The 55,523-nt window shown below is 61.5% G+C and carries 56 protein-coding genes and 1 pseudogene (2 of these 57 running past the window's edge); 33 read left to right on the top strand and 24 right to left on the bottom strand.

The window, feature by feature from the left end; translation table 11 throughout:
* The 4 genes from ACQ4WN_RS01765 to ACQ4WN_RS01750 all read right to left on the bottom strand — a co-directional run.
* On the bottom strand, positions 1–308 hold the beginning of the coding sequence (locus ACQ4WN_RS01765) for a cation:proton antiporter (RefSeq protein WP_426072010.1). The gene continues 880 nt to the left of window position 1, outside the view; the window shows 308 of its 1,188 coding nt (coding positions 1–308); it begins with the start codon at positions 306–308; its stop codon lies off the left edge, out of view.
* Between the two features lie 312 nt (positions 309–620).
* Positions 621–1,790, bottom strand: coding sequence for a vWA domain-containing protein (locus ACQ4WN_RS01760; RefSeq protein ID WP_436549986.1), 1,170 nt, complete (start codon positions 1,788–1,790; stop codon positions 621–623).
* A complete protein-coding gene (locus ACQ4WN_RS01755) occupies positions 1,784–2,422 on the bottom strand; it encodes a GNAT family N-acetyltransferase (RefSeq protein ID WP_436549985.1) in 639 nt (212 codons plus the stop codon). The genes ACQ4WN_RS01760 and ACQ4WN_RS01755 overlap by 7 nt, the downstream gene beginning before the upstream one ends.
* Before the next feature lie 9 nt (positions 2,423–2,431).
* On the bottom strand, positions 2,432–3,301 hold the full coding sequence (locus ACQ4WN_RS01750) for an AAA family ATPase (protein ID WP_099376505.1): 870 nt from the start codon (positions 3,299–3,301) through the stop codon (positions 2,432–2,434).
* 233 nt (positions 3,302–3,534) lie between these two features.
* On the opposite strand from ACQ4WN_RS01750, the gene ACQ4WN_RS01745 reads away from it, so the two are divergent.
* Both ACQ4WN_RS01745 and ACQ4WN_RS01740 read left to right on the top strand, forming a co-directional pair.
* The gene (locus ACQ4WN_RS01745) at positions 3,535–3,864 is read left to right on the top strand and encodes a c-type cytochrome (protein WP_046684254.1); all 330 of its coding nucleotides are present in this window, start codon (positions 3,535–3,537) and stop codon (positions 3,862–3,864) included.
* Positions 3,865–3,878: 14 nt separating this feature from the next.
* Positions 3,879–4,220 (top strand): c-type cytochrome, encoded by a 342-nt coding sequence (locus ACQ4WN_RS01740; protein WP_071075485.1) that lies wholly within the window; start codon positions 3,879–3,881, stop codon positions 4,218–4,220.
* A 13-nt stretch (positions 4,221–4,233) separates the two neighbouring features.
* Here ACQ4WN_RS01740 and ACQ4WN_RS01735 read toward each other — a convergent pair whose 3' ends face one another.
* The 4 genes from ACQ4WN_RS01735 to ACQ4WN_RS01720 form a co-directional block, all read right to left on the bottom strand.
* Positions 4,234–4,422 carry a hypothetical protein gene (locus tag ACQ4WN_RS01735; RefSeq protein ID WP_436549984.1) on the bottom strand — a complete coding sequence of 63 codons (189 nt, stop codon included), beginning with the start codon at positions 4,420–4,422 and terminating at the stop codon, positions 4,234–4,236.
* 19 nt (positions 4,423–4,441) lie between these two features.
* Complete coding sequence (locus ACQ4WN_RS01730) at positions 4,442–4,675, bottom strand: DUF2269 family protein (RefSeq protein WP_436550092.1); 234 nt, start codon at positions 4,673–4,675, stop codon at positions 4,442–4,444.
* Between the two features lie 41 nt (positions 4,676–4,716).
* Positions 4,717–5,139 (bottom strand): DUF1841 family protein, encoded by a 423-nt coding sequence (locus tag ACQ4WN_RS01725; protein WP_034780276.1) that lies wholly within the window; start codon positions 5,137–5,139, stop codon positions 4,717–4,719.
* A gap of 168 nt (positions 5,140–5,307) precedes the next feature.
* Positions 5,308–5,463: a hypothetical protein gene (locus ACQ4WN_RS01720; protein ID WP_436549983.1), complete on the bottom strand. Its 156-nt coding sequence runs from the start codon at positions 5,461–5,463 to the stop codon at positions 5,308–5,310.
* 118 nt (positions 5,464–5,581) lie between these two features.
* On the opposite strand from ACQ4WN_RS01720, the gene mqo reads away from it, so the two are divergent.
* Positions 5,582–7,180, top strand: a complete 1,599-nt coding sequence (gene mqo / locus ACQ4WN_RS01715) for a malate dehydrogenase (quinone) (protein WP_436549982.1) — start codon at positions 5,582–5,584, stop codon at positions 7,178–7,180.
* Between the two features lie 101 nt (positions 7,181–7,281).
* On the opposite strand, the gene ACQ4WN_RS01710 is transcribed toward mqo, so the two are convergent.
* Positions 7,282–7,914 carry an RNA pyrophosphohydrolase gene (locus ACQ4WN_RS01710; protein ID WP_426072022.1) on the bottom strand — a complete coding sequence of 211 codons (633 nt, stop codon included), beginning with the start codon at positions 7,912–7,914 and terminating at the stop codon, positions 7,282–7,284.
* Between the two features lie 204 nt (positions 7,915–8,118).
* Between ACQ4WN_RS01710 and ACQ4WN_RS01705 the strand changes: the two genes are divergently transcribed.
* A complete protein-coding gene (locus ACQ4WN_RS01705) occupies positions 8,119–9,858 on the top strand; it encodes a proline--tRNA ligase (RefSeq protein WP_436549981.1) in 1,740 nt (579 codons plus the stop codon).
* Positions 9,855–10,472, top strand: a complete 618-nt coding sequence (locus ACQ4WN_RS01700; protein ID WP_436549980.1) for a lytic transglycosylase domain-containing protein — start codon at positions 9,855–9,857, stop codon at positions 10,470–10,472. Before ACQ4WN_RS01705 ends, ACQ4WN_RS01700 begins: the two co-directional genes overlap by 4 nt.
* Positions 10,473–10,622: 150 nt before the next feature.
* On the opposite strand, the gene ACQ4WN_RS01695 is transcribed toward ACQ4WN_RS01700, so the two are convergent.
* Together ACQ4WN_RS01695 and ffh are read right to left on the bottom strand one after the other, a co-directional pair.
* The gene (locus tag ACQ4WN_RS01695; RefSeq protein ID WP_071650146.1) at positions 10,623–11,018 is read right to left on the bottom strand and encodes an SWIB/MDM2 domain-containing protein; all 396 of its coding nucleotides are present in this window, start codon (positions 11,016–11,018) and stop codon (positions 10,623–10,625) included.
* Positions 11,019–11,362: 344 nt separating this feature from the next.
* A complete protein-coding gene (gene ffh / locus ACQ4WN_RS01690; protein ID WP_010401368.1) occupies positions 11,363–12,730 on the bottom strand; it encodes a signal recognition particle protein in 1,368 nt (455 codons plus the stop codon).
* Positions 12,731–12,969: 239 nt separating this feature from the next.
* On the opposite strand from ffh, the gene ACQ4WN_RS01685 reads away from it, so the two are divergent.
* From ACQ4WN_RS01685 to ACQ4WN_RS01645, 9 genes are all read left to right on the top strand, one after another.
* Positions 12,970–13,479, top strand: a complete 510-nt coding sequence (locus ACQ4WN_RS01685; protein ID WP_436549979.1) for a sigma-70 family RNA polymerase sigma factor — start codon at positions 12,970–12,972, stop codon at positions 13,477–13,479.
* A complete protein-coding gene (locus tag ACQ4WN_RS01680; RefSeq protein ID WP_436549978.1) occupies positions 13,476–14,468 on the top strand; it encodes a FecR domain-containing protein in 993 nt (330 codons plus the stop codon). Before ACQ4WN_RS01685 ends, ACQ4WN_RS01680 begins: the two co-directional genes overlap by 4 nt.
* Positions 14,469–14,581: 113 nt before the next feature.
* Complete coding sequence (locus ACQ4WN_RS01675) at positions 14,582–16,783, top strand: TonB-dependent siderophore receptor (protein ID WP_436549977.1); 2,202 nt, start codon at positions 14,582–14,584, stop codon at positions 16,781–16,783.
* A gap of 110 nt (positions 16,784–16,893) precedes the next feature.
* A complete protein-coding gene (locus ACQ4WN_RS01670; protein ID WP_436549976.1) occupies positions 16,894–17,175 on the top strand; it encodes a hypothetical protein in 282 nt (93 codons plus the stop codon).
* Complete coding sequence (locus tag ACQ4WN_RS01665; RefSeq protein WP_436549975.1) at positions 17,172–18,875, top strand: PepSY-associated TM helix domain-containing protein; 1,704 nt, start codon at positions 17,172–17,174, stop codon at positions 18,873–18,875. Before ACQ4WN_RS01670 ends, ACQ4WN_RS01665 begins: the two co-directional genes overlap by 4 nt.
* Positions 18,872–19,213, top strand: a complete 342-nt coding sequence (locus ACQ4WN_RS01660; RefSeq protein ID WP_436549974.1) for a DUF3325 domain-containing protein — start codon at positions 18,872–18,874, stop codon at positions 19,211–19,213. Before ACQ4WN_RS01665 ends, ACQ4WN_RS01660 begins: the two co-directional genes overlap by 4 nt.
* 91 nt (positions 19,214–19,304) lie before the next feature.
* Complete coding sequence (locus ACQ4WN_RS01655; protein WP_436549973.1) at positions 19,305–20,492, top strand: efflux RND transporter periplasmic adaptor subunit; 1,188 nt, start codon at positions 19,305–19,307, stop codon at positions 20,490–20,492.
* A 5-nt stretch (positions 20,493–20,497) separates the two neighbouring features.
* Positions 20,498–22,501 carry a MacB family efflux pump subunit gene (locus tag ACQ4WN_RS01650; RefSeq protein ID WP_436549972.1) on the top strand — a complete coding sequence of 668 codons (2,004 nt, stop codon included), beginning with the start codon at positions 20,498–20,500 and terminating at the stop codon, positions 22,499–22,501.
* Positions 22,502–22,646: 145 nt separating this feature from the next.
* Entirely contained in the window at positions 22,647–23,630 is a 984-nt protein-coding gene (locus ACQ4WN_RS01645) for an ABC transporter substrate-binding protein (protein ID WP_373918177.1), read from the top strand.
* Positions 23,631–23,693: 63 nt separating this feature from the next.
* On the opposite strand, the gene ACQ4WN_RS01640 is transcribed toward ACQ4WN_RS01645, so the two are convergent.
* Complete coding sequence (locus tag ACQ4WN_RS01640) at positions 23,694–24,233, bottom strand: hypothetical protein (RefSeq protein ID WP_436549971.1); 540 nt, start codon at positions 24,231–24,233, stop codon at positions 23,694–23,696.
* A gap of 329 nt (positions 24,234–24,562) precedes the next feature.
* Between ACQ4WN_RS01640 and ACQ4WN_RS01635 the strand changes: the two genes are divergently transcribed.
* The 8 genes and pseudogenes from ACQ4WN_RS01635 to ACQ4WN_RS01600 all read left to right on the top strand — a co-directional run.
* Positions 24,563–25,366 carry a cytochrome C assembly family protein gene (locus tag ACQ4WN_RS01635; RefSeq protein WP_436549970.1) on the top strand — a complete coding sequence of 268 codons (804 nt, stop codon included), beginning with the start codon at positions 24,563–24,565 and terminating at the stop codon, positions 25,364–25,366.
* Positions 25,363–25,623 (top strand): PP0621 family protein, encoded by a 261-nt coding sequence (locus tag ACQ4WN_RS01630; RefSeq protein WP_436549969.1) that lies wholly within the window; start codon positions 25,363–25,365, stop codon positions 25,621–25,623. The genes ACQ4WN_RS01635 and ACQ4WN_RS01630 overlap by 4 nt, the downstream gene beginning before the upstream one ends.
* Positions 25,624–25,735: 112 nt before the next feature.
* On the top strand, positions 25,736–26,785 hold the full coding sequence (locus tag ACQ4WN_RS01625; protein ID WP_436549968.1) for a sigma 54-interacting transcriptional regulator: 1,050 nt from the start codon (positions 25,736–25,738) through the stop codon (positions 26,783–26,785).
* Positions 26,785–27,396, top strand: a complete 612-nt coding sequence (ampD, locus tag ACQ4WN_RS01620) for a 1,6-anhydro-N-acetylmuramyl-L-alanine amidase AmpD (RefSeq protein WP_436550091.1) — start codon at positions 26,785–26,787, stop codon at positions 27,394–27,396. Before ACQ4WN_RS01625 ends, ampD begins: the two co-directional genes overlap by 1 nt.
* A 382-nt stretch (positions 27,397–27,778) precedes the next feature.
* A complete protein-coding gene (locus tag ACQ4WN_RS01615; RefSeq protein ID WP_436549967.1) occupies positions 27,779–30,733 on the top strand; it encodes a ribonucleoside-diphosphate reductase subunit alpha in 2,955 nt (984 codons plus the stop codon).
* A 224-nt stretch (positions 30,734–30,957) separates the two neighbouring features.
* Positions 30,958–32,109 carry a ribonucleotide-diphosphate reductase subunit beta gene (locus tag ACQ4WN_RS01610; protein WP_101482781.1) on the top strand — a complete coding sequence of 384 codons (1,152 nt, stop codon included), beginning with the start codon at positions 30,958–30,960 and terminating at the stop codon, positions 32,107–32,109.
* 455 nt (positions 32,110–32,564) lie between these two features.
* The gene (locus ACQ4WN_RS01605) at positions 32,565–32,813 is read left to right on the top strand and encodes a hypothetical protein (RefSeq protein ID WP_071653673.1); all 249 of its coding nucleotides are present in this window, start codon (positions 32,565–32,567) and stop codon (positions 32,811–32,813) included.
* Between the two features lie 99 nt (positions 32,814–32,912).
* Positions 32,913–33,722: pseudogene (locus ACQ4WN_RS01600) on the top strand (ribonucleotide-diphosphate reductase subunit beta); the annotation flags it as partial.
* Between the two features lie 763 nt (positions 33,723–34,485).
* Here the strand turns inward: ACQ4WN_RS01600 and ACQ4WN_RS01595 are convergent.
* Complete coding sequence (locus ACQ4WN_RS01595) at positions 34,486–35,094, bottom strand: hypothetical protein (protein WP_436549966.1); 609 nt, start codon at positions 35,092–35,094, stop codon at positions 34,486–34,488.
* Here ACQ4WN_RS01595 and ACQ4WN_RS01590 point away from each other — a divergent pair.
* Together ACQ4WN_RS01590 and ACQ4WN_RS01585 are read left to right on the top strand one after the other, a co-directional pair.
* Positions 35,084–35,755 carry a hypothetical protein gene (locus ACQ4WN_RS01590; RefSeq protein WP_436549965.1) on the top strand — a complete coding sequence of 224 codons (672 nt, stop codon included), beginning with the start codon at positions 35,084–35,086 and terminating at the stop codon, positions 35,753–35,755. The genes ACQ4WN_RS01595 and ACQ4WN_RS01590 overlap by 11 nt on opposite strands.
* An 83-nt stretch (positions 35,756–35,838) precedes the next feature.
* Entirely contained in the window at positions 35,839–36,372 is a 534-nt protein-coding gene (locus ACQ4WN_RS01585) for a YggT family protein (protein WP_436549964.1), read from the top strand.
* A gap of 49 nt (positions 36,373–36,421) precedes the next feature.
* Here ACQ4WN_RS01585 and ACQ4WN_RS01580 read toward each other — a convergent pair whose 3' ends face one another.
* The 8 genes from ACQ4WN_RS01580 to ACQ4WN_RS01545 form a co-directional block, all read right to left on the bottom strand.
* Positions 36,422–37,360 carry a carbohydrate kinase family protein gene (locus ACQ4WN_RS01580; RefSeq protein WP_436549963.1) on the bottom strand — a complete coding sequence of 313 codons (939 nt, stop codon included), beginning with the start codon at positions 37,358–37,360 and terminating at the stop codon, positions 36,422–36,424.
* A gap of 11 nt (positions 37,361–37,371) precedes the next feature.
* On the bottom strand, positions 37,372–38,625 hold the full coding sequence (locus tag ACQ4WN_RS01575) for a DUF3426 domain-containing protein (protein WP_436549962.1): 1,254 nt from the start codon (positions 38,623–38,625) through the stop codon (positions 37,372–37,374).
* 8 nt (positions 38,626–38,633) lie between these two features.
* Entirely contained in the window at positions 38,634–39,578 is a 945-nt protein-coding gene (gene prmA / locus ACQ4WN_RS01570) for a 50S ribosomal protein L11 methyltransferase (RefSeq protein ID WP_436549961.1), read from the bottom strand.
* Positions 39,575–40,990 (bottom strand): acetyl-CoA carboxylase biotin carboxylase subunit, encoded by a 1,416-nt coding sequence (gene accC / locus ACQ4WN_RS01565; protein ID WP_101482775.1) that lies wholly within the window; start codon positions 40,988–40,990, stop codon positions 39,575–39,577. The genes prmA and accC overlap by 4 nt, the downstream gene beginning before the upstream one ends.
* Before the next feature lie 101 nt (positions 40,991–41,091).
* A complete protein-coding gene (gene accB, locus ACQ4WN_RS01560; protein WP_436549960.1) occupies positions 41,092–41,553 on the bottom strand; it encodes an acetyl-CoA carboxylase biotin carboxyl carrier protein in 462 nt (153 codons plus the stop codon).
* Positions 41,554–41,643: 90 nt separating this feature from the next.
* Positions 41,644–42,081, bottom strand: a complete 438-nt coding sequence (gene aroQ, locus ACQ4WN_RS01555; protein ID WP_034746628.1) for a type II 3-dehydroquinate dehydratase — start codon at positions 42,079–42,081, stop codon at positions 41,644–41,646.
* 82 nt (positions 42,082–42,163) lie between these two features.
* A complete protein-coding gene (locus tag ACQ4WN_RS01550; RefSeq protein WP_436549959.1) occupies positions 42,164–42,715 on the bottom strand; it encodes a TlpA family protein disulfide reductase in 552 nt (183 codons plus the stop codon).
* Positions 42,716–42,734: 19 nt separating this feature from the next.
* Positions 42,735–43,373 carry a hypothetical protein gene (locus tag ACQ4WN_RS01545; RefSeq protein ID WP_436549958.1) on the bottom strand — a complete coding sequence of 213 codons (639 nt, stop codon included), beginning with the start codon at positions 43,371–43,373 and terminating at the stop codon, positions 42,735–42,737.
* 115 nt (positions 43,374–43,488) lie between these two features.
* Here ACQ4WN_RS01545 and mpl point away from each other — a divergent pair, with 115 nt between their 5' ends.
* The 8 genes from mpl (at position 43,489) to corA (ending at position 51,920) form a co-directional block, all read left to right on the top strand.
* Positions 43,489–44,877, top strand: coding sequence for a UDP-N-acetylmuramate:L-alanyl-gamma-D-glutamyl-meso-diaminopimelate ligase (gene mpl / locus ACQ4WN_RS01540; RefSeq protein WP_436549957.1), 1,389 nt, complete (start codon positions 43,489–43,491; stop codon positions 44,875–44,877).
* Positions 44,874–45,470, top strand: coding sequence for a YqiA/YcfP family alpha/beta fold hydrolase (locus ACQ4WN_RS01535; protein WP_436549956.1), 597 nt, complete (start codon positions 44,874–44,876; stop codon positions 45,468–45,470). Before mpl ends, ACQ4WN_RS01535 begins: the two co-directional genes overlap by 4 nt.
* Positions 45,467–46,081, top strand: coding sequence for a chorismate--pyruvate lyase family protein (locus ACQ4WN_RS01530; protein ID WP_436549955.1), 615 nt, complete (start codon positions 45,467–45,469; stop codon positions 46,079–46,081). The genes ACQ4WN_RS01535 and ACQ4WN_RS01530 overlap by 4 nt, the downstream gene beginning before the upstream one ends.
* Positions 46,082–46,083: 2 nt before the next feature.
* A complete protein-coding gene (locus tag ACQ4WN_RS01525; protein WP_436549954.1) occupies positions 46,084–48,171 on the top strand; it encodes a ribonuclease catalytic domain-containing protein in 2,088 nt (695 codons plus the stop codon).
* A 136-nt stretch (positions 48,172–48,307) separates the two neighbouring features.
* Positions 48,308–49,165 carry an energy transducer TonB family protein gene (locus ACQ4WN_RS01520; protein WP_436550090.1) on the top strand — a complete coding sequence of 286 codons (858 nt, stop codon included), beginning with the start codon at positions 48,308–48,310 and terminating at the stop codon, positions 49,163–49,165.
* An 11-nt stretch (positions 49,166–49,176) separates the two neighbouring features.
* Positions 49,177–50,004, top strand: coding sequence for a shikimate dehydrogenase (gene aroE, locus ACQ4WN_RS01515; RefSeq protein WP_436549953.1), 828 nt, complete (start codon positions 49,177–49,179; stop codon positions 50,002–50,004).
* Positions 50,001–50,732: a monofunctional biosynthetic peptidoglycan transglycosylase gene (mtgA, locus tag ACQ4WN_RS01510; RefSeq protein WP_436549952.1), complete on the top strand. Its 732-nt coding sequence runs from the start codon at positions 50,001–50,003 to the stop codon at positions 50,730–50,732. The genes aroE and mtgA overlap by 4 nt, the downstream gene beginning before the upstream one ends.
* A gap of 222 nt (positions 50,733–50,954) precedes the next feature.
* Positions 50,955–51,920, top strand: a complete 966-nt coding sequence (gene corA, locus ACQ4WN_RS01505) for a magnesium/cobalt transporter CorA (protein ID WP_034746658.1) — start codon at positions 50,955–50,957, stop codon at positions 51,918–51,920.
* A gap of 27 nt (positions 51,921–51,947) precedes the next feature.
* Here the strand turns inward: corA and ACQ4WN_RS01500 are convergent, their stop codons facing one another.
* Positions 51,948–52,430 (bottom strand): nuclear transport factor 2 family protein, encoded by a 483-nt coding sequence (locus tag ACQ4WN_RS01500; protein WP_436549951.1) that lies wholly within the window; start codon positions 52,428–52,430, stop codon positions 51,948–51,950.
* A 205-nt stretch (positions 52,431–52,635) separates the two neighbouring features.
* On the opposite strand from ACQ4WN_RS01500, the gene ACQ4WN_RS01495 reads away from it, so the two are divergent.
* The gene (locus ACQ4WN_RS01495; RefSeq protein WP_436549950.1) at positions 52,636–53,352 is read left to right on the top strand and encodes an HAD family hydrolase; all 717 of its coding nucleotides are present in this window, start codon (positions 52,636–52,638) and stop codon (positions 53,350–53,352) included.
* 6 nt (positions 53,353–53,358) lie between these two features.
* Here the strand turns inward: ACQ4WN_RS01495 and hemL are convergent, their stop codons facing one another.
* Together hemL and thiD are read right to left on the bottom strand one after the other, a co-directional pair.
* Positions 53,359–54,648: a glutamate-1-semialdehyde 2,1-aminomutase gene (hemL, locus tag ACQ4WN_RS01490; protein ID WP_436549949.1), complete on the bottom strand. Its 1,290-nt coding sequence runs from the start codon at positions 54,646–54,648 to the stop codon at positions 53,359–53,361.
* A 50-nt stretch (positions 54,649–54,698) separates the two neighbouring features.
* Positions 54,699–55,523, bottom strand: partial view of a bifunctional hydroxymethylpyrimidine kinase/phosphomethylpyrimidine kinase gene (gene thiD, locus ACQ4WN_RS01485; RefSeq protein ID WP_436549948.1) — the 3' portion only. It continues 33 nt past the right edge of the window; 825 of the gene's 858 nt are visible here — the last part of the coding sequence; its start codon lies beyond the right edge, outside the window; the stop codon is at positions 54,699–54,701.

The following is a 55,523-nucleotide window of genomic DNA, read 5'->3' as shown; positions in this document are numbered from 1 at the left end:
GTCAGCAAGGACTCGACCAGTCCCGTGACGGCGATCCACGGGTTGTTCTTCAGCCAGCGCAGGTTGATGCGGTAACCTACCTCGAACAGGATCAGGCCGAAGGCCACGTCGGCCAGCACCAGCATGGGGCCGGCGTCCGTCTGCGGCAGGATGCCCACCTGCGTCTGCGCGAGGACGAAACCGATCACGCCGTAAAAACTGATGCGCGGCAGGCCCGTCCAGCGGTGGCCGAATTCGCCCACCACCCAGGCCAGGGTAATGGCGAACGGCCAGGATAGGTCGGCGGCGATCGAGATCAGACTTTGCATGCTCATTCCTTTGAAAATGGCGCTGGCACCGGCCGGCAGCACGGGGGCTGGCGCGGTAATGTCTTGGTGCAGCGATGGTGCATGGTTTACGCAGAGCGATGCGCCGATTCTACCGGAGCAGAAGGCGCGCACGATGTGCGCAATCGAACAGTATCGCGGCCATGGCGGCCGCGCACAGGATGCAGCAGGTTGGGCAGGGCTGGTATCAGCGTATGGTACCCGCCCGCAGGGGAGAGGTTCCGCACGGTAGTGCCGTGTCGCAGTGTACGACATGGCGGCCCCCCGCCGCCATGGACTTTTTGTTGCGTGCTTTTATTTACTGAGCAGACGCATGCCCCGTTCCAGCCCGTCGATCGACAGGGGGAACATGCGGTTGTTCATCAGTTGCCGCATCACGCCAATCGACTGGCGGTACTGCCACAATCCCTCCGACTCGGGATTGAGCCAGATGAATTTCGGGAACGCCTGGGTAAAGCGTGCCAGCCACGTCGATCCCGCTTCTTCGTTGTTGTATTCGACCGAACCGCCAGGCTGCAGGATTTCATAGGGGCTCATGGTGGCGTCGCCGACAAAAATCAGCTTGGTATCGGGTGGATACTTGCGTAGCACGTCCCAGGTGGGGAAGCGCTCGGCGTTGCGACGCCGGTTGTTCTTCCACAGGGTGTCGTAGACGCAGTTATGGAAGTAAAAGAACTCCATGTTCTTGAATTCCGTCTTCGCCGCCGAAAACAGTTCCTCGGTGCGCTCGATATGGTCGTCCATGCTGCCGCCCACATCAAACAGCATCAGTACCTTGATGCGGTTCTTGCGCTCGGGCCGCATCCGGATGTCGAGATAGCCCGCGTTGTTGGCCGTGGCGGCGATGGTGGCGTCCAGGGCCAGTTCATCTTCCGCACCTTCGCGCGCGAATTTGCGCAGGCGACGCAGTGCCACCTTGATGTTGCGCGTGCCCAGTTCGCGCTCGCCGTCGTAATCCTTGTAGCTGCGCGTTTCCCACACTTTCACCGCCGTGCGGTTGCCGCCCTTGCCGCCGATGCGGATGCCTTCCGGATTCGTGCCGCCATTGCCGAACGGCGACGTGCCGCCCGTGCCGATCCACTTGCTGCCGCCTTCGTGGCGCTCCTTCTGCTCCTTCAGCAGCTCGTTCAGGCGGTCCATCAGCTTGTCGTAGCCGAATTTCTCCAGCTGCGCCTTCTGCTCGTCGGACAGCTCGCGCTGCATGCGCTTGAGCAGCCAGTCGAGGGGAATCGCCGCGTTCGTGTCAAAGGCCGCGTTGACGCCCTTGAAGTACTGGGCAAACGCGCGGTCGAATTTGTCGAAATGGGCTTCATCCTTGACCAGGGTCAGGCGCGCCAGATAGTAAAAATCGTCCATCGAGGCGTCGATGACGTTTTTTTGCAGCGCCTCAAGAAGCGTCAGGAATTCCTTGATCGAGACGGGAATCTTCGCATCCTTGAGCATGAAGAAGAAATCGATCAGCATGGCGCCGGCTCTCCCGTGCGGGGCAGTGCGGCGATGGGGCGCTGCGCCAGCTTGTAGCGCAAATGGGCGGCGATCTCGGGCCACTCGCCGCGCGTGATGCTGTACATGACGGTGTCGCGCACGGTGCCGTCGCGGCGCAGCGCATGGTGGCGCAGCACGCCATCCTTTTTTGCGCCCAGGCGTTCGATGGCCGCCTGCGAGGCATGGTTGAAATTATCGGTGCGAAAACCCACCAGCGCGCAGCCGAGTGTCTCGAAGGCGTGCGCCAGCAGCAGCAATTTGCAGGTGGTGTTGACGTGGCTGCGCTGGCAGCGCTTCGCATACCAGGTGTAGCCGATTTCCAGGCGCCCTATACTTGGCACCACGTCGTGGTAGCTGGTGGTGCCGAGCACCTCGCCGCTGGCCACGTCGATGACGGCAAAGGCGAAGCGCGAAGGGCGCATCTCGATGCCTTTGAAAATGTACCGGTCCACCTGGTCCGGTTCGGGCACGGAGGTGACGCGCAGATTCCACAGCTCGCCATCCGTGGCGGCCGCGCGCAGGCCAGCCGCGTGGTGCGGCGCCAGCGTTTCGAGGCGGATGCCGTGCAGTTCCAGGGGAGCGAAGACTTTATCCGGGGTGATGTCGTTCACCGGCGCTCCTTAGCGGTTGGTGCGCGACATGAACATCAGGCGCTCGAACAGGTGCACGTCCTGCTCGTTTTTCAGCAGCGCGCCGTGCAGGGGCGGCACGACAGCCTTGTTGTCCTTGCTGCGCAGTGCTTCGACGGGAATGTCTTCGGCCAGCAGGAGCTTGAGCCAGTCGAGGAATTCCGACGTCGATGGTTTTTTCTTCAGGCCTGGCACGTCGCGCACTTCGTAGAAGGTTTGCAGCGCCTGGGCCAGCAATTCTTGTTTCAGGTGGGGATAGTGGACGGCGACGATCTGCTCCATCGTGTCTTTGTCCGGGAATTTGATGTAATGGAAGAAGCAGCGGCGCAAGAAGGCGTCCGGCAATTCCTTCTCGTTGTTCGAGGTGATGATGACCAGCGGGCGGTGGCGCGCCGTGACCATTTCGCGCGTCTCGTAGACATAGAATTCCATGCGATCCAGTTCGCGCAGCAGGTCGTTCGGGAATTCGATGTCGGCCTTGTCGATTTCATCGATCAAGAGCACCACCGGCTCGGGCGCCGTGAATGCCTGCCACAGCACGCCCTTGACGATGTAGTTCTGGATGTCGCGCACGCGCTCGTCGCCCAGCTGGGAATCGCGCAGGCGCGACACGGCGTCGTATTCGTACAGGCCCTGCTGCGCCTTGGTAGTCGATTTGATATGCCATTGCATCAGCGGCATGTTCAGCGCGGCCGCCACTTCTTCTGCCAGCATGGTCTTTCCCGTACCCGGTTCGCCCTTGATCAGCAGCGGGCGCTGCAGGGTCAGCGCCGCGTTCACGGCCAGTTTCAGGTCGGCGGTGGCAACATAGCTGTCGGAACCTTCGAAGCGTTGGCCTTGCTGGGTGTGCTGTGCTTGCATGAGCGGTCTGCCAAAGTAGGGAAATGCAGAGTATAAACAGAACTGTGGCCCACCGCCACGCGGATGGCCTGTGCCTGCCTGCCTACAATGCGGGTTTTATAGGTGGACTTGCAAGAATATCTTGGCTAGAATCGGCAAGCAGCAGATAAATTGTCAACCTTAATTGTCAATACATAAGATCAATAAAAACCAGCTCTGGCGTTTCTCCGATTACCTTTGTTCACTTTGCCACTATGAAAAAAATATTTGCACTTCTCGTGCTTGCCGGCATAGCAAATGCCGTCACAGCGGCTGACATTGTAGGAAACGCCAAGGCAGCCCCTGCCAAGGTGGAAATGTGTATCGGTTGCCACGGCATCCCCGGTTACAAGGCGACCTTCCCCGAAGTGTTCCAGGTGCCGATGATCGGCGGCCAGCCGGCAAAATATATCGAGAATGCGCTGCAAGCCTACAAGAAGGGCGACCGCAAGCACCCGAGCATGAAGGGCATCGCCAGCAGCCTGTCGGACCAGGATATCGCCGACGTCGCCGCGTATTATGCGCAACAAGCCAAGCCGAACTGAGGACCAGCCAGATGATGAAAACACTACTCGCCGCCCTCGTTTGCGCCACCGTCTCGTTCGGCGCCAGCGCCGCCGGCAACATCAACACGGGCAAGGCCCTGGCTGAAAAATACAGCTGCGCCACCTGCCACGGCAAGGATTACGGCTCGCCCATCGACCCGTCTTACCCAAAACTGGCGGGCCAGCACAAGGATTACCTGGAACACGCCTTGACGGCGTATAAACGGGGGGACAAGGCGAATGGCCGCAATAACGCCATCATGACGGGTCAGGTGAAACCACTGAGCAACCAGGACATCAAGGACCTGGCCGCCTATCTGCACAGCCTGCCGACCACCCTGGTCATTCACCGCTGATCGCTCTTGATCCCTATCCCGAAGCCAGGCAGGAAGCAGCAAACATTTGCTCGGTATGCAGCGTGATGCCGCTGCGGCGCAGCCAAGCGAGCGACTCGGCATGCGGATACAGGTAGCAGGAGACGAGCGCCGTGCATAGCCAGATGAAGGCCATGGCGAGACGCATGGCCCAGTACAGCCGGTTCAGGTTCGCTGCTGTCATGGCGCGGGCTTGGCCACCTTTAGCCAGTACACCAGCATGAGCGCGGCAAATGCCAACACGCCGAGCCAGAACCAGCGGCGCGCACAGCTACACAGTACAAGCTAGGCAGCGGCGTGCCCGTGTCGTCGGCCTGGCGGGCAAGGCTTCGCATGCGGATCTGCAGCCACACCACGGGCAGCCAGCAGGTGCCGGTCAGCGCATACAGCAGTATCGAGGCGAGGACCCAGCCGGACAATATCGGATAGCCAGCGATCCTTCAGTTGATGATTTCCTTGGTAATATGATACTGCCTGATCAGCGGCGGCGCACGCAATCGATATACGCGTCCGTGTCGGGCGGCAAGCCCGAGCGCTGCGAAGCCCAGATCATCTGGCCCAGGCATTCCATCACTTCATGTTGGGCCGCATGGGCCGAATCGAGGCGCTGGGTCAGTTGCTGCACGGCCGGGCGGATGCCGCGCGGCTGGTCCACCTGCACCTGCTCTGTGATCGACAGATGCATGGACAGGTGCAGGAAAGGATTGGCTTGTCCGCCTTCGACGGAATAGTCGCGTGCCAGCGCCGCTTCGACATCGGAGAGCTCGTTTTCATACTCGGGGTGTTCCAGAATCCAGTCGAGCGCGATGGCTTCCATCGGCGTAAGGATTTCATGGGCGCGGTGCTTGCGCAATGTTTCACAAAAGAAACGGCGCACGTCGTCGGAAGAGGGGTTGAACATGGCTGACTGACTATGGCTAAAGGGCAGCCGGCATTGTACCGCGTACGTCAATTCAGGGCATCGGGGATGCCCTTTTTGCCGTCTGGTGCCCGCTTGCATGATCCGATAGTCACCATCATTTAAACCCCTGCAGTAAGTATTATCCACTACCGCCGTGGCCCGGCGGCGTCAAATAACGGTGATAAAATCGCCGCTCTTGATATTTGCACTGGACACGATGGCGATTTTGTTGCTACTCCGTGCTTCCATTGCCCGCACCTTTGCCACCAGATATTGCTCCTGGTTTATCCCGGAGCGCGGCAGCATGCCTATCACCATCGACATCGAGCTGTCCGGCCGCCCTGGCGTTCCGGTTGGCCAACTGTTTTCATTTCATACAGCGATGGTGGCGCCACGGTGGCGCGCAAGAATCATTCTTCAGTATCCAAAAATGGAGTTACGAATGCGTAAATCGCTATTACTTTTGATGTCGTGCCTGATCCTGGCGGCATGTAACAAGACCCCTCCGGCTTCCTCCGAAAAACCGGTCGACGTGCTGCTGATCGGCGCCGGCACCATGAGCGCCACCCTGGGCAGCATGCTCAAGGAACTCGATCCCTCGCTGACGATGGAAATGGTCGAGCGCCTCGATTCCGTGGCCGCCGAAAGCTCGGACGCGATGAACAACGCGGGCACGGGCCATTCTGCCTTTGCCGAGCTGAATTACACGCCGGAAGCGGCCGATGGCAGCATCGAGACGAAAAAAGCCGTTGCCATCAACGAGCAATTCGAAATTTCCAAGCAATTCTGGGCCTATCAGGTAGCCAACAAGCACCTGGGTGCGCCACAAACCTTCATCAACAATGTGCCGCACATGGCCTTCGTCTGGGGCGATGACAATATTGCCTTTTTGAAGAAGCGCTATGCCGCGCTGCAAAAGGAAAACCTGTTCAAGGGCATGCTGTACTCGGAAGACCAGGCGCAGATCGAGCAATGGGCGCCGCTGGTCATGCAAGGCCGCGACAAGGGCCAGAAAGTGGCCGCGACGCGCATGGAAATCGGTACCGATGTCAATTTCGGCAACCTCACGCGCGGTCTGGTGAAATACCTGACGGACAGCCATGGCATGGTCCTGCACCTGCGTCACCAGGTGGAAGACATCCAGCGCGGCGCCGATGGCGTGTGGAACGTGACGGTGAAAGACCTGGCCGCTGGCAAGGAAAAGACTGTGCGCGCCAAGTTCGTCTTCATCGGCGCGGGTGGCGGTTCGCTGCCGCTGCTGGAAAAATCGGGCATTCCTGAAGCCAAGGGCTACGGCGGCGTGCCGGTGGGCGGCCAATGGCTGGTCACCACCAATCCGGAACTGGTGGCGGCGCATGCGGCCAAGGTCTACGGCAAGGCGTCCGTCGGTTCGCCGCCGATGTCCGTGCCGCATCTCGATACGCGCATCATCGATGGCAAGAAAGCCCTGCTGTTTGGCCCGTTTGCCACCTTCTCGACCAAGTTCCTGAAAAACGGTTCCTGGATCGACTTGCCAGCCTCGATCGGCACGGGCAATGTAAAACCCATGCTGCAAGCCGGCTACGACAATATTCCGCTGACGAAATACCTGGTCGAGCAAGTCATGAACACGCCGGAAGATCGCCTGAAAACGCTGCGCGAATACCTGCCGAACGCCAAGATGGAAGACTGGACCTTGCAAAACGCTGGCCAGCGCGTGCAGATCGTCAAGGATGACCCTGTCAAAGGCGGTTTGCTGCAGTTCGGCACGGAAGTCGTTGGCGCTGCCGATGGCAGCATCGTTGCCCTGCTGGGCGCCTCGCCCGGTGCCTCGACCGCGCCGCCGATCATGATCAAGGTGCTGCAAACGGCTTTCAAGAGCCGCCTGGCGACGCCGGAATGGCAAGCGAAGATGGTGGAAATGGTGCCCTCGTATGGCCAAAAGCTGAACAATGATCCTGCCCTGGCGAACAAGATCCGCCACTACAGCAGCAATATTCTGGGCTTGAAAGCGATGACGCTGGACGTTCCCGCCGCTGCGCCAGCACCGGCAGCAAACTAAGTCAGCCTGACCGGCCGGGAAGTTTCTTGCCGACATGAAAAAAAGGGGCAGCCTGGTCAGGCTGCCCCTTTTGCGTGGGAGAGTGCGTTCATTGCGGCGGACTATCCCTTGCCCGGCAAGATCAGCTCCGGCGTACATCCTTCGGCGGCAATGCCGTCGCAAGGCTGGGCCAGCGCCGCGCCATCCTGTGCGCGTGGCGCATGGGGTTGGCGCAGGTAGCGCGAGGTGTGGCGGTGCGCTTGCTGTGCGTTGCCATGCACGGGCCAGGTCAGGAAGCGGGACAGCTCCTGCAAGGCGCGCTGGTACACATCGCGTTTAAATTCAATCACGACATCGAGCGGGACCCAATATTCATGCCAGCGCCAGGCGTCGAACTCGGGATGGTCGGTCAGGCGCAGATTGACGTCGTTATCGCGCGCGCACATTCTCAGCAGAAACCAAATCTGCTTCTGGCCACGGTAATGGCCGCGAATCTCGCGCTTGATGAAGTGGTCTGGCACTTCATAGCGCAGCCAGTCGCGGGTGCGGCCGACAATTTTGACGTGTTCCTGTCTGAGTCCGATTTCCTCTTCAAGTTCGCGAAACATGGCTTGTTCCGGTGTTTCGCCATATTTGATACCGCCTTGCGGAAACTGCCATGAGTGCTCGCGCACCCGCTTGCCCCACCACACCTCGTTCTGGGCGTTTAGCAGGATGATGCCGACGTTGGGCCGGAACCCTTCACGGTCGAGCATAATGCACCTCAAACTTTCTGCGACAGAGCGTCCTTTTTTACATAATTACCCACAACTTCGCAAGCCGGTGACCTTTTCGGGGTGCGAAAAGCGCCGGAATCGCACCAATTGAGCGCATTTGTGTAAAGTATGGACGCATCAGCCAGCTAATCCTTTAAAATTAGGTTGATTATAACCCTCTCTTTTTAAAAAGAATTCACCGTTATGCGCGCCTCCCGTTTTTTTATTTCCACACTTAAAGATGCACCTTCTGACGCGGAAATCGTCAGCCACCAATTGATGATGCGTGCAGGCATGATCAAACGCCTCGGTTCCGGCATCTATACCTACATGCCGATGGGCTTGCGCGTGATCCGCAAGGTGGAAGCCATCATCCGTGACGAGATGAACAAAGCCGCCGCTATCGAACTGCTGATGCCGCTCGTGCAGCCGGCCGAACTGTGGCAAGAGACGGGCCGCTGGACCAAGATGGGCGACGAACTGATGCGCGTGAAAGACCGCCACGGCCGCGAATACGCGATCCAGCCGACATCGGAAGAAGTCATCACCGACGTCGTGCGCACGGAAATCAAGTCTTACCGCCAGTTGCCGCTGAATTTTTATCATATCCAGACCAAGTTCCGCGACGAGCGCCGTCCCCGTTTCGGCCTGATGCGCGGCCGCGAATTCACCATGAAGGACGCCTACTCGTTCGACCGCGACCTGGCCGGCATGCAAGCGTCGTACAAGGTCATGTTTGACGCCTACACGCGCATCTTCACGCGCTTCGGCCTGAAATTCCGCGCCGTGGCAGCCGACAACGGCGCCATCGGCGGTTCCGGTTCGCACGAATTCCACGTCATCGCCCACACGGGCGAAGACGCGCTCGTGTACTGCCCGACGTCCGATTACGCCGCCAACATGGAAGCGGCCGAAGCGCTGCCGCCAGCGGGCGAGCGCCCAGCTGCTGCCCAGGCGCTGACGAAAACGGCCACGCCGGACACCGTCAAGTGCGAAACCGTAGCCGCCTTGCTGGGTATAGCTTTGTCGCACACCGTGAAAACCGTCGCCCTGACGGTGGAAACCACGGGCAAGGATGAGAAAGTCACGAAACAGCATTTCATGCTGCTGCTGCGCGGCGACCATGAATTGAATGAGATCAAGGTGGGCAAGGTTGCCGGCCTGGCCGGACATCGTTTCTCGACGGAAGCGGAAATCCTGGAAGTCTACGGCACCATCCCTGGCTACCTGGGTCCGATCGGCACGAAAGCACCCGTCACCGTGGTGGCGGACCGTACGGTCGCCCACATGAGCGACTTCGTCTGCGGCGCGAATGATGCCGGTTTCCACTATACGGGCGCCAACTGGGGCCGCGACGTAGCCGAGCCAGCCATCGTGGCCGACTTGCGCAATGTTGTCGCCGGTGACGCCTCGCCGGACGGCCAGGGCGCACTCGCCATCGAGCGCGGCATCGAAGTGGGCCACGTGTTCCAGCTGGGTACGGCGTACTCGGAAAGCATGAAAGCCACCTTCCTCGACGAGAATGGCAAGCCTGCGCCGCTGCAGATGGGTTGCTACGGCATCGGCGTGACGCGCATCCTGGGCGCCGCCATCGAACAGAACTTCGATGACAAGGGCATCATCTGGCCGGCGTCGATCGCGCCGTTTGAAGTCGTGCTGTGCCCGATGGGCATGGACCGCAGCGAACTGGTCAAGGAAGAGACGGAGAAGCTGTACGCGGCCCTGCAAGGCGCTGGCGTCGATGTCATCGTCGATGACCGCGGCCTGCGTCCTGGCGCCATGTTTGCCGACTGGGAACTGATCGGCGTGCCACACCGCATCGTCATCGGTGAGCGCGGCCTGAAAGAAGGCAAGCTGGAATACCAGGGCCGCCGCGACGCGGAAGCCACCGGCGTGGCGCCGGACGAGATCGTCGCCTTCATCCAGGGCAAAATGGCGCAGTGAAGCGCTTATCGGTAAGTCAAACGGCTGGCGCGCTCGCGCTGGCCGCCTGCCTGGCCTGCGCTTCCTTCGCGCAGGCCGGCAACCAGAAGGAGGAGGCGCTGGCCGACTCCGTCCGACTGGCCCTGTCGCACGCGATCCGCGATGAACGCCCGCCGCAACCCAAATTTGCCACCCCTGCCGAGCTGCAGCGCTACCAGCAATGGCTGGCGCAGATGTCGCAACGCCTGCAGCGCAAGCTGCCGGACGCGCAGCTGCGCACGGAATTCCTGGAAACCGTCTGGTATGAAGCACGCCGCGCGGGCCTGGAGCCGGCCCTGGTACTGGGCTTGATCCAGGTGGAGTCGGCCTATCGAAAATATGCCGTCTCGCTGGCCGGCGCACGCGGCTACATGCAGGTGATGCCGTTCTGGACGGGCGTCATCGGCGACAGCGACCGCAGCAAACTGTTCCACATGCAAACGAATCTGCGCTATGGCTGCGCGATTTTGCGCATGTACCTGGACATGGAGCGAGGTGACTTGTACCTGGCGCTGGGGCGGTATAACGGCAGCCGGGGGCGGGCAGAGTATCCGAATGCGGTAAGGGCGGCGTGGAGGCAGTGGGAATTCAGATGAAGGCTGGGGTCAGACCCCCGGCAGCGTTGGCGCAAAGCTCTGTGTTAACGGTGTTGAGGGTCTGACCCCGGCAAATGGCAGCAAAAAAATGCCCCGCTCGCTGAATCAGCTGCGGGGCACTCGCTCGGTGTTGGGCCGGCGCGTATCTGATTATTTCAAATGATCGGAGATCAGTTTCGTCATTTCAAACATGGAGACTTGGGCTTTGCCGCCGAAAACTGCTTTCAGCTTGTCGTCAGCATTGATCATGCGGCGGTTGGCCGGATCTTGCAGATCGAGTTTTTTGATGTAATCCCATACCTTTTTGGTCACTTCCGTGCGCGGCAGTGGTGCTGCGCCAACAACGGCGGCCAGGTCTTTCGATGGCGTCATTGCTTTCATGAATGCTGCGTTTGGCTTGCGTGGTGTTGCCGGTGCTGCCGCTTTCTTCGCCGCTGCTGGTTTAGCTGCTGCTTTGGCTGCGGGTGCTGCTTTTTTGGCGGCTGCAGGCTTGGCTGCTGCTGCTTTGGCTGGCGCTGCTACTGGGGTTTTTTTGGCTGTTGCCATCTTCGAGCCTCCTTAACAAACACATGGGAAATTGCGCAATTAATCGCACGGCTAATATTGGTGTGGATTTACCTTGTATGCAAGTGTTTTTCACGTTTTCACGAGGAAAAAGCAGGGAAATGGCGATGCTGTCGCCCGGGCGCACCGCTTGGGCGCGCAGAACGGCGTTTTTGCCCGTAAATGGCATGGTTACTGGCTATGCGGGGTGGGGTACTGCGGGGGAGGGCGGAAATGATGCCGGACGCATGAAAATGCAATCCGGCACGATTTAGAACGATGTTTTTACTTGGATGTGCGGCGTAATGAACGCCATCAAAATCCCCGTGAACGGGGATGTTGAAGCCTTACCTCATGCCAGGCATCATACCTTTCATGGAGCGCATCATCTTCATCATGCCGCCGCCCGACAATTTCTTCATCATCGTCTGCATTTGCTCGAATTGCGTCAGCATGCGGTTCACTTCCTGCACTTGCACGCCGGCGCCGGCGGCGATGCGGCGCTTGCGCGTGGCCTTGATCAGTTCAGGCTTGGCGCGTTCCTGCGGCGTCATCGAGTCGATGATGCCGCACATGCGGCGCACCTGTTTATCGGCTTGATCCATGTTCTTGCCGCCTGCCGCCTGCTGGAACTGCGCCGGCAGCTTGTCCATCAGGTTGGCCATGCCGCCCATTTTCTTCATCTGGCCAAGCTGCGCCTTGAAGTCGTTCATGTCGAACTTGCCGCCGACCTTGATCTTTTGCGCCAGGTCGGCTGCCGCCTTGCTGTCGACGCCCTTGCGCGCCTCTTCCACCAGCGCGAGGATGTCGCCCATGCCCAGGATGCGGTTGGCCATGCGGGTCGGGTCGAACGCTTCCAGGCCGTCGAGTTTTTCCGAGACACCGGCAAACTTGATCGGTTTGCCCGTGATGTGGCGCACCGACAGGGCGGCACCGCCGCGCGCATCGCCATCGAGCTTGGTCAGCACGATACCGGTCAGCGGCAGCGCATCGTTGAAGGCTTTCGCCGTGTTGATGGCATCCTGGCCCAGCATGGCATCGACGACAAACAGGGTTTCGATCGGTTTCACGGCGCTGTGGACGGCGGCGATTTCGCGCATCATCTCTTCGTCGATACCCAGGCGGCCCGCCGTATCGATGATCAGCACATCGTGGTAATGTTTTTTCGCCCAGTCCAGCGCGGCCAGGGCTATATCGACCGGCTTGTCGGTGCTGGAAGACGGGAAGAAGTCGGCGCCCACCTGGGCGGTGACCGATTGCAGCTGGGCGATCGCGGCAGGACGATACACGTCGGCCGAGACGGTCAGCACTTTCTTCTTCTTTTCTTCCTTCAGGTATTTCGCCAGCTTGCCGACGGTGGTGGTCTTACCCACACCCTGCAGACCGGCCATCAGGATAATGGCGGGCGGCTGCTGCGCAAAGCTGATCTGCGACGCTTCCGGTCCCAGGTCGGCACCCATCAGGGCGGCCAGCTCGCGCTGCACCACGCCGACCAGGGCCTGGCCTGGCGTGAGCGAGGAAATGACATCCTCGCCCATGGCTTTTTCTTTGACTTTGGCGATGAATTCGCGCACGGCGGGCAGGGCGACGTCGGCTTCGAGCAGCGCCAGGCGCACTTCGCGCAGCATGTCGGCGGTGTTCGCCTCAGTCAGGCGCGCCTCGCCGCGCATGGTCTTGACGACTTTGGCAAGCCGTTGGGTGAGATTATCTAGCATGATGAACCTGCAATGAAAAGCTTGGGAGTGGGCGGCGAAAGCCGGACGATGGGCGCCATTTTACCTTATCGCGGTTGGCTGGCGGTCCTGCGCTGCGCTGCCTGGCGGTTGGCCTGCTTTTGAATTAGTTGGTATTTCTGCCAATGCCGTGATTGCATGAAAGCTAAAAACACGGTTAAAATGAGAATAATTCTTATTTACATTTGCAGGCGCGCCGCGCTTGACCGGAAAGGGATGCCATGTCGGCCGCCGATTTTGCCCAGCAACAAGACCTGCACGCGCTCTACAGCAGCCATCACGGCTGGCTGCAGGGCTGGCTGCGGCATAAGCTGGACAATGCGGGCGAAGCGGCGGATCTGGCGCACGACACCTTTATCAGCGTGCTGACGGCCGGTGCCGCGCCGCAGATCCGCGAAGCGCGGCCTTTCCTCGCCACCATCGCGCGGCGTCTGGTGGCACACCGCTATCGCCGGCAAGTGCTGGAAGACGCCTACCTGGAGGCGCTGGCCTGTTTGCCGCCCGAAGTGACGCCCGCGCCCGAAGAGCGGTTGCTGGCGCTGCAAGCCTTGCAGGAGATCGATGCGGCCCTCGATGGCTTGCCAGCGCCCGTGCGCACGGCGTTTTTGCTGGCGCAGCTCGAAGGCCTCAGCTACGCCGAGATCGCTGCGCGCCTGAAGGTGTCGGCCAGCTCGGTCAAGCAATACCTGACGCGTGCCAACCGCCAGGTGTTTTTCTCCCTGCCGGCATGAGTACGGCGGCAGAACCCGTGGCCCCGGTGGCCATCGGCGAGGAAGTGCAGCAGCAGGCGGCCGGGTGGCTGACCGTGCTGATGTCGGACGAGGCCAGCGAAGCGGAACACGCGGCCTGGCAGCGCTGGCGCGGCGCCGACCCGGAACATGAACGGGCCTGGCAGCATATTGAAGCGGTGTCGCAGCGCTTCAACGGCTTGCACCGCAGTGCGGCCGCGCAGGCGCTGGCCGGCACGCAGCAGAAAGCCATCAACGGCAAGCGGCGCCAGTTGCTGGCGTGGCTGGGCGTGGCGGCCGGCGGCGGCATGCTGGCCGCGCAGACAGGCGCCTGGGATGGCGTGCGCGCCCTGCGCGCCGACTATCGCACGGCTACGGGCGAGCGGCGCGAGGTGGTGCTGGACGATGGCAGTGTACTCAGCCTGAATACGGGATCGGCCGTGAACGTGCGTTTCGACGCCAGCCGCCGCCTGATCGAGCTGCTGGCCGGCGAGATCCTCGTCACCAGCGGTCACGGCATCGGCAGCGGCGCGCCTTTGGTGGTGGCGACGCGCGAAGGCCAGGTGCGTGCGCTGGGCACGCGCTTTGCCGTGCGCCAGCAGGATGACTACAGCAGGGTGGAGGTGTTTGAAAGCGCCGTTGAAATCCGCCCCCACAACAGCGCTGGCGCGCCCTTGCTGCTGGCGGCCGGGCGTGGCGTGGCGTTTTCCCGCCATGCGCCGGACGCGCCACACGCCATCGATGCGTATGCGGCCGCCTGGTCGCGCGGGCAGCTGATCGTCGACGACGTGACCCTGGGCGATTTCCTGGCCGACCTGGCCCGCTACCGTCCGGGCGTGATCGACTGCGCACCGGCAGTGGCCCAGCTGCGCCTGTCGGGTGTATTCCCGCTGGCCGATACCCAGCGTATTTTGAACATGCTGCCCAACTCGCTGCCGGTGCAGGTGCGCAGCCGCACGCGGTATTGGGTCAGCGTCGAACCGGCGCCATAGCACGCTGCGCAAAAATATTTAGCCATCCGGCTGCCCGTTTTTCGTTTTCGCGGCACCTACAGAGTAGGGCGCCTGTTTTTCACCGTCTCATGACGCCACCATCAGGAATTTTCATGTCGTACGCTTTGCATTTTGTCAGTTTGCCATCGTCTCACTCCGCACTGCACCCGCTGGCGCAAGCGGCGGCCGCCCTGTGTCTGGCCGCCAGCCTGCCGGCGCTGGCGCAGCAGGCCACGCCTGCTGCTCCCGCCACCGAGCAAACCATGCTCGGCGTGTCCGTCACGGCGGGGCGCGATGCGACAACGGAAGGCAGCGGTTCCTATACGACTGGCGTGAGCAATACGGCAACCAAACTGAATCTGTCGCTGCGCGAGACGCCGCAGTCGGTCAGCGTGCTGACGCGCCAGCAGATCGATGACCTGGGCATCACGACCCTGGACGACGCCGTCCAGTCGATCACGGGGCTGGTCATGCAAAAGGGCAACTTCACGGGCGACTCGGGCAGTTTCAGCGCGCGCGGCTTTCCAGTCGATAACATCCTGTTCGATGGTTTGCCTACCAGCCTGGGCGCGAATGGCACCTTCAATGGCGACAATGACGACCTGGCCATCTATGACCGCATCGAAGTGGTGCGCGGCGCCACGGGCTTGATGACGGGCAGCGGCACGCCCAGCGCGGCCATCAATATGGTGCGCAAGCGCCCGACGGCCACGCCGCAAGCGTCGTTCTCGGCCAGCGTGGGCAGCTGGAGCAACTACCGCCTGGAAGCCGATGCGGCCAACGCCCTCAACGCAGCGAAGACCCTGCGCGGGCGCATCGTCGTGACGCTGCAGGACAAGAAGGACTACGTTGACGTGCTGCATGGCCGCAATCACCAGCTGTACGGCATCATCGAGGCTGATTTGCGCCCCGACACGACATTGACCGTGGGCGCGCACTACCGCAAGACCGATAACGACGGCGTCACCACGGGCGTGGTGACCGCCGCCGACGGCCGCTTTCTGAATTTGCCCCGCTCGACCTACCTGGGCACCGACTTCGATGACTGGCGCCAGACGGATAAAACCATCTTCGCCGAACTGGAACACCGCTTCGCCAACGGCTGGAAGGCCAAGCTGGCAGCCACGCGCAAGACACCCGAGATCGACACGACGTTTTCCGGCATCAACCGCCGTGGCGACACCCTGCGCTTCAATTCGCAAAGCTACCGCGCCGAGCTGGCCAACACCAGCTACGACGCCTACGCCAGCGGCAGCTACAGCCTCTTCGGCCGCGAGCACGAGCTGAGCGTCGGCGCCAGCCACCGCCGTTCGTCGAAAAACAGTTATGGCGGCTGGGCCCCGTACAGCTGGGGCGCGGCCGCGCCGGTGCTCGACCCGTTCAAGTGGGATGCGGGCAGCGTGGTGCGCCCCGTCATCAACTATGCGCAGTGGGGCACGGCCAGCATCACCGAACAAAGCGGCGTGTATGCGGGTACGCGCATGCGCCTGGCCGACCCGCTGTCGCTGGTGCTGGGCGGGCGCGTGAGCTGGTACAAGGACGATGCCGGCTACTCGGTGGCGCGCGAATTCACGCCCTACGCCGGTGTCGTGTATGACCTCGACAAGCAGCATTCCGTGTATGCCAGCTGGACCGAAATCTTTCAGCCGCAAGCGTCCACCGACGCCAATGCGCGGCCCTTGAAGCCGATCAGCGGCAGCAACTATGAAGCGGGCGTGAAGGGCGAATACTTCGGCGGCGCCCTCAATGCCAGCGCTGCCGTGTTCCAGATCCGCCAGCAAAACCGGGGCGTGGACGATCTGGCCGGCCCGAATCCCTGCCCCGGCAGCACCTGGGGCTATTGCCAGCGCGCGTCGGGCGAAGTGCGCAGCGAAGGCGTGGAGCTGGATGTGGCGGGCGCGCTGACGCCCGACTGGCAGCTGTCGGCCGGTTTTACTTATGTAAAGGCGCAATTTACGCGCGACAGCGATCCGGCCAATATCGGCAAGGATTTCAACAGCCGCTATCCGCGCCAGCAGCTCAAGCTGGCCACCAGCTACCGCCTGTCCGGCGCCGCGCAGGGCTGGCGCGTCGGCGCCTCGGTGTATGGGCAGGGCGCGACCGAATCAAACGACGGCACTTATCACCTGCGCCAGGGCCGCTACGCGATCCTGGGCTTGAACGCGGCGTGGCAGATCGACAGCCGCGCCGAGCTGCGCCTGAACGTCAACAATGCGCTCGACAAGCACTATTACCAGAGCATCTACTCCGATGTCTTCGGCAATCTGGCGGGCACGCCGCGCAACCTGATGCTGACCTTGAACTACACACTGTAAATAATCACTTTTGAATGACCTATCTTGATGAAGGATGCATGGCTTATGGATGTGCAGTTGAATCTGGCCCGCGACGGTGTGCGCCGGCGTATGCCACGGGGAGCGCCGCGATGATGAAATCGGCCAACATGATGTTGTTCTCGCGCGTGCTGGCCGCCATTTTTGGCGGCTATGCGCTGACGTCCGGCGTGGCCGTGCTGCTGTCGGCCGTGTTGCCGCTGTCGCGCGCCGAAGCCGTGCTGACGGCCACCCTGAGCGCCTTCGTCGTCTACACCTGCGCCGTAATCTGGGTCTTTGCCGTGCAAGACCTGCGCCGCGCCTGGCTGGGCATGCTGCTGCCAGCCATCGTTTGCGGCGGCATCGGCCTGCTGCTGTCGCGAGGTGCCGCATGAACGCCGTCAAGGTAGATAAAGTGCTCAAGACGCCGCAGCAGGGCGGCTTGCGCCAGGCCATGGCCTGGCTGCATACCTGGAGCGGCCTGTGGATTTCCTGGCTGCTGTTCGCCATTTTCCTGACCGGCACCCTGGCCGTCTTCGACGACCCGATCGGCCACTGGATGACGCCCGAACACGCCCTGGAAGAGGCGGCGCACGCGAACGATCCGCCGCTGCCCAAGGTCACGGACCGCGCGCACCGTCTGGAGCTGGCGCTCGACTTCATGGCGAAGGAGCACCCGAAGGCGGGCATGTGGGAAATCTGGCCTGTGCAGCGTCCCGGCCATGGCCTGTCCGCCTACTGGTTCCAGCCCAGCGGCGGCTATGGTTCGGCGGACCTCGATCCGCTGACGGGCGCCATCGTCAAACATGCGGGCGAGGCGACGGAACGGGAAACTATCGGCGGCCACCATTTCGTCGATTTCCATTACGAGCTGCACGCGGGCCGCATCGGCGTGTGGATCGTCGGCATCACCACCATGATCATGCTGGTGGCGCTGGTGAGTGGCGTCATCACGCACAAGCGCATCTTCAAGGATTTCTTTACCTTCCGTCCGGCCAAGGGCCAGCGTTCGTGGCTCGACGCGCACAACGCGGTGGCCGTGCTCACTTTGCCGTTCCAGTTCATGATCGCCTACACGGGCCTGGCATTTTTCAGCGATGACTATGTGCCGGCCCCCGTGGTGGCGCAATACGGCATGGACAATCCCAAGCGGGCCTTCCTGGCCGACTGGAACGATGCGGGCAAGCCTGCGCGGTCGGGGCAGCCGCTGGCCATTCCCGCGCTGGAATCGTTCGCGCTGCGCGCCGAACAGGCCATCGGCCAGGAAATCCGCGCCGTGGTGCTGGACAATCCGAATGACGCCTCCATGCGCGTGTGCATGTACGGCTGGAATGAAGATACGGAACTGCTCACGCGCCTCAGTGCCAATACGGGCAGGGCCTGCTATGCGCTGGCCACGGGCGAACAGGTCGCCGTGCGCCGGCCGGGCGAGTCGGATACGGGCGGCGCGGGCCTGACGCGCTCCGTCATGTCGAACCTGCACATGGTCGGTTTCGGCGGCATGCCGATGCGCTGGCTGTATTTCTTCTGCGGCCTGGCCGGCACGGCCATGATGGGCACGGGCGCGATCCTGTTCCTGGTCAAGCGGCGCCAGAAGTCCGGCGGCGAGTTCGGCGCCTATACGCAGCGCGTGTACCGCGTCATCGAATGTCTGAATGTGGCGGCGATTGCCGGCCTGGCGATCGCCTGCGTGGGATTCCTGTGGGCCAACCGCTTGATCCCCGTCGGCCTCGAACAGCGTGCCGGCTGGGAAGTGCGCGCCTTCTTCGGCGTGTGGTTCCTGATGCTGGTGCATGCCTGCCTGCGCGCGGAAAAGCGCGCGTGGATCGAGCAATTGTGCCTGCTGGCCGCCCTGTGCCTGCTGCTGCCCGTGCTGAATGTACTGAGCACGGGCGACAACCTGGTGGCGCAGGTCGCGCGCGGCGACTGGGAAAGCGCCGGCGTGGAACTGGGCAGCATGGCCTTCGGCCTGTTGGCGGCCTGGGGTGCGTGGAAAGTCCACAAGCGCAAGGAAAAACCGGCCAGGAAGGCTGCGGCCAGGGAAGGCTCTGCACCGTCGGCCAGCCTGCAAGTCACTCCGGAAGGACAGTCATGATCAATACCATCCTGTGCGCGCTGGGCCTGTCGTATGCGGGCATGGCCAGCCTGTCGCTGGCGATGGACCGCCATCACTGCCAGGTCTGGGGCAGGGACGCGGCGCCGAATGTGCGGCGCGCGCTGCAACTGGCCGGCGCACTGTTGCTGGCGCTGGCCATCTGGCCTTGCGTGGCCGGCTGGAGCGCCAGCGTCGGCGTGGTCGCCTGGCTGGGATTCATCGGCGCGGGCGCGCTGCTGGTGGCCCTGCTGCTCCCGTACGCGCCCCGATTGCTGTTGCGTAGTTCCCTGCTGGCAGCCGTCGCCGCGCTGGCAGGTCTTGTGACGTTCCTGCGGTGATGCTCACCGCCATTTTCAAGGATAGACCGATGCATTTTTCACGCCTGGCGACACCGTTTTACTTTACCTGCAACCGCAAGGCGGCGTCCTGATGGCGGCCCGCCTGCCTTCCCGCCGCACCCGCATTCTGGGCGGCGCGGTCTTGCTGGCGCTGTTAGGCGCCGGTGCACTGTGGGCCACGCGCGGCCCGACCACCGTGTTCGACACGGCGCCCGTCAAGCGCGGCAATATCGAGGCCAGCGTGACGGCCATCGGCACCCTGCAGCCGCAAACCTATGTCGACGTGGGCGCGCAAGTGTCGGGCCAGATCACGCGCCTGCACGTGCAGCCCGGCAGCGCCGTGGAAAAAGGCCAGTTGCTGGCCGAGATCGACCCCAGCGTGCAGCAAGCCACGGTCGATGCGGGCCGCGCCGCCCTGGCGGGCTTGCGCGCGCAACTGGCCGACCAGCAGGCGCAGCACCGCCTGGCGGGCCAGCAGCACGTGCGCCAGAAGCAGATGGCCAAGTTCGACTCGACGCCGTTGGCCGACCTGGAAACGGCCGAAGCCACGCTGGCGTCGGCCGGCGCGAAGATCGACCACCTGAAGGCGCAGATCGCCCAGACCCAGGCCAGCCTGAAGGCGGACGAGGCGCGCCTCGGCTATACGCGTATCTACGCGCCGATGGCCGGCAAGGTCGTGGGCCTGGACGCGAAAGAAGGGCAGACCCTGAACGCCACGTACCAGACGCCGAATATCCTGCGCATCGCCGATCTGTCGGCCATGACGGTGTGGACGGAAGTGTCGGAAGCGGACGTGCGCCGCGTGCGCCCGGACATGCCCGTGTACTTCACCACCCTGGGCGGCGACCAGCGGCGCTGGAGCGGCAAGGTGCGCCAAGTGCTGCCAGCCCCGCCGGTGCCCGGTGGTTCCACCGCCGGCACGGCCCTGGCGCCGTCGACCAGCAAGGTGATCTTGTACACAGTGCTGTTCGACGTGGATAACGCGGATGGCGAATTGATGCCGCAGATGACGGCGCAAGTGGTGTTTGTCACGGCCGCGGCAAACAATGTGCTGGCCGTGCCGTTGCCTGCGCTGAAACCATTGACCGGGGAAGGCGCCAAGCCGGGGCAGTTCACGGCCCGCGTGATGGATGCGGACGGCAGGGTCGATACGCGCGCCGTCACCGTGGGCGTGCGCAACCGTCTTAGCGCGGAAGTGCTGCAAGGCTTGCGCGAAGGTGAATTGCTGGTCACGGGCGAGCAGCCGGCCAGCAGCGGCGCCAGCAGGTTCCAGTTATGAGTGCCATGAGCGAGGCCAGGTCGCTGGGGCAAGCTGGAGACTCTGGCCAGCCGGCGCCACTGACGCCTTTGATTTCCTTGCACGGCATCCGCAAGCGCTACGGCGGCCATGACGGCGCGCCGGCCGTGGAAGTGCTGCGCGGCCTGACCTTGGCTATCGGCGCCGGCGAATTCGTCGCCATCGTGGGGGCGTCCGGTTCCGGCAAATCGACGCTGATGCATTTGCTCGGCTGCCTTGACCGTCCCAGCGACGGCACCTACCGCTTCGCCGGTCAGGACGTGGCCAGCCTGAATCCCGATGCACTGGCATGGCTGCGACGCGAAGCGTTCGGCTTCGTCTTCCAGGGCTACCATTTGATCGCCACCGAGTCGGCGCGCGAAAACGTGGAAGTGCCGGCCCTGTACGCGGGCATGCCTGCCGCCGCCCGCCACGCCCGCTCGGAAGCGTTGCTCAAGCGTCTGGGCCTCGGTGAGCGGCTCGATCACCGGCCAAATCAATTGTCGGGCGGGCAGCAGCAGCGGGTGTCGATCGCCCGCGCGCTGATGAATGGCGGGCGCATCATCCTCGCCGATGAACCGACGGGAGCGCTCGACAGCAGCAGCGGCACCGAAGTCATGGCCTTGCTGGGCGAACTGGCCGACGCGGGCCACACCATCATCCTCATTACGCATGACCGCAAGGTGGCGGCCCAGGCGCGCCGCGTGATCGAGATCAGCGATGGCGAGATCATCGCAGACTCGGGCGCCGTCGCCATTCCCGCCACGTCGACGGCCCTGCCGCCGCTCGACATGTCGCGCGCCGCCCACGATACGGGGGCCTCGCTGGGCACGGAATTGCTCGACGCGGCGCGCGCCGCCTGGCGCGTGCTGTGGATCAACCGCTTCCGTACGGGATTGACCTTGCTGGGCATCGTCATCGGCGTTGCTTCCGTGATCGTCATGCTGGCCATCGGCCTGGGCACGCGCCAGCAGGTGATGGCGCAGCTGGGCGCGTTCGGCTCGAACCTCTTGTATATGTCGTCGATCGGTGAAAGCTCGCGCATTCCCGGGCGCAGCATTACCCTGGCCGACCTGGAGGCGCTGGAGGACGTGCCGGGTATTTCCCACGTGCTGCCGAATGTCACCGGCAACAAGGTGATACGCCACGGTAACCTCGACGTGCAGACGTATGTGCGCGGCACGGGACCGGCCCTGCCGCAGATCCAGACCTGGCCGGTGGCCAAGGGTGGCTTCTTTACCGAGGAGGATGAGCGCGAGATGGCCACCGTGGCCGTGCTGGGCGCGCACCTGGCGCAAAAGCTGATGCCCGACGTGCCCAACCCCGTGGGGCAGAGCATCCTGATCGGCAATGTACCTTTCCAGGTGATCGGCGTGATGAGCGCGAAGGGCGCGCTGACGGGCGAGAAGGATGAAGACGACGTGCTGCTGCTGCCGTTTTCCACGGCCGGCATCCGCGTCTTTGGCCAGCGCGAGCCGACGTACACGGTGATGGCGGTGAGCGACGTCAAGCGCGTGACCGAGGTGGAGGCGGCGGTCGACGCCACCATGTTCGAGCGCCACCGCATCCGCGACTACGGCATCAGCAACGCGGCCGCGTCGATCGCCGCCGAAGCCAGGACGCAGGACAATATGACCGTGATGCTCAGCCTGATCGCGGCAGTCTCCCTGGTGGTGGGCGGCATCGGCGTCATGAATGTGATGCTGATGACGGTGCGCGAGCGCACGCGCGAAATCGGCATCCGCATGGCGACGGGCGCGCGCCGGCGCGACATCCTGCGCCAGTTCCTCACCGAAGCCGTGCTGGTGTCGGTGGTGGGCGGCGTGGCCGGCATCGTGGTCGGCGTGACGGTGGCTGGCTTGCTGCTGGTATGGGACGTGCCGGTGATCTTTTCGCTGAGCGCCATCGCCGGCGCCTTTGCCTGCGCCGTGGTGACGGGGCTGGTGTTTGGCTTCATGCCGGCACGCAAGGCGTCGGGACTCGACCCGGTGGTGGCGCTGGCGGGACAGTAGGTCTGCTAACGAGGCCGGCAGCGCGGCTACCGGCAAAAAAATGTTGCCCTGGTTCCAACACGCGGTACTATCTCCCCATAATAACAAGCAGTGTTTCGCGTTTTATGCCCTTGCGGGCACATACCAACCACCACAGGAGAACCCGATGCAGAAAAAATCAACCTTGACGACCGGTATTGCCGCCGCCCTCATGCTGGCATTCAGCGTGGGTTCGGCCCAGGCGCAGGAAGTCGTGCGCCTGGGTAATTTGAAGTTTGCCCATTACGGCGCCGTGTCGTACATCAAGGAAATCGCGCCCAAGTGCGGCATCAAGGTCGAAGAGCATATCTTTGCCAAGGGCCTCGATGTGATGCAGGCGATTATCGCGGGCGAGCTGGACGTGGGTGCGACGGCGTCCGAAGCGGCCATTTCCGGCCGCGCCGGCGGCGCGCCCATCTATGTGGTGGCCGGCTTTGCCAAGGGCGGCGCGCGCCTGGTGGGGGGCATGGGGCAAAAGATCGCCAGCGTCAAGGATTTGAAGGGCAAGCGCGTGGGCGTGACGCGCGGCGGCATCCAGGAAGTGCTGCTGCTGGCCGAACTGTCGCAAGCGGGCCTGACGTATTCCGAAACCAAGGGCAAGGATGTGCAACTGGTGTTCCTTGCCTACGCCGACTTGAACCAGGCGCTGATGGGTAAGAATATCGACGCCATGATGCAGTCGGAACCGCAATCGTCGCAGGCCATCAACAAGGGCTTCGGCACCGAAGTCATCAAACCGTACGACACGCCGATCGGCGAACCCGTACGGACCATGGTGATGACGGAAAAGTTCTACAAGGAACGCCGTCCCGTGGCGGAGAAATTCATGCGCTGTTTCGTGGAAGCCACCAAGACCTTTATCGATAACAAGGCGACGGCGGAAAAGTATGTGCGCGAAGTCGTGTTCCGCGGCCAGATCACGAAGGATGACTTCGACGACGCGATCAGCAATTCGCCGTATTCGTACGATATCTCGCCCGAGCATATCCAGGTGACCACTGATGTGATGGTGAAAACGGGCGTAGGTCGCATGACGAAACCGCCCGTGGCCAAGGACTGGGTCAAGACGGACTTGCTGGAGCAGGCGAAAAAGAGCTTGAATGTGAAGTAAATCAGTAAAATATGAAAAAACCTCCGCGCCAGTGCTGGTGCGGAGGTTTTTTTTGGGGGGGGCTTAGCGGGCGTTAAAGCCCATCCAGCCCTTCTCCGTCTGCCGGAAGCTCAGCGTGTAGATGCGCGTCAGTTCATCGCCTTTCTTGAGCTGGCGGTTGATGATGGCGCCATAATTGTCTTGCACGATCTGGTCCGACCATTGCAGCAGGTTTTCGAAACGCTCGGCCGTCATCGCCGCTTGGCGGGCCAGCAGCGGCGCGGGAATCGCTTTCTTTTCCTGCTGCTGCGCCCAGAAGTCGCGGAAAACCTTGTTTTCGCCGCCCATGCCGCGCGCCATCAGGCCCAGCCCCATGGTCATGCCCACGGAACCATCCGTCTTCGCCTGTGCTTCGAGCTTGTCGGCCACGTCGGCCAGCAATTCCAGGTAGCCCACCTTGGCGCGCAGCAAAGCCGAGCCCTTGATTTCGTACTGTTCGTTCTCTTTCCAGCCATTGAGCTTTTCCAGCTTCGCGATGTCGAAGTATTGCTTGTACAGGTCATAGCTTTGAATCGAGGTACGGAAATATTCCTCGTACGTGGATTGGGAAGGCGCATCTTTCATGCAACCGCTTAAGACAGTGCAGGCGGCCAGCAGGAGGCAGGTCCAGGTACTTTTTTTGAAGGAAAGCATGGCGGGGGACGGTGGCCTTAGGGTGGATGAATATTGCTCTGTGGATATAATTATAAGACTGGCTAATCAGGATGGCAACGCATCCGCTGCGCGGCGTCAGCGCGCAGCAGGAAAGATTGCCGAAATCTTGAGGGTGCGCCACCCCGTCATGCCTCAGGCGCGATATCATGGCAGGCTTGCGGCATTGGATGGCGGCGTCGTGCCTGTCACCCGGGCTGTCGCTTGAATCGCGCTTGTCGGCTATGGTGTAAACTTAAACTATGCAGATCTATTTCTTTTTCATCGCCGCCCTGTTGTACGCGGCGTGCGCGGTGCTTCCCTCATCGCGTGCCCGGCTCATTACCGGCCTGACCGGCGTCGCCTGGCTGGCCCACGCCGCCACCCTGTGGTTCGACTTGATGGCGCCCGGCACTTTGCGCTTCGGCTTTTCCGCCATGCTGTCGGCCGCGCTGTGGGTCTCGGTGGGTGCTTACTGGATAGAGAACCGCAATTTCAGCCTGGACGGACTGCGCCGCATGGTCATGCCCAGCGCCGTCATCGCCATCGGCCTGGCTTGGGCCTTTCCTGGCAGCCAGGTCAGCATGGAGGGCAAGTCTGCCGTCTTCGGCTGGCATATTGCCGTGGCCGTGCTGGCCTACAGCACCTTGACGATTGCCGCCTTTCACGCCGTGCTCATGGCGCTGCAGGAATCGCGCTTGCATACGCGCAGCGAAAGCCGCGGCTTCATCGGCAGCGCGCTGGACCAGTTGCCAGCCCTGCTGACGATGGAAAAGCTGCTGTTCCGCATGATCGGCCTGGGCTTCATCCTGCTGAGCCTAACCGTACTGTCGGGCATCGTCTTTTCCGAGCAATTATTTGGCAAGGCGCTCAACTGGGATCATAAATCCGTGTTTACCATGCTGTCGTGGCTGTTGTTTGCCGCCCTGCTGGCAGGCCGCCGCTTTCGCGGCTGGCGCGGCAAGACAGCCCTGAGCTTCACCCTGGCCGGATTCGCCACCTTGCTGCTGGCCTATGTCGGCAGCCGTTTTGTACTGGAAGTGGTTTTACACCGAGGATACGCATGACACGTGTTTTATTCTGGCTGGCACTGGTGTTCCTGGTGCTGTTTGCTATTCGCAGCAAGATCCGGGGCATGCAGCAACGCGCCCGCGCGCAGCAGCAACAGCAGCCGAACCCGTTTGCGCCGCCAGGCCGGCCGCAGCAATTGCCTGATGCCGAGCTGATGCTGTGCTGCGCCCATTGCGGCGTGTATTACCCGGCCTCCGAAAACGTGCAGGCCAAGGGCCATGATTACTGCAGCCACGCGCATGCCACGCTGTAAGGACCGGCCAGCGCAGCGTTGCTCATCCGTATCGTAACGTCCTCCGGCAGCAATCCGGCGTAGCATCTGCAGCAAGCGGTTCGCCACCGCCCTTGCAGAAAGGCGCGCACCCATGCCCCGTCCCAGCCCGCATATCGTGACCGCTGCCGGCCTGCCGCCGGCGCCGCAACTGAGCGGCAGTTCGCTGCCCATGCAGGCGCTGCGTGCGCAGATCGGCCGCATCGCCCGTTGCGGCGCGCCGGTGGCCATCCGCGGCGAATCGGGCACGGGCAAGGAACTGGCGGCACGCGCCATTCACGCGCAAGGTGCGCGCGCCAGCTCCCCGTTTATCGCCGTCAACTGCGGTGCGATTCCCGAAGCGCTGATGGAAGCCGAATTTTTCGGCTGCCGGCCGGGCGCCTATACGGGTGCGCTGCACGAGCGCCAGGGATTGTTCCAGGCGGCCCATGGCGGCAGTTTGTTGCTCGATGAAGTCGATGATTTGCCGCTGCCCATGCAGGTGAAGCTGTTGCGCGTGCTGCAGGAGCGCCGCGTGCGCAAGCTGGGCGGCAGTAGCGACGAAGCCGTTGACGTGCGCATCCTGTGCGCCAGCCAGCATGGCCTGGCGCGCGGCGTGGCCGCCGGCACGTTTCGCCAGGATCTGTTTTACCGCCTCAATGTCATCGAGCTGGCGCTGCCGCCGCTGCGTGAGCGGCACGGCGATCTGCAGGTATTATGTGAGGTAATCCTGGCGCGTCTGGCACCAGGCCAGGCCGTGAGCCTGGCGCCGCCGGTGCTGGCGGCCCTCGCTGCGTATGCGTTTCCCGGCAATGTGCGCGAACTGGAAAATATGCTGGAACGGGCACTGGCCTTTGCCGATGGCGGCGTGATCGCGCTCGACGGGCTGGCCTTGCCGTCCGTTGCCGGCATCACCGCGCTGCGGGCAGCGCCGCCGCCGGTCGTGCCGGAGCGGCAACTGTGCTTGCCCGGCATGGCGCTTTGCAGCGTTGCCCCGGTCTTGCCGCTGGACATGTATTTGCGCCAGGCCGAGCGCGACATGATCATGCAGGCGCTGGTGCAGGCGTGCTATCACCGCGCACGGGCGGCGCGCCAGCTGGGGCTGAGCGTGCGCCAGCTGCGTTACCGGATGCAGAAATTGACGATACAGGAAGCGCTACTTTGATGACAGCATGGGCGATAGATGAAGACGGCTGGTGCGATGGCGCGCTGCGCTATGACTCGCCGTACCAGGATGCGCGCCCGGACGGTGCGCAAGTCGACTTGCTGGTGATCCATAACATCAGCTTGCCGGGCGGCCACTTTGGCGGACCGCATGTGTCGGACTTGTTTACCGGCCGGTTAGATTATAATGCCGATCCTTCTTTCGCCGACCTGCGGGGCTTGCAGGTGTCGGCGCACTTTTTTGTGCGGCGCGATGGTGCGCTGTTGCAATATGTTTCTGCTGATCAACGTGCCTGGCATGCTGGCGCGTCCACATTCGAAGGACGCCCGCAGTGCAATGGCTATTCCATCGGTATCGAAATGGAAGGCACGGACTTTGTCCCCTTCCAGCCGCAGCAGTACCGCGTGCTGGCGGCGCTGACGGCGGCGCTGGTGGCGCGCTATGGCTTGTCCCAGGTGCGTGGCCACGAGCATATTGCAGCGGGAAGGAAGACGGATCCGGGACCGTTTTTTGACTGGCATTTTTATCAAGAATGCTGGTTGGAAACTGTGCGCAGGCGGCCTGCGTTAGCGCTTACTACGCGGGGATTGGGCTTTCCATCCATGCCCTGAAAAGTCAACCGAAATCGTATATGAAAATACAAAAAATTACGCTGACGGATGCCGGAAAACTATTGCATCGCCTTTCGATGGGCACTACAATTAGTGCACAACTTGGATTTAAAGACTATATGTAGTGCCATCACAGACGTTTTCAGAATTATTACCAAAGCTACCCTGTTTGTTGATATGGCAACGGGAACTGGCGTTTCATCACCCTTGATCGTGTTTCGCGCCAGCCGGGCTGTACAGGTTGGCCGGATGATTTTTGGCTGTGAGTAATTTACTATTTAGCAACAAATACCTGAAGAAACCCTGACCATCGGGCGTTCTATTCAACAACACACGCGGCAGCAAAACTGCAGGCTGACTTTAGCTGACAACGGGAGCTTCAATGCAATCACCACAAGATATTTCCATCCATCCAACGCCAGTATCGCCAGCGCCAGGCGCGGCCAATAGCGTGGCGAGCACGGGCGCGGCATTGGGCGACTATCGCATCATCCGCCGTAACGGCGCGGTGGTGGCATTTGAGCCTTCGAAGATCGCTATCGCCATGACCAAGGCGTTTTTGGCCGTTAACGGCGGCCAGGGCGCTGCCTCGGCACGCATCCGTGAACTGGTGGAACAACTGACCGACGGCGTCGTCGCCGCGCTGGTGCGCCGCCATCCGGGTGGCGGCACCTTCCATATCGAAGACGTGCAAGACCAGGTGGAACTGTCGCTGATGCGTTCGGGCGAGCACGACGTGGCGCGTGCCTACGTGCTGTACCGTGCCAAGCACATGGAAGAGCGCCGCCTGCAGAAGGAAGCGCAAGGCGCCTCCGCGCAAGTCGCAGCGCCCCAGCTGAACGTGCTTGATAACGGCGTGCGCCGCCTGCTGAACATGCAGGAAGTGCGCGACCTGATCAATGCGGCTTGCGCCGGCCTGGAAAAGCATGTCGATGCCGACGCCATCCTGGCTGAAACGGTGAAGAACCTGTACGACGGCGTGCCCGTCGAAGAGCTGCACAAGTCGGCCATCCTGGCGGCGCGCGCGCTGATGGAAAAAGATCCGGCCTACAGCCAGGTCACGGCCCGCATCCTGCTGCACACGGTGCGCAAGGAAGTGTTCGGCAAGGAAGTGCCGCAAGCGGCTGCTGCTGCCGAGTACCTGACGTATTTCCCGCAATATGTCGCCAAGGGCATCGCCAACGACCTGCTGAACCCGGTACTCGCCAGCTTCGACCTGGAACGCCTGGCCAAGGCCATCGTTGCCGACCGCGACTTGCAATTTGGCTACATCGGCCTGCAAACCCTGTATGACCGCTACTTCCTGCACATCCAGGACGTGCGCATCGAAATGCCGCAAGCGTTCTACATGCGCGTGGCCATGGGCCTGTCGCTGAACGAAGCGGACCGCGAAGCGCGCGCCATCGAGTTCTACAATCTGCTGTCCTCGTTCGACTTCATGAGCTCGACCCCGACACTGTTCAACTCGGGCACCCTGCGCTCGCAGCTGTCGTCGTGCTACCTGAGCACCGTCTCGGATGACCTGGAAGGCATTTACGACGCCATCAAGGACAATGCGCTGCTGGCCAAGTACGCCGGCGGCCTGGGCAACGACTGGACGCCAGTGCGCGCCCTGGGCGCCCACATCAAAGGCACCAACGGCAAGTCGCAAGGTGTGGTGCCGTTCCTGAAAGTGGTCAACGACACGGCCGTAGCAGTCAACCAGGGCGGCAAGCGCAAGGGCGCCGTCTGCGCCTACCTGGAAACCTGGCACATGGACATCGAGGAATTCCTCGACCTGCGCAAGAACACGGGCGACGACCGCCGCCGCACGCACGACATGAACACGGCGAACTGGATTCCCGACATGTTCATGAAGCGTGTCATGGAAAAAGGCGAGTGGACCCTGTTCTCGCCATCCGAAACGCCAGACTTGCACGACCTGGTCGGCAAAGCCTTTGAAAAGGCTTACCTGGGCTACGAAGCCAAGGCAGCCGCCGGCGAAATCCGCTCGTACAAAAAGATCGCCGCGCTGGACCTGTGGCGCAAGATGCTGTCGATGCTGTTTGAAACGGGCCACCCGTGGATCACGTTCAAGGATCCTTGCAACATCCGCAGCCCGCAGTCGCACGTCGGCGTCGTTCACAGCTCGAACCTGTGCACGGAAATCACGCTGAACACGGGCCCTGACGAAATCGCCGTCTGCAACCTCGGTTCCGTGAACATGCCGGCGCACATGAAGGAAGGCAAGCTCGATCACGTCAAGCTGGCCAAGACCATCCGCACCGCCATGCGCATGCTCGACAACGTCATCGACATCAATTACTACGCTGTCGAGAAGGCACGCAATTCGAACATGCGCCATCGCCCGGTCGGCATGGGCGTCATGGGCTTCCAGGACTGCCTGCACATGATGCGCATCCCGTTCGCTTCGGACGCCGCCGTCAGCTTCGCCGATACCTCGATGGAAGCGGTCTGCTACTACGCCTACCTGGCGTCGACGGAACTGGCCGAAGAGCGCGGCCGCTATGAATCGTATGCCGGTTCGCTGTGGGACCGTGGCATCCTGCCGCAAGACTCGGTGAAACTGCTGGCCGAAGAGCGCGGCGGCTACCTGGAAGTCGATTCCTCGTCGGCCATGGACTGGACGCCGGTGCGCGAACGCATCGCCAAGTTCGGCATGCGCAACTCGAACTGCGTGGCGATCGCCCCGACGGCGACGATTTCGAACATCATCGGCGTATCGGCCTGTATCGAGCCGACGTTCCAGAACCTGTACGTGAAATCGAACCTGTCGGGCGAATTCACCGAGATCAACGGCTACCTGGTGCGCGACCTGAAGGCACGCGACCTGTGGGATGAAGTCATGATCTCCGACCTGAAGTACTTCGACGGTTCGCTGGTGAAGATCGACCGCATCCCGCAAGACCTGCGCGATATCTACGCCACCGCCTTTGAAGTGTCGCCAAGCTGGCTGGTGGAAGCGGCTTCGCGTCGCCAGAAGTGGATCGACCAGGCGCAGTCGCTGAACATCTACATGGCGGGTGCTTCCGGCAAGAAGCTGGACGAGACCTACAAGCTGGCATGGCTGCGTGGCCTGAAAACCACCTACTACCTGCGTACCATCGCCGCTACCCACATGGAGAAATCGACCTCCAAGACCGGTGCCCTGAACGCCGTGGCCGTCGATGGCGGCATGTCGGCCAGCGCGCAGAGCGCCCAGGCAGCGGTGGTGGCGGCAGCCGCTGCCGCCGTGGTGGCACCCGTGGTGGCTGCTGCAGCGGACGACGCCGATGGCGAAGCCTGCTATCTGCGTCCGGGTGATGACGGTTTCGAAGAATGCGAAGCCTGCCAGTAAAAACCTGCTGCGCAGCCCCCTCTCGGGTTCTGTGTTGCTCACCGTACTAAAGTACGGCTCCGCTACTCGACCCGATATCGGGCTTGCTCGCGACGGTTTTTAAGAAATTTAAAGTTGTCAGCCCAGCGCTGCTGGGCTGATTCAATGTTGTTAATGTCCGTATTGTCCGATTCAACGGACCTGTTGCGGATCGCCGGCTTGCCGGCATGGAAAGGAAGAAGATTATGTCGTTGTCATGGGATGATGAAACCACGTCGGCAGCTGTGCCGCGTCCGGCGCAGCAAGCGCCACTGGGGAATACCGAATTGAACCTGCCGGCAGGTGCCGAGCCGTCCGAAGCGAACGCCGAACAAGTGGCGCGCCGCGTGAATGCCGATGACAAGCGCATCATCAACGGCAAGACGGACGTCAACCAGCTGGTGCCGTTCAAGTACAAGTGGGCGTGGGACAAATACCTGGCCGGCTGCGCCAACCACTGGATGCCGCAGGAAGTGAACATGCAGCGCGATATCGAGCTGTGGAAAAACCCGAACGGCCTGACGGACGACGAGCGCCGCCTGGTCAAGCGCAACCTGGGCTTCTTCGTGACGGCCGACTCGCTGGCCGCCAACAACATCGTGTTGGGCACCTACCGCCACATCACGGCGCCCGAGTGCCGCCAGTACCTGCTGCGCCAGGCGTTCGAGGAAGCGATCCACACGCACGCTTACCAGTACATCGTCGAGTCGCTGGGCCTCGATGAAGGCGAGATCTTCAACGCCTACAACGAAGTCAAGTCGATCCGCGACAAGGATGAATTCCTGATCCCGTTCATCAACACGCTGACCGACCCCGCGTTTGTTACCGGCACGGTGGAAAACGACCAGAAGCTGCTGAAATCGCTGATCGTCTTTGCCTGCCTGATGGAAGGCCTGTTCTTCTACGTGGGCTTTACGCAGATCCTGGCGCTGGGCCGCCAGAACAAGATGATGGGCGCTGCCGAGCAGTACCAGTACATCCTGCGCGACGAATCGATGCACTGCAACTTCGGCATCGACTTGATCAATACGATCAAGATGGAAAACCCGCAGCTGTGGACGGCCGAATTCCGCGAAGAGATCAAAGTGCTGTTCATGAAGGCCGTAGAGCTGGAATATGCGTATGCGGAAGACACCATGCCGCGCGGCGTGCTGGGTCTGAACGCGCCGATGTTCAAGGGCTACTTGCGCTTCATCGCCAACCGCCGCGCGCAGCAGATCGGCATCGAGCCGCTGTTCGCGCAGGAAGAAAACCCGTTCCCGTGGATGAGCGAGATGATCGACATGAAGAAGGAACGCAACTTCTTCGAGACGCGCGTGACCGAGTACCAGACCGGTGGTGCGCTGAACTGGGAATAATTAGATGAGGAGATGAAAAAGCCCCATGAGGTGCAACTCATGGGGCTTTAGGGAAAAGAGGGCCAAACAACAACCTCTGGCTTTCTCTTGATGCTATTTCTATTTGCTAGAAGTCGAAGTTTAAACTTCGAAAGCCGATATGGCAAGGCTCAAGTTCATCATCGAGGTAAGTGATGAAAGGAACGACACATGAAAACCTGTGCCTATCCCAAGTCCGTGCATGTGACGCAATACTTGCGCTTCCGCTTTGGAAAGCTTGAAATTGTGAGTGAACACTGCCGGTCTCCACGTTTGCGATAGTGGATTAACGAGGACGGTTTTTTACCGTCCTCGTTAGGGAATTAGGACAGTTTCATTGATGTAAAAACAACTTGAATTTTGTAGGAGTACCGAACGAATTTGTGAGTTTGACTCACTCTTACGTATCTCTTCATATCGACTTAAAAGGTTTCATCATGACATTCAATAGTAAAAAAACCTCATCGGGAATCGCTTCCCAGGCAGCAGAGACATTGAAAAATCCCAATGCCTCTGCCGTGGCTAAGAGTTTGGCTGGTTCCGCATTGTCTCAGGTACAAGGTGCGTATCAGACAGGAAAAGCGATGGAGACAAAGGCATCGCATGTGCTGCAAAGCAGTAAGTACAGCGACGATACCAAAGCCTTAGCCGCTTCATTACTGTCACAGTCGAATAGACTTCGATAATCCTAATGCGCCGTAACTTTTACGGCGCATTTTTTTTGCCTGTTGGGTAACGATGATGTGGTGAGTAGCATTCACATTGTCAGTGTCCAGGAGCTAGAGGGCTTCTTCGAGACCACCGGCCCGCTGGCCGCCACCAACATCGCGCTGGGCAGTCTCCCTTTACGACGCCACATCACGGCGCCCGAGTGCCGCCAGTACCTGCTGCGCCAGGCGTTCGAGGAAGCGATCCACACGCACGCTTACCAGTACATCGTCGAGTCGCTGGGCCTCGATGAGGGCGAGATCTTCAACGCCTACAACGAAGTCAAGTCGATCCGCGACAAGGATGAATTCCTGATCCCGTTCATCAACACGCTGACCGACCCCGCGTTTGTTACCGGCACGGTGGAAAACGACCAGAAGCTGCTGAAATCGCTGATCGTCTTTGCCTGCCTGATGGAAGGCCTGTTCTTCTACGTGGGCTTTACGCAGATCCTGGCGCTGGGCCGCCAGAACAAGATGATGGGCGCTGCCGAGCAGTACCAGTACATCCTGCGCGACGAATCGATGCACTGCAACTTCGGCATCGACTTGATCAATACGATCAAGATGGAAAACCCGCAGATGTGGACGGCCGAATTCCGCGAAGAGATCAAAGTGCTGTTCATGAAGGCCGTGGAGCTGGAATATGCGTATGCGGAAGACACCATGCCGCGCGGCGTGCTGGGTCTGAATGCGCCGATGTTCAAGGGCTATCTGCGCTTTATCGCCAACCGCCGCGCGCAGCAGATTGGCATCGAGCCGCTGTTCGCCCAGGAAGAAAATCCGTTCCCGTGGATGAGCGAAATGATCGACATGAAGAAGGAACGCAACTTCTTCGAGACGCGCGTAACCGAGTACCAGACCGGTGGTGCGCTGAACTGGGAATAAGCGTTTTTCTGCCAACGCCAAAAGCGCCGTCATCGTGACGGCGCTTTTTTTTCGCCTGCATGGCGGCAAAAAAAGCCGTCGCCGCGCGAGGTTAAAAGCACCTCCGGCGGGATGGAAAAATGCGGCGTCATTCAGCGATGCGAAGAGACTCGCGCCAGGTTTTTCGGATGCCGCGAACGGCCGTATTGCCGGCAAAAAAAATCGTTTCCGGAGACGCTGGCGGCGGCATTTGGCACGCGATTGTGCGATAGCACGCGTATCGTGCAAAAAAGGCCGCGAAAACGTGTCGTGCCGGTTGCGCATTGACAAGGTTTTCGTGTACTTTATGAGATTGCAAATGCGAGCGTTAGAATGCGGGGTTTTTTAACCAGCGCGGTAGCGAAAAAACCTCGCAAAACAGGGATACAGATTTACACGGATATGCACAAAACCACACCGTTTTCGTCTGCCGCCGTGCCCGAATTTTTTCAGGCATGGCGGTTTTTTATTTGACGGATAGGTGTTGTCGCGAGCGCGATGCGAGGAGCGAAAAAACGCACGGCATCGAAAACGAATGACCGAATTCAGACTTTGCCACCAGCTGCGAGATAAAGCAGGGTGGCACCGACGATGGCTGAAGTGCTGCAAACGTGAGGAGTTGCAGCAGTTCAGCTGGTGCCGAATTCATTAGCGCAAACGACCGTTTGTGCCGATGAATAATTCGCCTTGCCTATCCCTGTGGTGGGTCGGACGGGTTTAAATCTTGTAGCTTAAATTTCTCATCTCAGATGAAGGAGAGACAAATGGCAACAGCCGCTAAGAAATCAGAAGTAAAGAAACCAGCCGCCAAGGCTGCTCCTGCCGCGAAGAAGCCGGCAGTCGCAGCGAAGACGGTTGCCGCTAAACCAGCTGCCAAAGCCGCAGCGAAACCAGCAGCGAAACCAGCAGCCAAACCAGCCGCCAAACCAGTCGCCAAAGCCGCAGCCAAGCCTGCAGCAAAAGTGGCTGCCAAGCCGGCAGCAAAAGTGGCAGCTAAGCCAGTAGCAAAAGCCGCAGCGAAACCAGCGGCCAAGGCCGCAGCAAAACCGGCAGTCAAGCCAGCAGCGAAAGTGGCAGCGAAACCTGCCGCCAAGGCAGCAGCGAAGCCAGTGGCGAAAAAAGCCGTTGCCAAGCCGGCAGCAAAAGTCGCAGCGAAGCCTGCCGCCAAGGCAGCAGCCAAGCCTGCAGTGAAAAAAGCCGCAGCGAAACCTGCAGCCAAGGCAGCAGCGAAACCGGTCGCCAAGCCAGCAGCGAAAAAAGTCGTCGCCAAGGCAGCAGCGAAGCCAGCAGCAAAAGCTGCAGCCAAGCCGGCAGCCAAGGTAGCAGCCAAGCCAGCAGCAAAAGTGGCAGCCAAGCCAGCCGCAAAGGCAGCAGCGAAAAAAGTCGTTGCCAAGCCGGCAGCCAAAGCAGCAGCCAAGCCAGCAGCGAAAGCCGCAGCGAAACCTGCCGCCAAAGCAGTAGCGAAGCCAGCGGCCAAGCCTGCAGCGAAAAAAGCGGCAGCGAAACCAGCTGCCAAACCGGTAGCCAAGGCAGCAGCGAAGCCAGCAGCAAAAGCTGCGGCCAAGCCAGCGGCCAAGGTAGCAGCGAAGCCGGTAGCGAAAGTTGCCGCCAAGCCAGCCGCCAAAGTAGCCGCCAAGCCGGCAGCCAAAGTGGCAGCGAAACCTGCCGCCAAGGTCGCAGCGAAACCGGCAGCCAAGGTAGCAGCCAAGCCAGCAGTGAAAGCTGCAGCCAAGCCAGCAGCCAAGCCGGCAGCGAAAGCAGCAGCGAAACCTGCCGCCAAGCCAGCCGCCAAGCCAGCCGCAGCGCCAGTCGTGGCAGCAGCACCGGCAGCAGCTCCAGCGGCACCAGCTGCCGTGGCCGCCAAGCCAGCAGCCAAGAAGGCCGCGCCTAAGAAGGCCGCACCGAAGAAGGCAGCGCCTGTCGCCAAGCCATCGGCGCCTATCGCACCTGTAGCAAAAACCGTGTTGGCACCGGCTGCAGCCTGGCCATTCCCAACCAGCACCCGCCCATCGTAATTCCCACGATACGGGTGCCTGGATGAGGCAACACGCCGCTGTGTGACTCAATCACACAGCGGTTTTTTTTTGGAGAATTAGTCGTGCTGATCGTTATCCTTACATTGGTCGTTGATACCATTGCCACCTTGCTGGGCGGCGTGTTGCTGCTGCGCTTCTGGATGCAGGCGGTGCGCGTGCGCCCTCCCTCGTCGGTCGCGCAATTCACGTTTCAATTGTCCGACTGGCTGGTGCGCCCCCTGCGCCGCGTGGTGCCGGGCGTGGGCGGGTATGACTGGGCCAGCCTGATCGGCGCCTTCCTGATCGTGCTGCTGGCCAGCTCGGTCCTGTTTATTTCCAGCGCTCCCGTCGAAGTGGTGCTACTCAAGTCGCTGCAACGCTTCCTGCAATGGATACTCTACGGTTTCATGGCCTTGCTGATCATCGAAGCCATCTTTAGCTGGGTCAACCCGCATGCGCCGCTGGCGCCGTTTGTACGCGCCCTGAACGAGCCGCTGCTGCGTCCTATCCGCAAGGTCGTGCCGCTGGTCGGCAGCCTGGACCTGTCGCTGCTGGTGGCGCTGATCCTGTTGCAGATCGCGCAAGTGCTGGTGGGAATGATTATCGTGGTGAGGTAAAGCGGGGAGGTCGGCCTGGCGCAGGCGCGCAAGCCGACCGGACTACATATTAATAGCGGTAGCCGAACGCCGCTTCAAACTGGTCGGCGATGCTGGCCGGCGTAAATACATGGTTTTGCGCGCCCTGGGTGGCGATCTTGATGGCCCCCAGCAAGCTGGCCAGGCGCCCGCTGGTTTCCCAGCCCAGGTCGTTGGTGATGCCGAACAGCAAGCCAGCACGGTAGGCGTCGCCGCAACCGGTCGGGTCCAGCACTTCCTTGGCGGCCACGACAGGAATGTCGATGCGCTTGCCGTCGGTATAGATTTCCGAACCTTTTTCGCCGCGCGTGACGATCAGCGCGTCCAGGCGGCTGGCGATGTCCGGCAGGGTCAAGCCCGTGCGTTCCATCAACATTTCCATTTCATAATCGTTGGCCGACACATACGTGGCTTTGTTGATGAAGTCGATCAACTGTTCGCCATTGAAGCGTGGCAACTGTTGACCCGGGTCGAACATGAAGGGGATGCCCAGCTCGGCCAGGTCGGCGGCGTGCTTGAGCATGCCCTGGTCTCCGTCCGGCGAAATGATGGCGATCTTGGCCGGGCCCGCATTGGCGACCGGGTTTTCATGCGCAAACGACATGGCGCCCGGGTGGAAGGCATTGATCTGGTTATTGTCCGCATCGGCCGTGACGAAGCACTGCGCGTTGTAGCTATCGGCCTTGATCAGGATGTTGGCGGTGGAAATGCCCAGCTTTTGCAGGCGCTCCAGGTAGGCGGCGCTGTCCTGGCCCATGACGCCGACGATGCGCGGGTCGCCGCCCAGCATTTTCAGGCTGTAGGCGATGTTGCCCGAGCAGCCGCCGAACTCCGTGCGCATGGTGGGCACCAGGAAGGATACATTCACCTTGTGCAACTGGTCGGCCAGCAGGGATTCGCCGAAGCGGCCGGGGAATTGCATGATGGTGTCGGTGGCAAGCGAGCCGCAGATCAGCGATGTTTTGGTCATGATAGTGTCGGTTAAGGGTAAAAGATGGCGATATGGTAGCCAGACGCCGTGAGCTGGTCTAATGCAAAGTACAGTTTGATGGTTTGTTCAGAGCGCGGCGCAAAACCCTTGCTCACGTCGATATTGGCCGGCAGGTAGTCGCGCGGCGCGATCACACGGCGCAAGAGGGGCTTGTCGCTGGCATCGTTGAGTATCAGTTCGATGCTGGGCCAGGCTTGCACGCTGCGGCTCTGGTTGCGCAGCAGCGAGACGTAGGAAAAGGTTTGTTCCTTGAGGGTTTGCAACTCGCCCTGTTCAATGGACAGCGCCTCGATCTGCGCCGGCAAGTCGACCTGGCAGCCGCTGAGCTTGCACAGCGCGACCAGGGTCGGCTTCCACTGCGGAAACTGCGCCGCCAGCGGATTACGGAAGGTGGTCATTACTTGCAGTAATAACAAGAGCAGCAGCACCACCGAACCGACGGCCATGGCCACGCGCAGGGCCCTGCCGCTCTGTTCGCGGCGCCGGCCCTGGATCACAAAGGCCGGTTCGTCGTCGGCCGGTGCCCCTGCCGTTTCCCCGGCCACGGTCTCCATCACTGGCTCGGGCGCCACAGGGGCGGGCATGGCTTCAAATGAGTGCTCGGCCAAGGTCGGTTCAAGACGCGTGGGTACAGGCGCGACGGGCACGGGCTTGTGCAGGCTGACTTTGTCAGCGGCAGGCAATGCTGGGGCTACTGGGGCGACCACCGTTTCCAGGTTCGGTTCGCGGCGGCTGTCGCGCAAATACGTGGCGAAGGCGGGGGCGTCATCGACCTGGCGGCGCTTGAAGGGCGCCATCGGCTGAGGCAGCGGCGCTTCGGGCGGTTCGATCGGTGCAATGACAGGGGCGGCGACAGGCGCGTCGGCCAGCGCCTCGGCGGGCAGGCTGACGTCGAGGTCCAGCTCGATGTGGTCGCCGTCGTTTGCGTCTTCCTTGAGCTGCGCCGTTTCCGGCAAGATGCCGAAAGGGTCGAACGAGGTGTCGAAATCGAGAGAATAGATGGGTTCGTCGTCCGTGGCGGACGGCAGGCTGTTGTCGGCCAGGTAACTGGTCGACAGCGGGGCGGCAGTGCCGGGGCCAGACGTTAAAAACGGCGATGCGGCAGCTGGATCGACCAGCGCGGCATTGCCGTCAAACACTTCCCTGCACGTGCCACAGCGTACGATGCCCCCACGTAACTTCAACTGGTCAGCAGCGACCCGAAATATCGTGTTGCAATGGGGGCATTTGGTGGCGAGGGCCATTGCTGTGCTTATGCACCTTCCGCGCGGGGCGCAGGCGCTTGCGTGCTGCCCAGGCGGCCATGCAGTGCCACCCAGCCATCTTGCTCGGCCCAGACACCCAGCTCGATGAACGGTGCGTAGGCAGCAGCCACTTCTTCTGCCTGGCGTGCCAGCACGCCGGACAGGATCAGGGCACCGCCGTCGGCGACACGGCCCGACAGCATCGGCGCCATCAGTTTCAATGGGCTCGACAGGATGTTGGCGACGACGATGTCAAATTTCGCCGTGGCGTGTGCCGACGTGGCAAACGTGTCTGGCAAGAAATATTCGATGTCGCACTGGTTGCGTTCGGCATTGTCGCCAGCCGATTCGATGGCTTGCGGGTCGATATCGACGCCGACCACTGTTTGCGCACCCAGCTTCTTGGCCACCATGGCCAGGATGCCGGAGCCGCAACCGTAGTCGAGCACGGTCTTGCCAGGGGCAGGATTGGCTTCCAGCCACTCCATGCACAGGCGCGTGGTCGGATGGCTGCCCGTGCCGAAGGCCAGGCCCGGGTCCAGTTCCAGGATCAGGCCAGCAGGATCCGGTGCCTCGTGCCAGCTGGGCACGACCCAGATATTCTTGCCGATGTGAATCGGTGCGAATTGCGACTGGGTCAGGCGCACCCAATCCTGCTCTTCCACGGGGCGCATGGTAAACGCCGGTACCGTTGCCATGCCGACAACTGCTGCGGCGGTGGCCACGATGGCGGCCTGGTCGGCGTCGACGTCGGTCAGCGCCACCACGCGGCTGCGTTCCCACGCCGCTTCCTTCGGTTCCATGCCGGGCTCGCCAAACAAGGGCTGCTCGGCATCCGTGCCTTCATCGGCGTCTTCCACCGAGACCGACAGGGCGCCCGCTTCCATCAACGCGTCGGACATGGCCTCGGCGTTGTCACGGGCGATTTCGATGACGATTTCCGTCCAGCTCATGCGCCCGCCTTGATTTCGGATTTCTTGGCGATGCTGGGGCTGCCGCCATTCAGGTTCTTGCCCAGGTCCGGCATGTCGGCCAGTTTCTGTTCCAGATAGTGAATGTTGGTGCCGCCTTCGATGAAGCGCGCGTCGATCATCAATTCGCGGTGCAGGGCGATATTCGTGTTGATGCCTTCGACCACCATTTCGGACAGGGCGATCTGCATGCGGCGGATAGCTTGCTCGCGTGTGGCGCCGTAAGCGATCACTTTGCCGATCATCGAGTCGTAGTGCGGCGGCACGTAGTAGCCGGCGTAGGCGTGCGAGTCGACGCGGATGCCAGGGCCGCCCGGTGCATGCCACGACACGATCTTGCCTGGCGATGGCGTGAACTTGAATGGATCTTCGGCATTGATGCGGCACTCGATGGCGTGGCCAGACAGCAAGACGTCGCGCTGGCGGAAACGCAGTTTTTCGCCAGCGGCGATGCGGATCTGTTCTTGCACGATGTCGATGCCGGTGATCATCTCGGTGACGGGATGCTCCACTTGCACGCGGGTATTCATTTCAATGAAATAGAACTCGCCGTTTTCGTACAGGAATTCAAACGTGCCGGCGCCGCGGTAGCCGATCTTGCGGCAAGCTTCGGCGCAACGGTCGCCAATTTTCTCGATCAGCTTGCGCGGGATGCCCGGCGCCGGTGCTTCTTCGATGACTTTCTGGTGGCGACGCTGCATGGAACAGTCGCGCTCACCCAGCCAGACGGCATTCTTGTGTTCGTCGGCAAGGATCTGGATTTCCACGTGGCGCGGATTTTCCAGGTACTTCTCCATATACACTTCAGGGTTGCCGAAAGCCGTGCCGGCTTCCGTCTTGGTCATCGCCACGGCGTTGATCAGGGCAGCTTCCGTGTGCACCACGCGCATGCCGCGTCCGCCGCCGCCGCCGGCAGCCTTGATGATGACCGGGTAGCCGACCTTGCGGGCAATTTGCACGATTGCTTTCGGATCGTCCGGCAACGCGCCTTCCGAGCCGGGGACGCACGGTACGCCAGCCTTGATCATGGTTTGCTTGGCCGACACTTTGTCGCCCATCAAACGGATCGATTCGGAGCGGGGACCGATGAAGACGAAGCCCGATTTCTCGACGCGTTCGGCAAAGTCGGCGTTTTCCGACAGGAAGCCATAGCCTGGGTGAATCGCTTGTGCATCCGTCACTTCAGCGGCGCTGATGATGGCGGGCATGTTCAGGTAGCTCAGGGACGACTGTGCCGGGCCGATACAAACGGATTCGTCGGCCAGCTTGACGTATTTTGCGTCTTTGTCGGCTTCGGAGTGGACTACAACCGTTTTAATGCCCATTTCGCGGCAGGCGCGCTGAATACGGAGGGCAATTTCACCACGGTTGGCAATCAGGATTTTTTCAAACATGGTAGGTTCGCGTATGTCTGTGAGAGCCGGCGAGCCGGCGAAACAACAAGTGTGAGGGGCTAAAACTGCAAACGGCCGTTGCCGGCCGTGTGGACTGGGTTTTAGCCGATCACAAACAAGGGTTGACCGAATTCGACCGGTTGGCCGTTTTCGACCAGGATCTGGGTCACGACACCGGCTTTATCGGAGTCGATTTCATTCAGAAGCTTCATCGCTTCGATGATGCACAGGGTATCACCTTCCTTGACCGTCGAGCCCACTTCAACATAGGCGGCGCTGCCAGGTGCAGAGGAGCGGTAGAAGGTACCGACCATGGGCGACTTGACCACATAGCCCGTTGGCTCGGCGACTACGACGGCAGCTGCCGCAGCGGGGGCGGCGGCTGGCGCGGCTGGCTGGTAGTGGGCTTGCATGCCTTGCGGCTGCATCATGACCATCTGGTTTTGCGGCATGGCCGACGATTTGACGATGCGAACCTTGCTTTCGCCTTCGGTAACTTCCAGCTCTGCGATATCCGATTCGGCGACCAGGTCGATCAAGGTCTTGAGTTTTCGTAGATCCATGTAAAACCCCTAGGAATGTAGTTTGTTTTATGAGTGATGCGGTGATGTCCAGAACCTATCGCCGCGCTAAATGCGTGCAGATCGCGTAGATTAACGTTTTTTAAGCGCAAAGTCGATGGCAAACCGATATCCATCAATACCTAGCCCGCAGATCGTCCCCTGCGCGATCGCGCTGAGAAATGAGTGATGTCGAAACGTTTCGCGTTGATAAATATTCGAGATATGGACTTCCACGAACGGGATGGCGACCCCGGCCAGCGCATCGCGCAAGGCAACACTGGTATGTGTCAGGCCGCCCGGATTGATGACGATGGCATCGATCCCTTCCGCTCGCGCGGCATGGATGCGGTCGATCAGCGCGCCTTCATGGTTGCTTTGAAAGCAGACCAGGTCGGCACCGGCCGCCATGGCTTGCGCCATTGCTGCCTGCTCGATATCGGCCAAGGTGCTGGCGCCGTAGACCTCAGGCTCGCGCGTTCCCAGCAAATTCAGGTTGGGACCGTTGAGCAGAAGGAGGTTTTTTGCCATGTATGGAAGACCGTTTTAGCGAAAGTTCCGCATTTTGCCGCCAAAGATACGCATTGGCAAGAGAAAAAAGCACGCTCCGAATTTACAATTTATCCAGATCTGCGCGCAACTGATCAAATTTCAAGCGGCCCAGATAGGTCTTTTTGACTTCGCCATCGGCGCCGATCAGCACCGTAAAGGGCAAACCGCCCGTGGCATTGCCAAAATGACGCGACAGGTCGGTGCCGCTCATGCCGGATACATACACGGGATAGGCGATCTTGAACTTGCTGGCAAAAGTGGCAATATTACTGGCCGAATCGATACCGATGCCGATCACTTGCAGGTTTTTCGCCGCATAGTGGCCTTGTACTTCAGATAATTCCGGCATTTCTTCCACGCATGGCGGACACCACGGGGCCCAGAAATTGACCAGCACATTCTTGCCTTTCCATTGTGATAAGGCTTGCGTGGCGCCAGCCGCGTCCGGCAGCGACAGTGCATACAGTTCGTTGACAGGACCCGTCGCGCCAGGGGCGATGGTGGTCGTCAGAGGACCGACTTTTTCTTTCTCTTTATGCATGCCCACGTAAGCACCCATGCCGCCAAACATCAGTGCCACGATGGCGCAGGCGATCCAATTCTTTTTTGTCATAACTTTATCTATATCAATGTTAGTCGGCAGCCGGCACGCCATCGGCGAGGCTGGCGGCCAGCAGGCTGCGCAGCCCCACGATGTCGGTGCGCAGCACTTTGCCATCCGCCTTGGCTTTCAGTGCGCCGCGCATATCGTCGAGCTCATACATGGCTGCGTGCACGCCTTCGTTTTTCCACAAGAAACTGGCTGTCTCGACCGCATCATAACGCGCTCCCTTGAAATGCGGGCTTTCCGACATGTCGAGCACGACATTTTTATTCAGCAGGAAGATGTGTATTTCCTTGGCGCTCTCGGCAAACAGCTGCAAATAGATCTCGTCATGGGGGCCGGCTGTGCCGTTCAGCACTGGGCCGCTGAGCAGGGGATGAAATTGTTGCAATGCTTCCATGACCTGCAGCGCAATCGTGCGCAGCTGGAACAGGCGTGCCGGCTGGCTGTCGGCCAGGAACAGGGCATTGTACCGCCGCACCTGTTCCTCGATCATGTCGTTATCGGGCAGAATATTGGGCCGGTTCGGCGCGTCGCCCAGGACCTGCCGCGCCGCCTTGCGCTTGGCGCTGCCATAGTCGGCGCCATCCTGCGCCACCAGGCGCGCGGCAGCGGCGGCGATTTCCAGGCGCAGCTGCGCGCTATCGTCAAATGCATCGTTCGTCATGAGCGAGATGATACTCCGAAGCGGAAAAAGTCATGGCGTCAGGTAAAATCCCACACTTGCTCTTTTTTATCTCACCGTCTTACTCACTTAAGCGTGCACCTTTCGCACTGATCACATGCATATTCATATTCTCGGCATTTGCGGTACCTTCATGGGCGGCCTGGCCGTGCTGGCCAAGGAAGCCGGCCATAAAGTCACTGGTTGCGATGCCAACGTCTATCCGCCGATGAGCACCCAGCTGGAATCGCAGGGAATCGAACTGATCCAGGGTTTTGATCCGGCACAAACCCAGCTGAACCCGGATTTGTATGTGATTGGCAATGTGGTCTCGCGTGGCAATCCGCTGGTGGAAGAAATTCTCAACCGCAGCCTGCCGTATGTGTCCGGCCCGCAGTGGATCGGCGAACACATCTTGCGCAATCGGTGGGTGCTGGCCGTGGCCGGCACGCATGGCAAGACGACAACCTCGGCCATGCTGGCCTGGATACTCGAAGACGCGGGCTACGCGCCGGGCTTCCTGATCGGCGGCGTGCCGATGAACTTTGGCATTTCAGCCCGCCTCAGCGGCAAGATCGACGGCAAGAGCGCCGATTCGGACTTCTTCGTCATCGAGGCCGATGAATACGACACGGCCTTCTTCGACAAACGCAGCAAGTTCGTGCATTACCACGCGAAGACGGCCATCATGAATAATCTGGAATATGATCACGCCGACATCTTCCCCGATCTGCACGCGATCGAGACGCAATTCCACCACCTGGTGCGCACCGTGCCCGGTATCGGTCGCCTGGTGTACAACGGCGACGAAGCGTCGCTGCAGCGCGTGCTGGCGCGCGGTTGCTGGAGTGAAAAGGAAAGTTTTGGTCTGGATGCCAATTGGCAACTGCAAGAGCAGGCCGATGGCAGCTTCGACGTGGTTTTCAATGGCCAGAAGGAAGGCCATGTGGCGTGGGCGCTCACGGGCAAGCACAACCGCAGCAATGCGCTGGCCGCCATCGCCGCCGCGCGCCACGTGGGTGTACCGATTGCCCAGGCCTGCGCCGCGCTGGCCACGTTCGAGAGCGTCAAGCGGCGCATGGAAGTGCGCGGCGTGGTCAACGACATTACCGTGTACGACGATTTCGCGCATCACCCGACGGCCATTGCCACCACCGTGGGCGGGCTGCGCCAAAAAATGCGCCAAACCGTCGGCGGCAGCGGCCGCATCCTGGCCGTGCTGGAACCGCGTTCGAACACCATGAAGCTGGGCGCCATGAAAGATGCGCTGCCGGGCAGCCTCAAGGATGCCGACCTGGTCTTCGGTTTCGGCAGCCATGCGGCGCTGGGCTGGAGCCTGGGCGACGCGCTGGCGCCGCTGGGCAAGATTGCCAGCGCCTATGAAGACATCGATACCCTGGTGGCGGCCGTGGCAGCAAGCGCCCGTCCCGGCGACCAGATCGTCGTCATGAGCAACGGCGGCTTTGGCGGCGTGCACCAGAAATTGCTGGAGGCCCTGGGCCGATGATTTTGTACCTGCATGGATTTCGCTCGTCGCCCCTGTCGATGAAGTCGCGCCTGCTGGCCGCGCAGATGCAGGCGCTGGGCCGCGAAGCACAGTGGCTGTGCCCGCAATTGCCGGCTTCGCCGAAACTGGCCATCGAACTGGCCCTGTCGCTGCTCAAGGATGTGCCGGCGCAAGAATTGGCCAAGGAGTTGACCATCATCGGCTCGTCGCTGGGCGGCTATTACGCCACCTGGCTGGCGGAGCAGCTCGGTTGCCGCGCCGTGCTGCTCAACCCCGCCATCGTGCCGCTGATCGACCTGGAACAGCATGTGGGTGTGACGACCGAGTTCCATTCGGACCAGCCATTCGAGTTCAAGCGCGAATACATCGATGAGCTGCGCGCGTTTGCCGTAGAGAAAATTACGCAGCCGCAACGCTATTTCCTGATTGCCGCCACTGGCGATGAAGTACTCGACTACCGCGACATGCTGGCGCATTATCAGGGGGCGCAGCAGTGCGTCATCGACGGCAGCGACCATGGCATCAGCGACTTTGCCGCATACCTGGCGCCCGTGCTGGCCTTTTGCGGCATCCCGACGGACGCCGCCCGGTGAGGCCGGGTTCGCTGCGCCAGGCGCAATGGCATGCGCACGTGAATGCCGTCAATGCGCCACCGGCCCTGCGCCACTGGCTCAAGGGTGGCGGTTCGCTGACGGCCAAGCTGAAAGCGCATAGCAGCGCGTTCCGCGTGCAATGTTTGCATCAGGAAACGGCGCGTTGCCTGAGCGACGAGGCGGCCAGCATTGGCTTGCACCGCGCGGGCCGGGTATGGGAACGCGAAGTGCTGTTGCGTTGTGATAACAGGCCGACCGTGTTTGGCCATACCGTCGTGCCCATGCAGGCGACGGCCACGGACTGGCCTTTGTTTTCCGCGCTGGGCGAGCGTTCGCTGGGCACGACCCTGTTTGGCGATCGCATGGTGCGGCGCGGTACCCTTGAATTTGCCCGTTTGCGCGCCGGGCACCCGCTGGTACAGCGGGCGCAGGCGGCGCTGGCACGGGATGGGCAGCGCGTCGACGAGAAGGCGCTGTTTTTTGCCCGCCGCTGCCTGTATCAGCGTCACCAGGGCTTGCTACTGGTAACCGAAGTATTTTTGCCGGCGGTGTTTGAGTTGAAGCCCGTCACTCGCACCGTTGCAACCGACACATTAATGAACAAAGCATAATAATGAATCTATTTTTTGAAGAATCCGGCGATTTCAAGGTCGGCACGGTCCTGTCGCAAGCGGGTGAGGCTTATCAGGTCGAAATGGCCAGCGGCAAGCGCACCAAGGTCAAGACCAAGGACGTGCTGCTGCAGTATGAAAAACCTGCCCCGGCCGAGCTGCTGGAGCACGCCAAGGCCGTGGCCGCCGAAATCGACCTCGATTTCCTGTGGGAAGTGGCGGGCGAAGACGAGTTCGGCTTTGCCGAGCTGGGCGCCGAGTATTTCGGCCATGCCCCGTTGCCGCCGGAAGCGGCCGGCCTGATCCTGGCCCTGCATTCGGCGCCCGTGTATTTCTACAAGAAGGGCCGTGGTCGCTACAAGGCGGCGCCGGAAGCGTCCTTGAAGGCGGCATTAGCCGGCATCGAAAAGAAAAAACAGCAGGCGCTGGTGCAAGCCGCGTATGTGGAAGAGCTGAAACAGAGCCGCTTGCCTGCCTCGATGCAGCCCATGGTGCTGCAACTGTTGTTCAAGCCCGACAAGAATACGATTGAATACAAGGCACTGGAAGCGGCCTGCACGGAATTGCACACGACACCGCCGCGCCTGATGCTGGCCGTTGGTGGTATTGCTACGCCAAAAGATTTGCACCTGTCGAAATTCCTGTTCGAGAACTTCCCCAAGGGCGCCGGTTTCCCGAGCGTGCCCGTGCCGTCCGTGACGGCCAAGTTGCCGCTGGCCGACGTGGCCGCCTTTTCGATCGACGACGTGACCACCACCGAGATCGACGATGCCTTCTCCGTGCAGCCGCTGCCCGATGGCACCGTGAAAGTGGGTATCCACATCGCCGCGCCGGGCCTGGGCATTCGCCCGGAAGACGTGATCGACAAGATGGCGCGCCAGCGCATGTCCACCGTCTACATGCCGGGCGACAAGATCACCATGCTGCCGGACGAAATCGTGAATGCTTTCACGCTCGCCGAAGGCACGACGTGCCCGGCCCTGTCGCTATACGCCACGCTGGACCCGAAAGCCGACTGGGCCGTGGTCAGCACGCAGACGCGCGCCGAGCTGGTGCCGATCGCCAGCAATTTGCGCCACAACCAGCTGGATGACCTGGTCAACGAGGAAACCCTGGCCAGTGGCGAAGGCGAGTACCCGCACAAGGCTGATTTTGCCGTGCTGTGGCAATGGGCGCAGCAGCTGGAGCAGGGCCGCATGAAGAAGCGCGAAGCGTTTGGCCTGAAGCCGGAACAGAATAACCGCGTCGATTTCAACTTTTATGTGGAAAATGACATCGTCACGGTAGCGCGCCGCAAGCGTGGCGCGCCGCTCGACAAGATCGTCGCCGAACTGATGATCTTTGCCAACAGTACCTGGGGCAAGATGCTGCACGACCATGGCGTGCCCGGCATCTACCGTAGCCAGGGCGGCGGCAGTGGCAATAGCTGGGCGGCAAAGATGCAGGTGCGCATGGTCACCCATGCTGCGCCGCATCAGGGCCTGGGCGTGGATCAATACGCATGGAGCACCTCGCCCTTGCGCCGCTACACGGACCTGGTGAACCAGTGGCAAATCATCGCTTGCGCCGAGCATGGCGTGACGGCGCCGCTGGTTGCCCCGTTCAAGCCCCGTGACGCCAATCTGTTCGCCATCGTCTCGGCGTTTGACGCCGCGTATGCCGCATATGGCGATTTCCAGTCGAACATGGAACGCTACTGGTGCTTGCGCTGGCTGCACCAGGAAAACGCGCGCCAGGTCGATGCTGTCGTGCTGAAAGATGAAATCTTGCGCCTGGTCGACATTCCGCTGGTCATCAAGCTGCCAGGCATGCCAGCGGTGGCGCGCGGCGCCCAGGTGAAACTGGACTTGCTGCGCTGGGATGAAGTCGACCTGAGCATTGAAGCGCGCCTGCTGGAAATTGCCACCGTGCCGGACGCGGCGGCCGATGCCGAGCTGGACTACGAGGAAGAGGCGGACGATGCGTCCCCTGACGATGGCGACGTGACGGCTGAAGCATCGCCGGAAGCGGCAAACCAGGTCAGCGACGCCGATGCGGAAGTGGCGGAACTGGCCAGCGAAGACGTGGTCAGCGAGCCCGAGGTCAAGTAAGGCCGCCGCCAAGCCACAAGGCGGTGCTGAAAACTGTTGCCGGCACCGCCCTTTGACGTAGAATTCAGCCATCTTGTATCTTGTGTTGTAAGGAACTGGGTTGCGCGTGAAGTCTTTCCGAGAGTATCGTTTCCTGATGATTGCCGTGGCGGTATCGCTGCTGGCGCACGGCGCCTTGCTGGTGATGCATTTTGTCGCCCCGGCCCCGCAGCGGGCCGTGGCCACGGACCCCGGCCTGGAAGTGATCCTGGTCAACGCCAAGCATGCGAACAAGCCGCTGAAGGCCGAGGCCCTGGCGCAAGCCAACCTCGACGGTGGTGGACAGGCAGACAAGGGCCGCGCCAAGTCGCCCTTGCCCGACATGCGCAAGGTGGAAGAGGGCGACAGCGTCAAGGCCAGCGCCCGGCGCATCGCCGAACTGGAGCAAAAACAGCAGGAATTGCTGACGCAGGCGGCCAAGCCGACGCCTTACAGCGCCGCGCCCGTCACGGAAAAGGACAAGCCCAATCCCTTGGCATCCGGCTCGGACTTGATGGAAAGCAGCAAGGCCATCGCGCGCATGGCGGCCGAGATCAGCCAGACCGTGGAAGATCAGAACAAGCGTCCCCGCAAGACCTTCATTACGCCCAGCACGCAAGAGGTCGGCTATGCCATGTATTACAAGACCTTGCAAAAGCGCATCGAGGAAATCGGCACCCTGAATTTTCCGCAAAAGAATGGCCGCAAGATGTATGGCGAACTGGTCGTGTACATTCCCATCTTCCAGGATGGCACGATTTACCAGAAGGAAGGCGGCGCCCGCGTGGAGAAAAGTTCGGGTAACGCCGCACTGGACGAGGCCGCCCTGGCCATCGTGCGCCGCGCGGCGCCTTTCGGCCGTTTCCCACCGAATATGTTGTCGAGTGATAAAGATGACCTGTGGGTTGTCATCACCCGTTTCAAATTTACCCGCGAAGAAAAAATGGAAGCTAACCTGACTGGCGGCAGCAATTGAGCAAGCAAAATATGAATCCCGATCAATATTGCGTCTTCGGCAATCCTATCGCCCACAGCAAGTCCCCCCTGATACACGCCGCGTTTGCCCTGCAGACGGGCGTCGCCATGGTCTATGAACGCCGGCTGGCGCCGCTGGACGGCTTTGCCCTGGCGGCCCGCACGTTTGCCGCCGAGGGCGGCAAGGGCGCGAATGTGACGGTGCCCTTTAAACTGGACGCGTGCGCGCTGGCCACGCAACTGACGCCGCGCGCGCAAGCGGCCGGCGCCGTCAATACTCTGCGTTTCGAGGGCGACACCATTCTTGGCGACAATACCGATGGCGCGGGCCTGGTGGCGGACATCGTGCGCAACGCGGGCGTGGCCATCGCCGGCAAGCGCATCCTGCTGCTGGGCGCGGGCGGTGCGGCGCGCGGCGTCGTGCTGCCCTTGCTGGAACAGGGGCCCCAGGAAGTGATCATTGCCAACCGCACCGTGGCCACGGCGGAGGCGCTGGTGGCGCAGTTTGCCGATGCGCTGGCTCACCCAGATCAACTGCGCGCGGGCGGCTTCACGCAGCCCGATGGCCAGTTCGATATCGTCATCAATGCCACCTCGGCCAGCCTGGCGGGCGACTTGCCGCCCGTGCCCGCGGGGATTTTCGCCAGCCACACGCTGGCGCTGGACATGATGTACGGCGCCCACCCCACCGTCTTCATGGCCTTTGCCGCGCAGCATGGCGCGCAAGTGCGCGACGGTCTGGGCATGCTGGTAGAGCAGGCGGCCGAAGCATTTTACGTGTGGCGCGGCGTGCGGCCGCAGACGCAGGACTTGTTGGCGCAATTGCGGGGCGGCCTGTGAGCGCCGGCAAGAAGGGCGCGCGCAAAGGTGGTAGCACCAGCCGCTACGGCTGGATCAAGTGGCTGTTCATCGTGCCCGTGCTGGCCTTCATCGTCGTGCAACTGTATTTCTTCCTGCAAATCTGGTGGTGGGTCGACCACAACCCGTCCAGCACGGCCTTCATGCGCGAGCAGTTGTCTGTCTTGCAGGATAAGAATCCCAATGCCACGATCAAGCAGACGTGGGTGCCGTACAGCCGCATCTCGAACAATCTGAAGCGCGCCATCATCGCCTCGGAAGATGCGAATTTCTCCGAACATGAAGGCGTGGACTGGGAAGCCTTGCAAAAGGCTTATGAAAAAAACAGCAAGAAGCAAAAGGTCGTAGCGGGCGGTTCCACCATCACGCAGCAACTGGCGAAGAATCTGTTCCTGTCCGGTTCGCGCAGCTATGTGCGCAAGGGCCAGGAACTGATCATCACGTACATGCTGGAAAGCCTGATGGAAAAGCAGCGTATTTTCGAGATTTATTTGAACGTGGTGGAATTTGGCACGGGCATCTTCGGCGCCGAAGCGGCCGGGCGTCACTATTACCACGTCAGCGCGGCCGGCTTGAGTGCTGCGCAGGCGGCGAAACTGGCCGTGATGCTGCCGAACCCCCGCTTTTATGACCGTCACCGCGATACGGGCTATCTGAACCGGCGTACGGGCGTCATCCTGCGCCGCATGGGAGCGGCGGAATTGCCTTGATGGCAGTCTATTTTATTTGCATAAAATCAAGGATGCTTGATTGGCACTATTGCGGTGCAGCATCTTAATCGGCTCGCCTGGTGCAACGCTGTACTTTTTCCGTGAAAAAGCGGTGCCGGGGGGTGGTCGTGAAAAGGCCTTTGCGGGTACACTTGCGCTGTTTTCATTTTTGGCGCCAGCGCCAGCACATCACGATAACCCAACATCCGGCTGAGAGCGCGCATGATCAATGTCTTTGTATTACAGAATGGCCGGCTCAACCAGGTGCCGATCGACAGCCGCGCTGACCTCGAAAATGCCGAACCGGTGTGGGTCGACCTGACCGACCCCACCGATGATGAACGGGCCTGGGTCAAGGCCATCTATAACGTCACCTTGCCGGGCGAAGACGAAGTCAAGGATATTGAAGCGTCGGCCCGCTATTACGAAGCGGAAAACGGCGACTTGCACCTGCGCACGGATTTCCTGCGCGAAGAGGACGACGGTCCCTCGCGCGTCATCACCGTGGCCTTCATTCTTGCCCGCAAAATTCTGTTTTCCATGCATACGGACGACTTGCCCGTGTTCCGCCTGGTGCGCATGCGCGCCCGTTCGCGGCCCGGTTCGATTGCCGACTACATGGACGTGCTGCTCGACCTGTACGCCACCGATGCCGAATATTCGGCCGACGTGCTCGAAGGCATCTACCAGAACCTGGAAGAAGTCAGCACGCGCGTGCTGCAAAAGGAATTTACCGATGCGCACGCGGCCGAAGCGCTGAATGCCATTGCCCACGAGGAAGATTTGAATGGCCGTATCCGCCGCAACATGATGGATACGCGCCGCGCCGTGAGTTTCCTGATGCGCGGCCGCTTATTGAATTCCGAGCAGTTCGAGGAAGCGCGGCAGATTTTGCGCGACATCGAATCGCTCGATGGCCATACCTCGTTCCTGTTTGACAAGATCAACTTCCTGATGGATGCCACCGTCGGTTTCATCAACATCAACCAGAACAAGATCATCAAGATCTTCTCGGTGGCCAGCGTGGCTTTCCTGCCGCCGACCCTGATCGCCAGCGTGTACGGCATGAACTTCAAGCTGATGCCGGAACTGGAATGGTCGTTTGGCTATCCGTGGGCCTGGGGCCTGATGATCACCAGCGCCATCGCGCCCTTCCTGTACTTCCGCCACCGTGGCTGGCTGAAATAAGCAAACGGGCCAGCAGGCCCGTTTTTTTCAAGGCGCCGGTTTTTTCGGCGCGATGCCAGTGTATTGCGCGGATAGCAATTTCCAAGCCGCACCATCCTTTTTCGCCACATAGCTGGCGCGCAGGGCCATGGCGCGTTGCTGTCCGCCCGCCTGCACCGTTACCGCCAGCCTGGCGATCAGCACGGCGGTATCGCCCGCGACGCGCACGAACGGTTCTTCCACCGTGATGACGGGGGCGGCGGATTTTTTCTCCGGCGCATAAAACGCCAGCATCTTCTCGCGCGTGTCGACGTCGCCCAGTGGCGAGACTTCGGCGTAATTGTCGGCCGTCAAGGCTGCCAGGGCCGGTACGTCAAAACTGGCTTGCGCCGCCACGTGCTGGCGTACGAGGCTGAGGACGGCAGCATCGTCGTCCGCCGCCCGTGCCGGCAGCGCGGCCGTCACGAAGGCAAACGCGGCAATTGTGGAAATCAGGGATAATCGGCCTTGCAGAAAGTGATTGCGTGTCATGGTATCGATCCTGTTGGGCCTGATTCAAGCGATCAGGGCAAGGAGAGTATGCCATTGAAGTTATCTAAAAGAAATTACTTCATGCCGCCGATGCCCGGCACGCAACGCAAAGTATCGGGATGTGGCCGGCCAGGCGCAGCGCGCCACGCCCCCCTGTTTTATGCTGGCGGCGCGCACGGTGTGCGCCGCCCCTACTGGAGAATACATGCCTGACACCGTTCCTTCCCTTCCGCGTTTCACCCACCTGATCAGCGACTGCGATGGCGTGCTGATCGACAGCGAAGCCGTGGCTTTGCAAGCGCTGCTGGAATTGCTGGCGCCGCGTCTGCCCAAGCTGCCCGAGGGCGTCACCTTGCAAGGCTTGATCGAGCCGCGCCTGGGCCAGCGCCTGGTGCCGCTGATGCAGGATATCTACAAGGAGCTGGGCTTGCCGCAATTGCCGGCCGATGACATCATGGCCATCGGCAACGCGGTCGATGCGGCCTGCGATGCGCAATTGCGCGCCGTGCCCGGCGTGGCGCAGGCGCTGGCCGCCATTCCCCTGCCCAAGGCCGTGGCCTCGAACAGCGTCAGCGCACGCGTGCTGTCGGCGCTCGAACGCACGAACATGGCGCCGCTGTTCGACCGCCGCGTTTTCACGCCGGACCTGGTGGGCCATGCCAAGCCGCATCCTGGCGTGTACCTGGCGGCTGCCGCCGCCTTTGGCGTGCCGCCAGGCCAATGCCTGGTGCTGGAAGACAGCGTCACGGGCGTGACGGCCGCCGTGGCGGCGGGCATGACGGTATTGGGATTCATCGGCGGCGGGCATATCGCCGCCGGCCAGGAAGAACGCCTGAAGGCGGCCGGCGCGCATGTCGTGTTCAATGACATGGCCAAGCTGCCGGCGCTGGTGGCTGCGGTGATGGACGCCGCGACCGTCTGAGCGCGCTTAAGCTAATTTAGCAAACACCTTGCGCGCGGCGGCGATGGTGGCGTCGATGACGGCATCATCGTGCTGTGCCGAGACGAAGCCCGCCTCGAAGGCGGCTGGCGCAAAGTACACGCCTTCGTCCAGCATGGCGTGGAAGAAGGCGTTGAACTTGCTGCGGTCGCCCGCCATCATTTCTGCGTAGCTGGTCGGCGGCGTGGCGCTGAAATAAATGCCGAACATGCCGCCGATGTAGTCGGCGCAGAAGACCACGCCGGCTTCCTTCGCCGCGCTTGTCAAGCCTTCGGCCAGGCGTTTGGCCGTGGCGCCCAGTTGCTCGTAGAAGCCTGGCTGCTGGATCAGTTTCAAGGTGGCCATGCCGGCTGCCACGGCGACCGGGTTGCCCGACAGGGTGCCCGCCTGGTAGACGGCGCCCAGCGGTGCCATGTGGTGCATCAGCGCCGCACTGCCGCCGAAGGCAGCCACCGGCATGCCGCCGCCAATCACCTTGCCCAGCGCGGTGAGATCGGGTTGGATGCCGTACAGCGCCTGCGCGCCGCCCAGGGCCACGCGCAAGCCGCACATGACTTCATCGAAAATGAGCAGGGCGCCGTGCTGCGTGCACAAATCGCGCATCGCCTGCAGGAATTGCGGCGTGGCTTTCACCAGGTTCATGTTGCCGGCCACGGGCTCGACGATCACGCAGGCGATCTCCGCGCCGAAGCTGTCGAAGGCGTCTTTCAGCTGCTCCACGTTGTTATAGTCGAGCACCAGGGTATGCTTCACAAAATCTTCCGGCACGCCAGCCGAGGTCGGGTTGCCGAAGGTGAGCAGGCCGCTGCCTGCCTTGACCAGCAGCGAATCGGCGTGGCCGTGGTAGCAGCCTTCGAATTTGACGATCTTGTCGCGTCCGGTGGCGCCGCGCGCCAGGCGCAGGGCGCTCATGGTCGCTTCCGTGCCCGACGAGACCAGGCGCACCTGCTCGATCGACGGCACCAGACGCGTGATTTCCTCGGCCATCAGCACTTCGCCTTCGGTCGGCGCGCCGAACGACAGACCCAGCGCGGCCGCATCCTGCACCGCTTTCACCACTTCCGGATGGGCGTGGCCGACGATGGCCGGGCCCCACGAACCGATGTAGTCGATATAGCGCTTGCCGTCCGCATCCCAGAAGTACGGGCCTTCGGCGCGCGTGATGAAGCGCGGCGTGCCGCCGACGGAGCGGAAGGCGCGCACGGGCGAGTTGACACCGCCTGGCGTGGTTTTTTGTGCGCGGGCAAACAGGATGTCGTTCTGTGAAGTCGTCGTCATGATAATCGTGCCTTGAAAGTGGATCGTTTTCTGTGTCGTCTGGTCTGTGCTTATTGGCCGCCGCGCTGGCGCTGCTGCTGGAACTGCCGGTTCGGCACCAGCTTGCCCATGCCGTGGCGCTGCGCGTGGGCCAGCGCGCCGGTGGTAAATTCCTGCGCCGCCACGACCACCTGCGGCACATCGTCTTCGTTTTCAGCCAGGGCCAGCAGGGCGGTGGCCGCCGCCGACAGGGTGCTGCCAGCGCCGTTGAAGATGCCCGGCAGGTGCTGCCATTCGTCGTGGCGCACCACGCCGTCCTCGCCGAACAGGGTATTGGCGCGCAACTTGCCTTCGCCCGTGCCGGATTTGCTGGCGTCGGCCGGCATGCCGGTGACGAGCACGTATTCGCAGCCCAGGGCCACCAGGTAATCGACATCGTTTTGCAGGGTGTCGTCCGGGTCGGCGTCGCGCCAGGTTTCGGCCAGGCGCTCCAGCTCCACCGGCGAGAGCACCAGCAGCGTCGTTTGCGGGATCAATAGCTGGCGCACGGCGGTGAGAATGTCTTCGTCGTCCATGCCCTGCTCCGGCAGCGCCGAAATGAAGGGATCGAGGATCAGCGGCACGTTCGGATAGTCGGAGACGATTTCGGCGATGGCCGTAACGTTTTCCACGCTGCCCAGGGCGCCGATCTTGATGGCCGAGACGGACATGTCTTCCAGCAGCACGCGCGCCTGGTCGGAAACCCAGTCCGGGTCGACCGCCTGCACGTCTTCCACGCGTGCGGTATCGCTGATCAACAGGCCGGTGGTGACCGACAGGCCATGGCAGCCGAAGGCTGAAAACGTGGCCAGGTCGGCCTGGATGCCGATCGCACCGACCGGATCGGACACGCCGAA

The organism is Janthinobacterium pasteuri, from assembly GCF_051380775.1.
Classification (GTDB): domain Bacteria; phylum Pseudomonadota; class Gammaproteobacteria; order Burkholderiales; family Burkholderiaceae_D; genus Janthinobacterium.
This window is presented reverse-complemented; position numbering and strand designations above follow the sequence as displayed.

What these genes read in the sequence shown, in the direction of transcription:
- ACQ4WN_RS01630 (WP_436549969.1), top strand. Translation starts at nt 25,363, where the DNA reads ATGACACGTGTTTTATTCTGGCTGGCACTGGTGTTCCTGGTGCTGTTT.
- ACQ4WN_RS01635 (WP_436549970.1), top strand. Translation starts at nt 24,563, where the DNA reads ATGCAGATCTATTTCTTTTTCATCGCCGCCCTGTTGTACGCGGCGTGC.
- ACQ4WN_RS01645 (WP_373918177.1), top strand. Translation starts at nt 22,647, where the DNA reads ATGCAGAAAAAATCAACCTTGACGACCGGTATTGCCGCCGCCCTCATG.
- ACQ4WN_RS01610 (WP_101482781.1), top strand. Translation starts at nt 30,958, where the DNA reads ATGTCGTTGTCATGGGATGATGAAACCACGTCGGCAGCTGTGCCGCGT.
- ACQ4WN_RS01750 (WP_099376505.1), bottom strand. Translation starts at nt 3,301, where the DNA reads ATGCAAGCACAGCACACCCAGCAAGGCCAACGCTTCGAAGGTTCCGAC.
- ACQ4WN_RS01550 (WP_436549959.1), bottom strand. Translation starts at nt 42,715, where the DNA reads ATGACAAAAAAGAATTGGATCGCCTGCGCCATCGTGGCACTGATGTTT.
- ACQ4WN_RS01675 (WP_436549977.1), top strand. Translation starts at nt 14,582, where the DNA reads ATGTCGTACGCTTTGCATTTTGTCAGTTTGCCATCGTCTCACTCCGCA.
- ACQ4WN_RS01740 (WP_071075485.1), top strand. Translation starts at nt 3,879, where the DNA reads ATGAAAACACTACTCGCCGCCCTCGTTTGCGCCACCGTCTCGTTCGGC.
- ACQ4WN_RS01665 (WP_436549975.1), top strand. Translation starts at nt 17,172, where the DNA reads ATGAACGCCGTCAAGGTAGATAAAGTGCTCAAGACGCCGCAGCAGGGC.
- corA (WP_034746658.1), top strand. Translation starts at nt 50,955, where the DNA reads ATGATCAATGTCTTTGTATTACAGAATGGCCGGCTCAACCAGGTGCCG.
- ACQ4WN_RS01745 (WP_046684254.1), top strand. Translation starts at nt 3,535, where the DNA reads ATGAAAAAAATATTTGCACTTCTCGTGCTTGCCGGCATAGCAAATGCC.
- aroE (WP_436549953.1), top strand. Translation starts at nt 49,177, where the DNA reads ATGAATCCCGATCAATATTGCGTCTTCGGCAATCCTATCGCCCACAGC.
- ACQ4WN_RS01670 (WP_436549976.1), top strand. Translation starts at nt 16,894, where the DNA reads ATGATGAAATCGGCCAACATGATGTTGTTCTCGCGCGTGCTGGCCGCC.
- prmA (WP_436549961.1), bottom strand. Translation starts at nt 39,578, where the DNA reads ATGAGCTGGACGGAAATCGTCATCGAAATCGCCCGTGACAACGCCGAG.
- mqo (WP_436549982.1), top strand. Translation starts at nt 5,582, where the DNA reads ATGCGTAAATCGCTATTACTTTTGATGTCGTGCCTGATCCTGGCGGCA.
- ACQ4WN_RS01655 (WP_436549973.1), top strand. Translation starts at nt 19,305, where the DNA reads ATGGCGGCCCGCCTGCCTTCCCGCCGCACCCGCATTCTGGGCGGCGCG.
- ACQ4WN_RS01615 (WP_436549967.1), top strand. Translation starts at nt 27,779, where the DNA reads ATGCAATCACCACAAGATATTTCCATCCATCCAACGCCAGTATCGCCA.
- ACQ4WN_RS01535 (WP_436549956.1), top strand. Translation starts at nt 44,874, where the DNA reads ATGATTTTGTACCTGCATGGATTTCGCTCGTCGCCCCTGTCGATGAAG.
- accC (WP_101482775.1), bottom strand. Translation starts at nt 40,990, where the DNA reads ATGTTTGAAAAAATCCTGATTGCCAACCGTGGTGAAATTGCCCTCCGT.
- ACQ4WN_RS01525 (WP_436549954.1), top strand. Translation starts at nt 46,084, where the DNA reads ATGAATCTATTTTTTGAAGAATCCGGCGATTTCAAGGTCGGCACGGTC.
- ACQ4WN_RS01625 (WP_436549968.1), top strand. Translation starts at nt 25,736, where the DNA reads ATGCCCCGTCCCAGCCCGCATATCGTGACCGCTGCCGGCCTGCCGCCG.
- mpl (WP_436549957.1), top strand. Translation starts at nt 43,489, where the DNA reads ATGCATATTCATATTCTCGGCATTTGCGGTACCTTCATGGGCGGCCTG.
- ACQ4WN_RS01605 (WP_071653673.1), top strand. Translation starts at nt 32,565, where the DNA reads ATGACATTCAATAGTAAAAAAACCTCATCGGGAATCGCTTCCCAGGCA.
- ACQ4WN_RS01705 (WP_436549981.1), top strand. Translation starts at nt 8,119, where the DNA reads ATGCGCGCCTCCCGTTTTTTTATTTCCACACTTAAAGATGCACCTTCT.
- ACQ4WN_RS01695 (WP_071650146.1), bottom strand. Translation starts at nt 11,018, where the DNA reads ATGGCAACAGCCAAAAAAACCCCAGTAGCAGCGCCAGCCAAAGCAGCA.
- ACQ4WN_RS01545 (WP_436549958.1), bottom strand. Translation starts at nt 43,373, where the DNA reads ATGACGAACGATGCATTTGACGATAGCGCGCAGCTGCGCCTGGAAATC.
- aroQ (WP_034746628.1), bottom strand. Translation starts at nt 42,081, where the DNA reads ATGGCAAAAAACCTCCTTCTGCTCAACGGTCCCAACCTGAATTTGCTG.
- ACQ4WN_RS01580 (WP_436549963.1), bottom strand. Translation starts at nt 37,360, where the DNA reads ATGACCAAAACATCGCTGATCTGCGGCTCGCTTGCCACCGACACCATC.
- hemL (WP_436549949.1), bottom strand. Translation starts at nt 54,648, where the DNA reads ATGACGACGACTTCACAGAACGACATCCTGTTTGCCCGCGCACAAAAA.
- ACQ4WN_RS01500 (WP_436549951.1), bottom strand. Translation starts at nt 52,430, where the DNA reads ATGACACGCAATCACTTTCTGCAAGGCCGATTATCCCTGATTTCCACA.
- ACQ4WN_RS01495 (WP_436549950.1), top strand. Translation starts at nt 52,636, where the DNA reads ATGCCTGACACCGTTCCTTCCCTTCCGCGTTTCACCCACCTGATCAGC.
- ACQ4WN_RS01735 (WP_436549984.1), bottom strand. Translation starts at nt 4,422, where the DNA reads ATGACAGCAGCGAACCTGAACCGGCTGTACTGGGCCATGCGTCTCGCC.
- ACQ4WN_RS01640 (WP_436549971.1), bottom strand. Translation starts at nt 24,233, where the DNA reads ATGAAAGATGCGCCTTCCCAATCCACGTACGAGGAATATTTCCGTACC.
- ACQ4WN_RS01685 (WP_436549979.1), top strand. Translation starts at nt 12,970, where the DNA reads ATGTCGGCCGCCGATTTTGCCCAGCAACAAGACCTGCACGCGCTCTAC.
- ACQ4WN_RS01720 (WP_436549983.1), bottom strand. Translation starts at nt 5,463, where the DNA reads ATGTCGATGGTGATAGGCATGCTGCCGCGCTCCGGGATAAACCAGGAG.
- ACQ4WN_RS01680 (WP_436549978.1), top strand. Translation starts at nt 13,476, where the DNA reads ATGAGTACGGCGGCAGAACCCGTGGCCCCGGTGGCCATCGGCGAGGAA.
- accB (WP_436549960.1), bottom strand. Translation starts at nt 41,553, where the DNA reads ATGGATCTACGAAAACTCAAGACCTTGATCGACCTGGTCGCCGAATCG.
- ACQ4WN_RS01725 (WP_034780276.1), bottom strand. Translation starts at nt 5,139, where the DNA reads ATGTTCAACCCCTCTTCCGACGACGTGCGCCGTTTCTTTTGTGAAACA.
- ACQ4WN_RS01660 (WP_436549974.1), top strand. Translation starts at nt 18,872, where the DNA reads ATGATCAATACCATCCTGTGCGCGCTGGGCCTGTCGTATGCGGGCATG.
- ACQ4WN_RS01650 (WP_436549972.1), top strand. Translation starts at nt 20,498, where the DNA reads ATGAGCGAGGCCAGGTCGCTGGGGCAAGCTGGAGACTCTGGCCAGCCG.
- ACQ4WN_RS01710 (WP_426072022.1), bottom strand. Translation starts at nt 7,914, where the DNA reads ATGCTCGACCGTGAAGGGTTCCGGCCCAACGTCGGCATCATCCTGCTA.
- ampD (WP_436550091.1), top strand. Translation starts at nt 26,785, where the DNA reads ATGACAGCATGGGCGATAGATGAAGACGGCTGGTGCGATGGCGCGCTG.
- ACQ4WN_RS01575 (WP_436549962.1), bottom strand. Translation starts at nt 38,625, where the DNA reads ATGGCCCTCGCCACCAAATGCCCCCATTGCAACACGATATTTCGGGTC.
- ACQ4WN_RS01760 (WP_436549986.1), bottom strand. Translation starts at nt 1,790, where the DNA reads ATGCTGATCGATTTCTTCTTCATGCTCAAGGATGCGAAGATTCCCGTC.
- ACQ4WN_RS01520 (WP_436550090.1), top strand. Translation starts at nt 48,308, where the DNA reads ATGATTGCCGTGGCGGTATCGCTGCTGGCGCACGGCGCCTTGCTGGTG.
- ffh (WP_010401368.1), bottom strand. Translation starts at nt 12,730, where the DNA reads ATGCTAGATAATCTCACCCAACGGCTTGCCAAAGTCGTCAAGACCATG.